This window comes from Anaerotignum sp. (genome assembly GCF_031981185.1).
In the GTDB taxonomy this organism is placed as follows: Bacteria; Bacillota; Clostridia; order Lachnospirales; family Anaerotignaceae; genus Chakrabartyella.
In genome coordinates this window covers 109,771-159,916 of sequence record NZ_DALYUL010000003.1, presented here as the reverse complement: position 1 = coordinate 159,916, position 50,146 = coordinate 109,771, and the positions used below count along the sequence as shown (strand labels likewise).

The following is a 50,146-nucleotide window of genomic DNA, read 5'->3' as shown; positions in this document are numbered from 1 at the left end:
TTATATTGCGTATGAGCAGGGCGGCTTTCTGGGCAGCCCTTATCATGCGGTTTCTATCCAACGACGCCTTATTATTTTGATGCACATTACTGCATTTTTGATTTTGGCTTTTAATCGGGATTCAGGGATATACGATTGGAAGACGGTAGTGTTTGGAGCGGCAGGATGTGTTTTTTTGCTGGCATCAATACATTTTTTAGATCGATTTTATTATGAAGGCTGTCCTCTGATTTGGACGGGTACCTTGTTTTTGATGGACTTAAGTTTAATTATGCTACAAAGGATCGATCCAAGCTTAGCATATAAGCAATTGATGTGGATGGTCATAGGACTGGTAGGTATGTTAATGCTTCCATTCTTTTTCCGCTTGATTCCACGATTTGAGGTTTTTGAGTGGGCGTATATTATTTTTTGCTTTGGCTTATTACTATGCACTAAAATTTTTGGGGTAGAACGCCACGGTTCCACAAACTGGCTGAAGATAAGCGGAATCACCTTTCAACCATCAGAGTTAGTCAAGTTTTTATTTATATTTTACCTTGCCAGTGTATTTCGTAAAAGGATAGAGTGGAAAGAATTTATCATTACTGGTGTACTAAGTGCAGGAGTGGTTATGCTTTTGGTTTTGCAAAAGGACTTAGGTAGTGCATTAATCTTCTTTATGACTTATATGGTTATGCTGTATATTGCCACTGCAAATGAATTTTTATTTTTGCTTGGAATGGGGGCAGCATGCGGTGCTGCTACGTTGGCCTACAAAATTTTCTCTCACGTTCGGGTACGTGTTGCTGCTTGGCAAAACCCTTGGGCAGATATTGACAAGGGTGGCTATCAAATTGTAAACTCTTTATTTGCGATTACTACATGGGGGTTGTTTGGCAGCGGTTTGACCAAGGGAATGCCAAAAAGTATTCCCGTTGTGGAAAGCGATTTCATTTTTGCTGCAATTTGTGAAGAATTCGGTGGACTGTTTGGCGCAGGGGTAATTTGTATCTTTATTATGTTGTTATATCGGGGAGTGCGCATTGCCTTGGATTCCAAACGAAGATACTATAGTATTTTAGCCATCGGAGTTACAACAATGCTTTGTTTCCAAGCATTTATCATTATTGGCGGTGTAATCAAGCTCATCCCTTTAACGGGGGTAACCCTACCTTTTGTTAGCTATGGTGGTACCTCTGTTTTGGTCAGCCTTATGATGATAGGGCTTTTGCAGTGGGTTTGTGTTTATTGCGAACAGCATGGTGTAGACGAGGAAGCTCCTCCCATTTTCGAAGTTGAAGGAGACGAAGGCTATGAATAATATGAAAAGAAGCATCAGGCGAATTTTTTGGCTTCTGGTTCTTTGTTTTTTTCTCTTGTTAGGATACATGGGGAAACTGGTTTTAATGGATCGAGACGGGATTTCTGCTAATTCCTATAATGCGCGTTTGCGTTATGTGGATAACAGCATTCGTCGTGGTGATATCATAGATCGAGATGGAGACATTTTGGCCACTAGCGTATTGCAAAAAGATGGAACTTATGAGAGAAAGTATCTCCGTTCTCGTATGGCAGCCCATATTACAGGATATAGCAGCGTTGGGAAAACAGGAGTTGAGGCTGCCGAAAATTTTCAGATGATGACTTTGCATAACGAATTTTTACAAAGGGTACTATCCGTTTCCACAGGAAAGGAATTGGTGGGAAACAGTGTTGTAGTAACAGTTGACATGGATATACAAACAACTGCCGGTAATCTTTTGGGTAATGCCAAGGGGGCTGTGGTGGTGATGGAACCATCAACAGGGCGAATACTGGCATTACAGGCATATCCGGATTTTGATCCGAATACTGTTGCTGCTAATTGGGATAACCTAAAGGATAATGAGAACAGTCCTTTGGTAAATAGAGCAACGCAAGGCTTATATCCCCCTGGATCTACGTTTAAACTTGTGAGTTCTCTTGCAATAATGGAAAATAAAAAGGACTGGCAAACAAGAACCTATGAATGCACTGGAGAAGCTGAATTTGAAAATAAGGTGATTCATTGTTATAACAATAAGGCCCATGGAACTGTAGATTTGAAACAGGCGTTGACAGTTTCTTGCAACTGCTATTTTGCACAATTGGCCACAGAGATCGGGCCATCCAAACTAAAAGGTGTTATGGAGCGGGTGGGTATGGAAACGCCTTCTTCTTTCGACTTGGCCTATAGCCAAAATAAAGTTGGATTGAATGCAAGTTCTTCGGAAAGTGAACTGGTTGAAACAGCAATTGGCCAAGGTAAAACGGCGGTAACGCCATTGTATATGGCGATGCTGGCATCAGCCATTGCAAACGAAGGTATTATGATGCAGCCTTATATAATAGACCATATTCAATACAGCAATGGTAAGGCAGGAAAGCAGACGGTTCCAAAAAAACTGGCAGAAATTTGTACGGCAGAAGAAGCCACAGTTCTACGTGATATGATGGTTTCGGTTGTGGAAAAGGGCACGGGGACTGCCGCATCTGTGAAAGGCATCACTGTAGCGGGAAAAACTGGTACAGCCGAGAATGCCACTGGAAAAGATCATTCATGGTTCGTTGGCTTTGCGCCAGCGGAAGATCCGAAGGTAGCGGTGGCGGTAGTAATAGAGAATTCTAAAGCATATGGCAGTGCGACACCGATTGCAGGGAAGGTGATAAAAGAGGCTCTGAATCAACTAGAGAATGAATAAATTCTCAGTTTATTGGGATTTATACCATAATTAACACTCAAAAAGTAAGTTGATATGGTGACTTTTCCTACACAAATAGAAACTGAAATGAAATTTTGTATTGAAAAAGAAACAAAATCCATATATTTAAGTCGTTTCTCAGACAAAGTGGTTTTTCCTAAAGAAAGACCGCTCGGTTTATGTATATTTTTGATTAAAACCGTTAAATATCAACACATTTTATGCAAAGCTCCAACGGCATTTTTGCATAATTTTTAACAAAAAAACGGATGGAAAGAACACTATCACGAAAAACAGCAAGTATTTATCGTTGATTTTAATTCCAATATGGAAATTTAATATGCTAATATCTAGCAGTAAATTTTTATTAACAAAGTCAAAATAGCTAAAAAAGAAATGATTTTGGTTAAAAATAAGTTTTTATTGACAAAAAAGTCCGTTTTTCTCTCTCATATTTTGTAAAAATGAAAGAGCTTCATTTGTGAAAAAATTTTTTGTATTGAAAATGTCCAAAATTTTTCAAATAATAATAATTTTTTAACAATTTAGGTTGCAATAAAAAATGAATAGTGTTATAATCAAGACGATAACAGGAGGGTTCATGCAACAAGATTTTCTAGTTGCAGTATAAATAAATTAGCTTATATTCTACAATAATATTGGATATAGGTTTTTTCTGTTGTCATTGTGGGATAGAGTTTTTTTATTAACCATATTGAGGCTTATAGATAGCTGGAAAAATCGAAATTAACGCGTGTTTTATTCGTATGAGATAAATATGGAGGAGGACAAAAGAGAATGTACACATTAGGTATAGATGTTGGCTCCGCTTCATCAAAAGCATTAATTTTGAAGGACGGTAAAGACATTGTGGCTGCGGAGGTTGTTCAGGTAGGAACAGGATCTTCTGGTCCTCAGAGGGCCCTCGACAAGGCCTTTGAGGTAAGCGGACTGAAGAAAGAGGATATTTCTTATACAGTCGCAACGGGCTATGGTAGATTTAATTATCCTGATGCAGATAAACAAATCAGTGAAATTAGCTGTCATGCCAAAGGAATTTATTTTTTGGTACCCACTGCACGCACCATCATTGACATTGGCGGGCAGGATGCGAAAGCAATCCGTCTGGATGACAAGGGTGGTATCAAGCAGTTTTTTATGAATGATAAATGTGCGGCAGGTACAGGGCGTTTCCTGGAAGTAATGGCAAGAGTATTGGAAACTACCCTGGATGAAATGGCCGAATTGGATGAACAAGCTACAGATACTGCACCGATCAGCAGCACATGTACAGTATTTGCAGAATCTGAGGTTATCTCTCAGTTATCCAATGGCGTAAGTAGAAATAACATCATTAAAGGTGTTCACCTTTCAGTTGCCAGCAGAGCTTGCGGCTTGGCTTACAGAGGCGGCTTGGAAAAAGACGTCGTAATGACAGGCGGTGTTGCAAAAAACGCAGGCGTAGTTAGAGCGGTGGCTGGTGTATTGAAAACAGACGTAATTGTGGCACCAAATCCACAAACGACAGGCGCGCTGGGTGCGGCATTGTACGCATATGAAGCGGCACAAAAAAAATAAGAAAGAGGGATTAGAATGAGTTTAACACAAGGCATGAAAGCAAAACAGTTGTTAGCCTACTTTCAGGGAAAGGCTGATCAAGATGCAAGAGAAGCAAAAGCAAGAGGCGATCTTGTTTGCTGGTCTGCTTCCGTAGCTCCCCCTGAATTCTGCGTAACAATGGGTATCGCAATGGTTTATCCTGAAACCCATGCAGCAGGTATTGGCGCAAGAAAAGGCGCAATGGACATGTTGGAAGTTGCTGATAGAAAAGGCTACAATGTTGACTGCTGTTCTTATGGTAGAGTAAACATGGGCTACATGGAATGCCTGAAGGAAACTGCAATTACAGGTGTAAAACCTGAGGTTTTGGTCAACTCTCCTGCAGCAGACGTTCCTCTGCCAGACTTGGTAATCACATGTAATAACATTTGTAATACATTGTTGAAATGGTATGAAAACCTTGCAGCAGAATTAGACATTCCTTGCATCGTTATCGACGTTCCTTTCAACCACACAATGCCTATTCCTGAATATGCAAAGGCTTATATTGCAGATCAGTTCAGAAATGCAATTTCTCAACTGGAAGTAATCTGTGGTAAACCTTTTGACTGGAAGAAGTTTAAAGAAGTTAAAGACCAGACACAGCGTTCTGTATATCAATGGAACAGAATTGCTGAAATGTCTAAATATAAACCATCACCTTTGAATGGCTTCGATTTGTTTAACTATATGGCTTTGATCGTTGCTTGCCGTTCTTTGGATTATTCTGAAATTACATTCAAGGCATTTGCAGACGAATTAGAAGAAAACTTGAAGGCTGGTATCTACGCATTCAAGGGAGCTGAAAAAACTCGTTTCCAATGGGAAGGTATTGCTGTATGGCCTCACTTGGGTCACACATTCAAGTCCATGAAGAACCTCAATTCTATCATGACAGGTACAGCTTACCCTGCACTTTGGGATTTGCACTATGATGCAAATGATGAATCTATGCACTCTATGGCCGAAGCTTATACAAGAATTTATATTAACACATGCTTACAGAACAAAGTTGATGTTCTGTTGGGTATTATGGAAAAAGGCCAGGTGGATGGTACAGTTTACCACTTGAACAGAAGCTGTAAGCTGATGAGCTTCCTTAACGTTGAAACAGCTGAAATTATCAAAGAAAAGAATGGTTTGCCTTATGTAAGCATCGATGGTGACCAGACAGACCCTCGCGTATTCTCTCCCGCACAGTTTGATACACGTGTTCAGGCACTGGTTGAAATGATGGAAGCCAACATGGCTGCAGCAGAATAATAAGGAGGAGAAAACGATGAGTAGAGTAGAAGCTATTTTATCCCAATTAAAAGACGTTGCCGCAAATCCTAAAAAAGCAATGGATGACTATAAGGCGGAAACAGGTAAGGGTGCAGTAGGTATTATGCCTATTTACGCTCCTGAAGAGATGGTGCACGCAGCTGGCTATTTACCTATGGGTATTTGGGGTGCACAAGGTAAAACAATTTCCAAGGCACGTACATATCTTCCTGCATTTGCTTGTTCAATTATGCAGCAGGTTATGGAACTGCAGTGTGAAGGCGCTTATGATGACCTTTCTGCTGTAATTTTCTCTGTACCTTGTGATACATTAAAGTGCTTAAGCCAGAAATGGAAAGGCACATCCCCTGTAGTTGTATTTACACATCCTCAGAACAGAGGATTGGAAGCTGCAAATCAGTTCTTAGTAACAGAATATGAATTGGTAAAAACACAGCTTGAATCAATTTTGGGCGTGAAAATATCAAATGCTGCTTTGGAAAATTCTATTGCAATTTACAATGAAAATAGAGCAGTTATGCGTGAATTTGTAAAAGTTGCAGCTGATTACCCTCAGGTAATTGATGCAGTTAACCGTCATGCTGTTTTCAAAGCAAGACAGTTCATGTTGAAAGAAAAACACACAGCACTTGTTAAAGAACTTATCGCTGAAATTAAGGCTATGCCTGTTCAGCCTTGGGATGGCAAGAAAGTTGTTGTTACAGGTATCTTACTTGAGCCTAACGAATTGCTTGATATCTTCAATGAATTCAAAATTGCTATCGTTGATGACGATTTGGCTCAGGAATCCAGACAGATTCGTGTTGACGTTCTGGATGGAGAAGGTGGCCCTCTTTACAGAATGGCAAAAGCTTGGCAGCAAATGTACGGTTGCTCTCTTGCGACTGATACAAAGAAAGGCCGCGGCAGAATGCTGATTAACAAAACAATTCAGACTGGCGCAGATGCTATTGTTGTTGCAATGATGAAATTCTGTGATCCTGAAGAATGGGATTACCCTGTAATGTACAGAGAATTTGAAGAAAAAGGCATTAAGAGTCTGATGATCGAAGTTGATCAGGAAGTTTCTTCCTTCGAACAGATTAAGACAAGACTGCAGTCTTTCGTAGAAATGCTGTAATTTGAACAATCGTTTGCTACAAAACTGTACACTGGGGTGGGTGACTGCTCCAGTGTATTGTAATAAGCAAATAAGCAAAAATCGATTAAGTTTTAGGAGGATTTTCGAAAATGAGAAAGGTTCCCATTATTACCGCAGACGAGGCAGCAAAACTCATTAAAGACGGTGATACAGTTACAACAAGCGGTTTCGTTGGAAATGCAATCCCTGAGGCTCTTGATAGAGCTGTGGAAAAAAGATTTTTAGAAACAGGCGAACCAAAAAACATCACATATGTTTATTGTGGTTCTCAAGGTAACAGAGACGGAAGAGGTGCTGAGCACTTTGCTCATGAAGGCCTTTTAAAACGTTACATCGCTGGTCACTGGGCTACTGTTCCTGCTTTGGGCAAAATGGCGATGGAAAATAAAATGGAGGCTTATAATGTATGCCATCTGTTCCGTGATATCGCGGCTCATAAGCCAGGTGTATTTACAAAGGTTGGTATCGGTACATTTATTGACCCTAGAAATGGTGGCGGTAAAGTAAATGATATTACCAAAGAAGATATTGTTGAATTGGTAGAGATTAAGGGTCAGGAATATTTGTTCTACCCTGCTTTTCCCATTCATGTAGCGCTTATTCGTGGTACTTACGCGGATGAAAGTGGTAATATTACATTTGAAAAAGAGGTTGCTCCTCTGGAAGGAACTTCCGTATGCCAGGCTGTTAAAAATAGTGGTGGTATCGTTGTAGTTCAAGTTGAAAGAGTAGTAAAAGCGGGTACGCTTGATCCTCGTCATGTAAAAGTTCCTGGAATTTATGTTGACTATGTTGTTGTTGCTGACCCAGAAGATCATCAGCAATCTTTAGATTGTGAATATGATCCTGCATTATCAGGCGAGCATAGAAGACCAGAGGTTGTTGGCGAGCCACTTCCTTTAAGTGCAAAAAAAGTAATTGGTCGTCGTGGTGCCATTGAATTAGAAAAAGACGTTGCTGTAAATTTAGGCGTTGGTGCTCCTGAATTTGTAGCCAGTGTTGCTGATGAAGAAGGTATCGTTGACTTTATGACTTTGACAGCTGAAAGTGGTGCTATTGGTGGCGTTCCAGCTGGTGGCGTTCGCTTTGGTGCTTCTTATAATGCAGATGCATTGATTGATCAAGGTTATCAATTTGATTACTATGATGGCGGCGGTTTAGACCTTTGCTATTTAGGCTTAGCTGAATGTGATGAAAAAGGCAATATCAACGTATCCAGATTTGGCCCTCGTATCGCTGGTTGTGGTGGTTTCATCAATATTACACAGAATACTCCTAAGGTATTCTTCTGTGGTACATTCACAGCAGGTGGTTTGAAAGTTAAAATCGAAGATGGCAAGGTTGTTATTGTTCAAGAAGGCAAGCAGAAAAAGTTCTTGAAGTCTGTTGAGCAGATTACATTTAACGGTGACGTTGCACTTGCGAATAAGCAACAAGTAACTTATATTACAGAAAGATGTGTGTTCCTTTTGAAGGAAGATGGTATGCATTTATCTGAAATTGCACCTGGAATTGATTTACAGACACAAATTCTTGATGTTATGGAATTTGAACCTATTATTGACAGAGATGCAAACGGCCAAATCAAATTGATGGACGCTGCTTTATTTGCAGAAGGCTTAATGGGCTTGAAAGAAATGAAATCCTGATTTCTGGTTTCAAGATAGATATAAAATATTACCCCCTGCTTTGTAGAAAAGACAGGGGGATTTTTTATTTTAGTCTAGGAAAACCACCTGCATAGCAGGTGGCTAAGTTGAATTTTTTTGCTTTCTTGCGGCAAAAGCAATTAGGATTAATCATCTTTGTATTTATCGCTGATAGCCTTAAAATCATCAGCAAGAATTAGAAATGCTTTCACAAGCTCATCATCAAAATGCGTTCCTGAGTCACGGCAAATAATTTTGATGGCTTCTTCATGGGAAAAAGCTGGCTTATAAACCCTTTTGCTAGTCAAGGCATCATACACATCTACTAAAGCCACAATTCTGGCTGATAAAGGGATATTTTCACCTGAAAGACCATTAGGATATCCACTACCATCCCATTTTTCATGATGACTATATGCTATTTCTTTTGGAATTTGTAGAAAATCATCGGGACAGTCCACCAATTTCTCCGCCTTTTCTATGGCTTCCTTTCCTAATAATGTGTGTGTTTTCATAATCTCAAATTCTTCCAAGGTTAGTTTTCCAGGTTTTAGTAGAATTGCATCAGGAATGCCAACCTTTCCAATATCATGTAAAGGAACGGCATTCACGAGTTGTTCTATTGTTTTCTCATCCAAAAGGTGTGAATATTTTGATTTTTTCGCCAAATAGAGGCATAATTTCTGGGCATATAATTTTGTCCTTTGCAGATGATTTCCTGTTTCATTATCCCGAATTTCTGCAAGGCTAGACATGGCCATGATGGTTATTTCCTGTAAAGCTGTTACTTCTTTTGTTCTTCGTTTGACTTCATCTTCAAGATATTGATTCCTATTTTTTAGAATATCATTCGCCAGTTTAGCTGATAAATGGGCCCTAATTCTAGATGAAAAAATTTGGGGATTAACTGGCTTTGTTATGTAATCAACCGCACCAAGATTTAAGCCTATATTCTCATCTTCAGGCTCACTTTTAGCAGTAAGAAAAATTACAGGAATGTCTTTCAAGGCCTCATTCTCTTTTAACCTACGACATGTTTCATAGCCATCCATAATCGGCATCATAACGTCCAGTAATATAATATCCGGCGGCTCTTCTGTAATCAGCTTTAATGCCCGATCTCCATTTAAAGCAATTCTCACATGATATTGGTCCTTTAATAATTCCGAGAATAAAGTGATATTATCCGGTATGTCATCAACAACCATAACGGTATATTTTGTATCACTATCTCTAGTATTCATTTGTCCCCCTCCATTTCCGAAGTACAACCTCAGCTTCATCAAATTCATATCTTGCGATATAGGCATCTATTGTTTGAAATAAATCTTCGCCTAATATATTTCTTAGGGCAGGATTTATTTTGTTAAAATATGCTATGCTTTCTACATCTCCTTTTTCCAGCATTCCTGCTAACTTAAGAATGATTTCATCTGTGTTTTCGCTATATATCTCTTCTGTAGAAATTACTTGCTCTTTTTTTGTAGCCGCCAACACAATTTCCGCAGAAACTTTTTGAAATTCATTAGCCACTGCTTCTGCTGCTACTTTCAAATCATTAAGAGGACAATGCAATTCAGCCATTCTTTCAAGCTCACTAGAAAGTTGATATACCTTTGTGGCACCAATATTACCAGAAACTCCTTTTAGCTGATGGGCTTGGTTTTGTAGCAATACATAATCTTCTAAATTGTTTTTTATTTTTTCTACAATTTCTATCTGTTCTGTTGCAAAACTATAAAGAAGTTTATCATATAGATCCTTATTGCCTGAAAGACGGTATATTCCCATTTCAGTATCTACTCCATAAATAGCATCACAAGAATTTTCTGTGTTTTCTTCTGATTTATCAGTGTGGATTTTTGGATAGTCTTGCAAATTTGAAGTATTGCTTGTCTTTGCCCATTTCGCAACCATTTCCATCAGCAGTTCCGGATCAATGGGTTTGGCAATATGATCATTCATACCTGCTTGATAGCATTTCTCCTTTTCCTCATACATATTTCTGGCAGTCATTGCAATGATAGGAATTTGGGCGTCTATTTCTCGTATTTGTTTTGTGGCTTCAAATCCATCCATTTCAGGCATTTGAATATCCATGAAGATTAAGTCATAGGTGTCTGTTTCATTTTTAAAACGTTGCACTGCTTGGTATCCGTTATTTGAGATCGCTACTTTGCAACCTTGATTCTGCAAAAGCTCGCAAGCAATTTGCTGATTTACCTCGTTATCTTCCGCTAAAAGAATACGAACACCATGTAAAGATGAAATTGTTTCATATTGGGGTACTTCTTTCTGGGATATGGAGAGATCTTTGGCAAAGATATTTACAATTGTATCATACAAACTCGATTGGGAAATGGGTTTGGTTAAAAAAGCAGCTATGCCTAAACCTTGTGCGGACTTCTTCATTTCCTCCAAATCATAAGCAGTAACCAGTATTACCAAGGGCTTCATTTTAATTTCAGACAATGCATTTATGCATTTTACCGTCTCCATACCGTCCAATTCCGGCATATTCCAATCGATTAAAAGTAGTTGATATGGTGATTCAGAGCCATTTTTTTGTATTAATTCGATTGCCTGACTACCAGATGCAGCTAATTCCACTATGGCACCCAGATTTTCCATGTACTCTTTCATGATTTCTCCTGCCATAGGGTTATCATCTACGACTAGTGTTTTAATTTTTTTGATATCTTGAAGAGTGATATATTTTTTTGAGGCAGTGGTTTTGCTAATATCGAACCAAGCTGTAAAAGAAAATGTGCTTCCTACATTTTCTTCACTTTCCAGCCACAGCTTTCCGTTTCCGCCAAAGTCTTACTAATTGTAAGACCAAGCCCAGTTCCGCCATATTGTCTTGTGATTGTGTTATCAGATTGCGTGAATGCCTCAAATAATTTTTCCTGATTTTCTTTGGATATCCCAATACCGGTATCAGATACACGAAACTTTAAACAAACTTTCTTTTCTTTTTGCGCTTCTTGTGTTACATCAATGCGGATTTCGCCGGCATGAGTAAACTTAACAGCGTTGCTCATCAGATTCGTAATGATTTGCCCGAGGCGTAAGGGATCGCCAATAATTTGTACTGGTATATCACAAGGAAGATGATAAATGACTTCTAAATTTTTCTCCCTGGCCTTGGGTATCAAAAGTTCAATGGATTTTGAGAGCACTTCATCTAAATTAAACTCCAGATGCTCCATTTTTAACTTTCCAGCCTCTATCTTTGAAAAATCCAAAATATCATTGACGATACGAAGGAGGGAAGTGGCTGCATTGTTTATCTTGGAGAGATAATCTCTTTGTTTATCTGTTAATTGGGTTTGTAATGCCAAATAAGACATTCCTATTACCGCATTCATTGGGGTTCTGATTTCATGGCTCATGTTTGCTAGAAACATAGACTTTGCTTCTGTAGCGGCATTGGCTCGAATGAATGCATTCTGTAGTTCCATTTCCTTTTCTTTCAGCTCTGAAATATCAGTCAGAATGCCAATATAGCCACCAATGTCTCCATTGGAAGTATAATAGGCATTAACACAATATAACAGCGCTGTATCTTTTCCACTTATGTTTGAGACAATTTGACGAATTGTAGGTTTTCCAGTTTTTACTGACTCCTGACGCATCTCAGTAAATCTTTGGTATTTAGGTACATCCATCCAAGGGGTATCTTTGAGATTTAATCCATGATGTAGATTGGTATCCGTTTGATATACCCTTGTAAATTCTGAATTTGCCCCAAGGAAAATATCATCTTTGTCAACATAAAATATAGAACTTGGAATTACATCAATCAACTGGCTGATGAAGCGGCTTTGATCATCAAGGGTATTTTTTAAAAGCAGAGCTTCAGTGATATTTTCTTTGATACTCACATAGTAGGAAGTTTCGCCATTCTCACCGATAATAGGGGAGATTACTGCGCGTTCATAGAACTCATTTCCGTTTTTATCAATATTTGTGAATTCTCCAATCCATTTTTCGCCTCGAGTTATATTTTTCCACAGGGTTTTATATGTATCAGGCTGATTCTTATTTGATTTCAAAATACGGGTATGCTTTCCAATTACTTCATCTAAAGTATATCCTGTTACTTCTGTAAAATAGGGGTTTACATATTTAATGTTGCCTTGTTCATCTGTTATTACAATAGATAGGGGAGACTGTTCAATTACGCTGGAGTACAAACGAAGCTGTTCATTTTCTTCTTTTTTTAGATGAAGTTTTAATTCGGAGATGCTTAGTTGTTTCACACTTTTTGCGTATTTTTCCATCATCCACAGAATGCAATGAATGATTATGGCAACAGTAAAGCCTAATATTCCATCTTCTTGGTGATTTATGAAGGCAGAAAAAGCAGTTAAGATAAAAAGAAGCATATTTCCCAAATAAGCTATGAGAAATCTTTTTCTTGTAGCCTCACAGGTAATGAATCCAATCATTGCCAAAAATTGAATTTGGACAAGGACTCCATTGAGTACCACTGTGTTTATTTGCGTTTTTCCTATGAATATAGTCTCCTGATATAAAACATAAGACATTAATAGAAAAGAACTAAAATAGAGGGATAGATAAATTCCTGTTGCAATTTTTTTAGGAAATTTTTTTTCCTTTGTATTGTTACTTTCATTCATGGTGATCTAACTCCCTTCCAAGCACTAGATGATTTTTGTAGAACCTTTTTACTTTAAATAGTATTATTTTTATATATTATTTTTGAATGAAAGCATCTCACAAGTCATAAAATTGAGAGTTTCTCATAGTTTTGAAAAACATATTAGCTATGCCGGAGGGTTCTGGTCAACGGCTTTAATTCTTGGACAAATAAATAGTTATTTGGTATGATTTGGGCTTGTAGATTAATTTTACCAAAAACTTGTTGTTCTTGTCTATTTAATATGCAAATGATTTTCTAAATAATTAGATTTATTAATGGGATAATGAAATTTTACATCAGGGCAAATGAATTACAGATAATTAAAGAGAGGTTATTTATAGAATATGAACCATTCACGGATTTGATTGTTTGAAAATTTTATGCAAGTATATTTAAAGCGGTATACTTACTTACATAAAAAAAGTAGGCGAGGGGTCATATCCTGCCTACTTAGTAGTATTTAAGATTTCTTATTTATCTTTGTATCCACCACAAAAATCCACTGTAACATAAAGGTCTTTTCCTTTTTGACTAACACCAACACCTACAGAATCCATAGTAGGGTCAAGCAAGCTTTGAAATTGCGCAGCTGTTCTAATCCATTGGTGATAGATATTGGTAATGTCACCTCTGTGCTTGGCAATGACTTCGGATGCACTAGTAAAAGCGATTTTTTCATTTAAAATTCTTGTGAATGGAGTGCTACCATCGGTTCCTGTATAGTCAAGATAATTATTATCTACCATATCCTTGCTATGTGCCAATGCAACACTTGAAAGTTTCGGAACGTTTGTCAAAAGTGGCAGACCTTGCTCCTTTCGCTTTACCTGAATTAAATCTAGTAACTGAGTTTCTAAGGTTTCCCGCTCTGAAATCGTCAAGCCACTTTTCTCATTGTTGCCCAAAGTAAATGATCTTTCTTGCAACAAAATACCTCGAATGGTTCCCTCATAATCCAGAGGGATGCTGGCATAGGTTGTATCTGTTTCTACGATGCCGCTATGCTCAACCAGACTGATATAATTTAGCTGTTTTATGTTTGCAGAAGTACCTTCACCATTGGTGCCAAGATAAGAAAAATATTTTGTAGGAACAAAAATCTCTACTACCTTATCATCCATTAATGTCACGAAAAAATAATTTTCATAGTCATTTAGATAGATATATCTTTTTAGAGCATAAACGGTTGTATCAATTCTACTGGGTTCTCCCCAACTTTCTTTCAATTGTTTTGTGGTCTCGCCCAGAAAAACAGCTTTGTCTTTAATATAGACTGTTTCGTAAATATTTAAGTTTTTTTGTACGACTTCTGAGGAGGAATTGGTTTTTTCCGGTATGGTTTCTACAACTTCTTTCGAAGGCTGTTTGTTTTCATTAGTTGTTTCATTTTTGACATCTGCGGGCGTGGCTTTCTTTTCTGCATAATGGCATATTTTTACCAAACCAATGACTGCTTCCTGAAAGGTTAAGCCTCTCATAGGATAAAATTTACCGTCGTCATCTCCAACCAAGATGCCTGCATTCTTGATTTTGCCAATGACTTCAATAGAAGGCTTCTCTAAATTAGAAATATCAGAGAAAGCATATTTTTCTGTTCCTGGGTCTAAGGCGAAACCCCAGAGTTTTAAAATTCGATTAAGCAGTATAGCCAGTTGTTCACGCGTTAAGTTATCATTAGGCTTAAACTTTGTTGGTTCTGTTCCGCTAATGATTCCAGCTTCATAAGCTGCGATAACTGATGGATTATTACAGTCCGTAAAGGGACTTTGGCTTTTCGGAACCAATTTTTCTCCTTTGCTGTTCTCGTATAGAAGCACCACAATTTTACAAAATTCAAGTCTTGTAATTTCTCTTTTGGCATCCAGAAGGTTCTCTTCCGTAATCAATCCTTGATTATATGCAAACTCCATGGAGACTTTTGCCCATGGATCAGCATTTGTCACGATTGCCCCAAAGACGGGCATGGTGCCACTCATTGCCATAAGCAGCATCATAATTAGTGCGACAAACCGCTTCATGCTATCATCCTTTCTGTTTTTAATTTCAAACCTTTTTTGAGCTATATCAATATTGGAGGAAGTAGATTACTCCTTCAATAGGCCCTACAGAGCAATTTTTTGCAAAGAAGGATTGGTCATATTCTTATCTGAACTTTAGGAAAATATTCCTCAAATACAAAAAAACGGTATAATTATGATGAAAATAAGAATATTTTTGTATGATATTTTATTAATCTCGTTTGCTTATAAAACTATAGTAATACCATACATATCAACCATTAGGTAAGATAAATAAACTCTCATGATTACTTGTTTTTCTTGATATAGGCCTTAATTTTTTTATTTTGCAAGGGCGTTTAGGCCTTTAAATCACTTTATAACAAAAAAATCGGCAAAATCTATGAATATTATACCATAATATCCAAAAAACGCAAAAAAAAATAAATGGTAACTTTTCCCTATGGGAATTAAGAATTAGGATGAAACCAAAACAAATAGGGATGGGATTGTCCCATCCCTATTTTTCAAGAGAAATGAAAAATAGTCAATTATAAGATTATAATGAAGATACAGGTTAAATATTTCAATCAAGAGAAGGGTTTTTGGATTGCCTACTTTGTTCCATTGTTCCTGGGGGAGAGGTCTTAATTCTAAAAATAAAATAATAATATTTAAATAAAATCAAAAATACAATGAATCCTTTACCATAGGCGTTATGCATCATAAGAAAAGCGAATATAAGCATACAGGATACAGGAATTAAGATACAAAGTTTTGTTTTTAATGTCATTGAGCGGTTTTTCTCAAAGCTTTCCAAGTTATTCTTATAGATTTTAGTTGCTTTAAACCATCTGTTGAAACGTTCTGAGCCTTTGGCGAAGCAAAAAGAAGCCAAAAGTAAAAATGGAGTTGTAGGCAGAAGGGGAGCAACCACACCAACTGCACCAATGCCGAAAAATAAAAAACCCAACCCAATAAATATGTATTTCAGTTTGATCATCTCCTTAAAATTTTAGAATGAATCAAATGGCTCATGGCGGCAACAGGATGATAGAGAAGCATCCTGGGGCCGGAAAAAGCCATTACAACTTTTATTTTCTCCCGCATGGAAACATTATAGCAATGAACTTTGCAAATACTGCAAAAGGTTTTTGTTTCCATGAAAGGACAATGTTCAATTTTTTGATAAGCATAAGAAAGAAGTTTATCACACTCTTCACATAAACATACTGATGTTTTGTGTTTTTTAACACAAAATAATTTTATCATGAAAAGGATCATTTTTTTTCTTTATTTATTTTTATATGATTCATAAAACCCTAGGAAGCAGCTTCAAATTCAAAAAAGCTTCAGAAAGCTTATTCCACTTTGTGTAGCTGAGCACAAACCCTCTCTATAAAGTCCTGCACTTTGTCAGATTAATTTTTAAGTGGTACTTTTTATAATAATCTTTTTTGTATTTTGAAATCTGCAATTCCTAGCTGAGGCGTCCCCTTTCTGCTGAAATAATTTTTGAAGCAATGCCTAAAGTTGATTTTCTATGAGAAACCAAAAGGATTGTGACATTTTTGGCTTCATAAAGGGATTTTAAAATAATTCCTTCATTTAAACTATCAAGATTACTTGTGGGCTCATCCAAAAGCATAAACGGCGCACCTGAGAGAAAGGCTCTTGCCAAACCAATTCGTTGTTTTTCCCCCCCAGAAAGCTTGTCTCCCAATTCTCCGATGGAGGTATCATAGCCTTTTGGTAGTGTTTCCACAAAGTCGTGGAGGGCAGCTTTTTTCGCCGCTGTAATTATTTCTTCTTGTGTAGAATCGGCTTTTGCAAGGCGAATATTATTACCAATGGTATCATGAAAAAGATAGGTTTCTTGTGTACAGTAGCTTTCACTGTTACGCAAGGATTTTGTATTGATTTCCTCTATCTCTGTATCAGAAAGTGTAATACTTCCTGTGCTTTTATCCCAAAACCGCATGAGAAGCTTTAATAGGGTGGACTTTCCACAGCCACTTTTTCCATGAATCCCAATGATATTTCCATTTGGGATATCAATAGAGAGATTTTCTAATATTTTTTCTTCGCCGTAACCAAAGGTCAGGTTTTTGCATTGAGCGTCATAAAAAATTATATCTTTTCCATCCGTTTTTTCTACAACTTCAGGTGTTTCCTCCAGAAGTGAAAGAACACGTTCTCCACTTGCTAGGGTATGGGCTAGATTATTGGAGAGATTACTTAAGGCAACAACAGGGCCAAAGGAGCTCATAAGGGTCACTGTTGCAAGTAAGGACTTTTCAAATGACAGAATCCCTTTAGAAAAAAGTGTCATTGCTGAAAAAAGCATGATTGCCGTAAATGCAAGGATTGCGATTTCAGTAATTGCTTTTGTAAAACCTTCGGCATCTTTTAATTTCTTCTGTTTATCTGACAAAACTTTTGTAATGTCATTGATTTCATGCAGACGAGTTACTGTTTGACCATATTGGATAAGTTCATCAAGTCCACGCAAGCTTTCCAAAAAAGAAGAGTTTAGATTGCCAATCGTATTGCGGTAATCCATTCCAATATTTTTTATTTTTTTACCATTTCGTAACGGGATGATGGCACCAACACAAAAATAGGAAACAGCGGCGATAGCCCCAAGAATGGGTGAGAGGCTTCCTATAAAGATTACAAAAAGTATAGAAGTAATGATGCCAATTGCAATAGGGGAAATGGTGTGGGCATAAAAAACCTCTAGCAATTCAATATCTTCTGTGATAATGGAAATTAAGTTTCCTTTGTTTCTTCCTTCCAGCTTAGCAGGACATAGGCAACGCAATGCACGAAACACTTTATCCCGTATGATGGCTAATAGCTTAAAAGCAATGTAGTGATTACAACTCTGTTCTCCATAGCGAAAAAAACCACGTAATACAGCAAAAAGTATTAGCAGGGTTAAAATTGTTTTCAAGCTGAAATAAACTTCAAAACCAAGGATTTTCATTGCCGCACTGGTTCCTAAGATAGTAAGAGATATGGAACAGAGATACCCCATCACACCCAAAAAGATTGCCATAAACATAAAGTGGAGCAGTGGTTGAATGAGCCCAATGAGACCTGCCATTATCTTTATTCCGCTTCTACGCATATTGAGCACCACCTTTTCCATATTCCTCCAAAAGCTTCTGTTGACTGAATAGCTGGCTATAGAGAGAATAGGTCTCCATCAGTGCGCTATGGGTGCCATTTTGGAGAATGTGCCCTTCTTCCAAAACATAGATACAGCTGGAATTCACAACATTTGCAAGGCGATGGGAGATTAAAATTACTGTTTTTGTTTTCGCTAGCTGCTCAATTGCTTCCATAATATACGCCTCACTCTCTACGTCTATATTTGAAGTAGCTTCATCAAAGATATAAATAGGGGTATCATGCAGCAATGCCCGAGCCAGAGCCAGACGTTGCCGCTGACCGCCGGAGAGATTGCTTCCGTGTTCTGCAATAGAGGTTTCTAGTCCTTTTTCATTTAGAATAAAGTCTAAAAAATTTACACGTTGGAGAATGGAATAAAGCTCCTCATCAGTTGCGTCTGGTTTTGCCATTCTTAAATTATAAGCGATGGTTCCCTGAAACAGATAGCTATTATGGTTTACAAAAGTAATGCTTTCCATCAGGCTTTTTTCACTAAGTGTTTTTAATTCTATTCCGCCAATTTGTATACTGCCCATATAGCCCTTTAAAGCGCCTTTCAGAAGTCTTGCTAACGTAGATTTTCCACAGCCACTTTTGCCCACTAACGAAATAAACGCATTTTTCGGAATTGCGAAAGAGATATTTTGAAGTGCATTTTTGTCATTCTCATAGTGAAAGGATACATTTTTGAAAAGAATATCAAGGCCTTCAATTTTTGCGGTACCCTTTTCCGGAATGGGGCAGTCCAAAATTTTAAACATTTTGTCTGCTGCTGCTATCCCATTCATTGCAATATGAAAGAAAGAGCCCAAAAGTCTGAGTGGGATAAAGAATTCTGCGGAAAGCAAAATAATTGCCATTGTTTGAAATAAGCCAATGCTGCCCCTGGAAAATTCTATAACAGCAACAAGGATACCCATTGCAGCACCGCCATAGGCAACCAAATCCATAACAGAGATAGAGTTTAGTTGCATTGAGAGAACTTTCATTGTAATTTTGCGAAAAGTTTCCGCATTTGCATTCATTTCCTTCTGCTTCAGCTCATCTGCCTGATAGATTTTTAAGGTAGTCATTCCTTGTAAATTTTCCAAAAAAGAATCTCCTAAGTCGGTGTATGCTGTCCAATATTTGCTTAACAATTTTTTAGCGAATTTTTGAACTGCAATTATAGAAACAGGTATTAAAGGAACACAAAGAAGCAGGATAACAGCTGCTTTAAAACAAATAGTTGAAAGAACAAAAAACAAGGTAATTGGAGCAATAAGGCTATAAAAAAGTTGAGGCAAATATTGCGAGAAATAAATTTCAAGTTGATTTATCCCTTCGGTGCTAATTTGCACAACCTCAGCTGTGGAAATTTTATCATTATAGCTGGTACCGATTTGAGCAAGTTTTGTATATATTTTTTCTCTCAAAAGTTTTTTCACTTTTTTTGAAGATTGAAAAGCAGTTTTTGATGAAAATAGATTGGCAAAAAAACGAAGACTGCCAAAAAGTATCAGTATCACCCCGATTTTTTGCGCCAAAGGGATGTCCAAAGTTTTATGATGGTAGGTTGAATCTATCAAAAAGCTGATAGATAGCATGATAAAAATATTGCAAAACAGACTAAACCATTGTAAAACAACCGTTGCCACAATATATTTTTTTATATTTGGTGCAAGTTCTAAAAGACGCTTATGAAACATAAAAAAGGCCCTCCTAAATAAAAAGTAGATACGCTAGTTTGTGCGCATCTCTTAAAATTTAAACGGGCGAGGTTTATGGCAAAACTATAGCATACTCATTCTTTGATGTCAATTTAAAAAGGATGATTTTGCTTAATCAGGTGTTGACAAAAAAAACGAGGAGTGTTATTTTCAAAATATAAGAAGTTAGCATAGGAAAACTGATGCAAAAATGAAAAGGTACAGGCTGTCCAGAAATATGAGAGCTAAAAGAAATAATCCATGATAAGGTATAGAGAGGAGATGGGGGAATGAAAAAAGGAACGGTTTTAGATGGTTTTACGGAAGCACAATTGAAGTATATCTTAATCATAAGTGCATTGCAGGATTCCTATGCTACATTGACTGGGGTATCGGAAAACTTGGGTGTGAAAAAACCAAGTGCTTGCCGAATGATATATCAGCTAAAAGATATGGGTGTACTAAAAACCGATGAAAGCACTCGATTTAAAAGAGTTTTTTTAACGGAATTAGGAAATAGTATTGCAGCGATGCTGGAGCACCAGCAATATATGATGTACAGACTGTTGACGCAGCAATTGGGTACAAGCTCGGAAACTGCTCAGCGTCAAGCTGAAAAACTTCTAGGAAAGCTAGAACCAGAGGTAGTTTCTCTTTTAGAGGTAAAATTCAATGGGTTTTGTGAAGAGGTAAATTTTCAAGAAAAACTATATGATGCAAAGGAATGGAAGAACTCAATGGAAGGCAACTATTTCATTCCCTTTAAAATTTTAAAGGCTGATAGTGATATGATTTCCATGGGCAATAAAGGTTTTGAGCACCCTTGTGTATTGGTGTTTAACAACGAAAAACAAGAGGTTATATTAAAAGCCAGAGACATATTTTACAAATCCATTCTAGGAAAATGCCTACATGGAAAATTAAGTTCTATGAAGTATAAAAATAGGGAGACAGATACATTTCAACTTGCGGAGTGCACAAATTCTATTTACAGATTACCGTTAAGGGAAATGAAATGCAAATATGATTCTCAAGGCAAGATCATATCAGGAGCAATTAGAATTAGGGCAAGAGCCACTGTCGGTGTTTTTCATATGGCTGAGGCAGAAGCAGATTTGATGCTTGACTTAGGATCTGTAGAAATAAACAGTAGATGAAAGAATATATACAGTATGATTAACAATGATTTTTGATTAAGGAGTAGCCTCGAATTTTTAGCAGAATTTTGAAAATTGGTTTGACAACAATCATAGGATATGTTATATTTATTTTGTAGTTAGTTATAACTAACATATGGAGCATATCATACTTGCTGTTTCCATATTGATGAAAACGGGCGAGGTTTACATCAAGCAGATCATTGTTGCCATAAATATTGCGTAAATTTTCAAGGAATGACCTTTGAGTCATTCCTTGTACTATTTTTACGGGAAATTAGTCTAGGCTAATGAATGGTAGCAGCATAGCGAAACATAGAAGTATGATAAACTTACGAATACAGTAAGAGAAAGGACTTTGTACCATACACGCTAGTTAGTTTATGATAACTGGTGTGTCAGGACTACTTAAAGTTAGGATGATAAATTGTTTATAATGGCCGAGATATGAAATCTTTTTGCAAATGAGGTACTTCGGTCTAATTATAAAAAATAGAATGAAAAGGAAGTGGATAAGTAGGATTCATGAAATGCAAAAAAATGGAGCAACAAGGCAAAAACCGGTTTTTGCTCAAAAAGAGCAGTCAATAATAACTTATCATTTATTTACAAAAAAGGAGGAAATAATATGAGAAATTTATTAAAGAAAATTGTAGGTTTGAGTATGGCGACAATGATGGCATTGAGTATGGGGGTTGTAGCGTTTGCCCAAGACGCACCTGGATATGTGACATTCTTTAAAAGTGGTAGCAGCACAGTGGTTTCAATGACACAAAAAGCCATTGGTGGATACTCAAATAAGGTTCGGATAGGTGACAACTATGTTTACACTATTAATCTTCAGACTTTTGAAATGACAAAGATGGGGCTTTCTGGCGAGGGGTACATGACAGGTATTACATTGGGTTCAGAGGCCAAGAATGCAGGTATTACTGCATCGGTAACCAATGGTGGTGATACGTTAATTGTATCTGTTCCAACAAATCTTGTAATCAATGGGAATTCTGCAAAATACGATGCAAAGATCGAAGCGGAGGTTGAGCTTTTATGGGGAATCAAATTTGATATGCCTTCTTCAGTGAATCTTGCTATTACTGATTCACAGTTGACATATTCAGAATAATATCTCCACTATTTACATTGAATCAATAAAAAGAGCCGAAGGCTTAGCGGCTTTTGGCTCTTTTATGATACTGCATATTTTTAGTGAAAGGATACTAGGAAAGAACTTGAATTGCTGTACAAAAAGTTTTAAAGGAAGCTCAATATAGGGGGAGTGAACCAAATTGAAATATAAAAAGTATTTGACAATGTTTTTGGCGGGTACGTTAGTCGTGTCATCATCGCCAACAAAGATATTTGCAGAATCAAATGAACAGCAGGTGGAACAACAGGATACAGGAGAAACAAAAGCTGATAAAACAGTGGTAGGAGAAACAGTTGCAACAGATACAGAGGAGGCAGACACCGGAGAGACGCATACCGAAGAAGCAGGCACCGAAGAAGAAGACACAGGAGAAGCAGACACAGGAGAGCCAGATACCAAAGAAGCGGACACCGGAGAAGCAGACACTGAAGAAGATGCCGGAGATTTAGGCTCTGGTGAACCAGAAACAGGTAAAACAGAAACGGAAGAAATTGGCAGCACAGAGAATGAAGAAACAGAAAATGAGGAAGCAGAAATAACAAAAGGAATGGAAAATACGGAGGAATCCGAAAATATAAATGAAGTTGAAGAGGTACTAACGCAGGAAACAAATTTAATTGAGTCCAGTTTTCTTGAGGTCAGTTCGGTTACTGTTGAGGGGCCTATAATTACAACTCATGATAGCGACGATATCAGTCAAACCTACTATGCAAACAATACAACAGTAAGTGTCGAGATGGCTGTACCAGAAAATACCCAAGTGTACTATACAATAGACGGCACAGATCCAATAGAGAGTGAAACAAAAAAGCTGTTTAGCGAGACATTTACTGTGACGGCCACAAGCACTGAGGCTGAAACAGTAACAATTAAAGCTGTAGCTACCCAAGAGGGAATAGAAGGAGAAGACGGTACAACCCAATATTCTGAATTAGTTACCAAGGAAATAGGTTTTATTGCAGCAGTTGAAGTTTCGGAACCTGTGATTAAAACATATGACAGCAGTGGGGATTATCAGGAGAATTATTCCTATTTATCTCCAGTAACAGTTGAAATTAATGCACCCTTTAATACAGAAGTGTTCTTCACAACAGATGGTTCAGACCCCACACAAAGCAATACAAAGCAGCTTTATGAGGGTTCGTTTACTGTTTCACTTCCCATGGCACAGTATATGACGGGAGGAACAACAGAAATAAAAGCGGTGGTCAGAACAGGTGTTGAGTGTGGCAATGGGGATATGGTTTATGTTTATTCTAATTTAGCGAGTGGTAGCATTGTATTTCGAGCTGCAACATCTTTAAAGAATCCAACAATAAAAGCTACGCAGAAAATAAGCGGCGCAAGTACAACAACATCTTCACTGCAGAAGAGTATTTCAAATATACCAAACAATGAAACTGTGGTGATTGAGATTACCCATACAAACGATCCTTCAAGTAAAATATTATATACTTTAGACGGTACCGATCCAAGGGAGAGTGAAACGGCATTAGCTTATACTGATGAATTTTCAATAACAGCCAACAGCCTAGCAGCTGAATCCGTTGTTATTAGAGTTACTGTAGAAGTTATGGACGGTACACAAAAAACATATACATCTCCCAGAAAACTCACTCTGAATTTTTTGCAGGAAGATATTGCTGCACCTGAGATTTCTTTGACTACACTGGAAGATGGTGAATCAAAGTATAGAAATGCTGCAGAGGTAACAGCAAATATAACAAATTATGATGTGCAGTTGGGATATGTGTATACCCTTAATGGAACAGACCCAACTTTGGAAAGCAGCGTTTATGATAACAGCACAGGAATTGTGGGTATTAAAGCTCCCTCACAAGCAGGGGGCAAGGTCACCATTAAGGTAGCAGCGGTAAAGAATGGGAAATATCTGTCAGACATTACTACAAAGGAAATTTATTTTAAATCGGCAGATACTTTTGAGCTAACGCAAGGAGACTATATTGCGGATTTTGCTATAGTTTGTAATGATGAGGACAATGCATGGTTAAAGGATTACATAGACGCGAAGGATGTTGAACTTAACGTAGACAATGAAGGAAAAGTGAATCTTACAATACGTTTTGTTGAGAAAACTACTGATAAGTTGGCTGTTGAATCTTATAAGTTCAAATCAGCAAAACTAGTAAATCATGAAGGTGATGAAACAGACCTTATTTTCGAAGAACCGTCTGAGATAAAGTCTTATGCTTACAGTTCAAACAGCACCTATGTCATAAAAACGGTAACGGTACCTATGGAATTCCTTTCCGCAGATGTTTCAGTGCAATTTCAAAATAGTAACGGTGTGTGGATAAACTTTGTATTCACTCTAAATTCACAGCCAAAACCAACGTCGGAAAAAACAATTGACAATTCGGCTCTGAATTATTCAATAAAAGCTGATAGCAAAGCGTTTTGTTATGATGGATATAGGCAAAGCAAATTCCCCATTAAGATTCAATTTAAAAACAGAGGTTATTCAGCGACAAGACCTATGGTATATTATTTTAGCACGGATGACGCAGAAGCAATAAGCTTTGATTCCAGATCAACGAATTTACCGGTTGTAGATTCTTTAGCGGTTGCTACGAATTACCAGGGAGCGGATGAGGATGCATACGAAATATTTACCAAAAGCAATGATCCACATACCCTTAATGTAAGAGTAAAGGGTTATGTGGAAGGCTTAGGTTGGACAGACGAAATTTCTATCCCATTAGAGTTCAATAAAAGGGCTTTACCAAGTGAAATTGAAGATGCTAACGGTTCGAACATTAAACTGACGACTACAGGAACGTTTTATGACGGCAAAAGTGATCTAGGATACACCATACCGTATGATACAGTTTTTAAAGTGGATACCGAAGAAGATAAAACAAAATTAGGAATTTATTCTAATTTAATTTCACAGGTCAATTCGGACCATGGTAGTAGCAAGAAAAAGGTACTAAATATTACCTTGGCAACACCAAGCGGTGAGCAAGTGAAAGTTTTGGATGCTTTCGGAGAATTTAAGGAGTCTTTCCTTAGTATTCCACAAACCGAAAGTTTTCTTGTGGAAGCGGTTTCGGTGTATCATATTAATAAAGCCGGAACGGAAGCCATATTGCTTCCCCGTTATGCTGGAAGCAATGAAATGGGATATGGGATGTACAAAATAACGAATGAATATCCAGATGGGGTGTATGTGTTGGTTGCAGGAGAGAATGCTGATATGCCTGCTCTAGCAAGTGGATACTATTACGCAACTGCAAGACTAAAGGACAGCAATAATAAGTTTGAAAACAATGAATATGAAGATATGATAGACAGCAAGTATCAACAAGGATATGCAATGCTGGACATCAGAACTTATTCAAAATATTTGTATCTTCCTCTTGCTCACAAGAATGGCGAGTATGTAAAAGAATTCTATTACTACGATTATACAAAGAATGCATATAAGAAAGCAGCCGTTGAGGAAACCTATACAGTAAATGGTGAAAAATATGTAAAACTAGCTAAAATACCCATAACTACAAAAAAGGCTTATTTAAATGTGTATTTTACAACCTCAGCAGGAAAAACCCAGTACGGAATCATGGAAATGGATTACAGCAGTGTCAGTTCGGCAGCGGGGATACCTACCCAAGGGCCAAAAATGACAACGGAAACAGGAGCTATGTCATATGTGAATGATGGTAAGGCTCTTGTGTCCCTTGCCACTGCGTCAGAAAATGCAAAGATTTACTATACCTGTACCAGTGGGAAAACAGGCATAGATCCTGATACAACAAAGGCAAGCCAAATTTTTAGAAATCCCTTTGAGTTATCCACAGAAAATAAAGAGGGTGAGATTTTTACCATTCGTGCTGTTACAGTGAAAAATGGATTTATCACCTCTGATATTATGGAATTTAAGATTTCATTTAATAAGGAAGGAATGGCAGCGGTAACGGCGGAAAAGCCAATTATTTTTGCCAAATACAATAGTGGGGATGTGGCGGCAAATGGCATCTATACTGTGAAAATAGCAAATGCAACTGAGGGAACTACAGTTTATTATACTACGGATGGATCCCAGCCTTCAGAGCAAAATGGCACCTTATATACAGAAAGCTTTGAGGTACCTGCTATTACAAATGATAACCCCACAGTCATTCGGGCAATTGCCATAGGTGCAAATATAAATGCTTCGGAGATTGCTCAAAAAACCATTGCTTTCTCATCAAATTGGTGGGATAACATGGAACCGGGTTACAGCTATGAAGTACAGATAAAAATGCTTAATTTTGCCAATAATAGCCTGTTATCTATGGGAAATGGAGCCTTAACAGGTAAGGCAATCTTATCGGTGGATACTGAGGGAAATCACTTTTTAACTGTACCTTTTCAAGGAATCAATATGGGTGCCGGATTGGGGTATTTGATTGATATGTGGTACTTCGAAAACGAAGACGCAACGGGAGAGGATATATGGAAAGATACAAAGATTCAAGGTGAATATACGTATTCAGTTTCTGGTAAGATTACAACAGTAACCATACCACTATTTAACGATCATGCTAAGGTATCCGTTGGTATCGAATCGGATTTTCAGGCCATGGGTAAGCAAAGGGCTACTTTATCAATGGATTATTCCAAGGTCATCGAAGCGGTTACAGGTGATGTTGTTGTGGTGGAAAAACAGGTGGATTCCCCAATCATAGATGGAGTGTTAAATGCCAAAGGTGATGCCATGACGATTACAATTTCTCTGCCATCGGCTAGTGAAGTGCAGGATGCTGATATTTACTATTTTGTTAGTAGAAAAGACGATATTGATGTTGATAAAATAGTGAAAAATAAATATTCCGGAGCTTTTACGATTAGCAAATCTGAGGCGGCTGCTTTTGGAGGGATAGATGGCACAGTGAATGTACTTGCGGTGGCTGTAAAGAATGGATACATGGATTCTCTTGTAAATGTAAAAAAACTCACTTTTAATACATCAGCTATAGATCCTACCAAGCCGATTGAGGGAGCAGTTGACGTCACAAAGGACGGAAAATACTGGGTATACATAAGCCTTTATAAAGCCAATGATAACGAGCTTTCTATGGGAAATGTGGCATTTGAAAATAATTCTAAGGCCCTTATTGTAACAAGCGGTGGAAAGTCGGTGATTCAAATGGGCTCTAATCCTGTAAAGATACCTCCATATTATTCGGCTCTTCAGGAGTTCCAGTTTAAGAATGCGGGAGGGACATATCAGCTTGCCACTGAATTAGAGACAAAGGAGATTAAAACCACTTATAACGGAGTTGACTATACCTTTGATTATTTGAAGAAATTTGAATTTACCTTACCCAGCGTAACAGAGAATTATATTGATGTAAAGGTAAAAGTTCCCTATACCATTATGGATTCCGCAGTTGGAGATAGTGCAATTCCTGCAAGGCTTAAAATTGATTGGAGCGGAATTACTGTTGCCAAGGATTCCGATGAGCTTCGTACCAGTGATTCTGTGGCGGAAAGCTCGATTGCCATTCAGAGTAGCCCTATTGATAAAACAGACCCTAAAACGGGAATTCGACTTGTGGCTCTAGCTGACATTTTAATGGAAGGCACAACGCTTGCCACCGCAGAAATCAAGACGGGGGCCCAGTTTAAATTGGTACAGAAAGCCATTGGGGATGAATTTACCAAGTTTACCGCATTTAGTATTCTTGCAATGTTAGATGACAAAGAAACAACACCATTAGGGAATGTAAAAATATATATTCCCATTCCCGAGGGTCTTGATGAACAAAGAGTGGCTTTATACAGAATTAATGAGGACGGAACAAAAACGCTTGTTCATGGAGTTGTGAATCATGGAGGCTTAATACCCGCTGCAAGTGGGATGAAACCAAATTATTTTGAATTTGAAACTGACAAACTTGGTTTATTTGTATTGGTTGAAACGGAAGAAATTTTAAATATTCCTGTTATAGCTGAAGAGATTGAAGAAAAAGAGTTGTTTGATGATATTTCTGGTCACTGGGCAAAAGAGTACATTATAAAGGCTGTTGGAATGGGCCTTTTTCATGGTATGAGCGACATTAGCTTTGAACCAAATGTAAAGATGACAAGAGGTATGTTTGTCACAGTGCTTGGAAAAATAGAAGGAATTACGTCCAAAACCTATAGAGGAGACAAATTCAGCGATGTTAAGGATGGAGATTACTATTCTTCCTATGTGCTTTGGGCATCGGATATGGGAATTGCAAAGGGCATCAACGATAATAATTTTGCTCCAAATGCACCTATTACCAGAGAGCAGGTGGCCGCTATGCTTGCAAAATATGCACAGTTGAAAGGAATAGACCTGCAAAGTAGCGGAAATCATGAATTTGTGGATGCCGCTGCAGTCAGTGATTGGGCGAAGGACGGTGTAGAAATGCTTGCAAAAGCAGGCGTGCTTAGTGGCCGTGAGAATAGAACCTTTTCGCCTAAGGATGCTGCATCAAGGGCGGAAGTAGCCGTTATGCTTGTCAGGTTTTTGGAACAATATATGCCTTCTAGAGGAGCGTTGGAAACGGAAAAAATATAAAAAATCCCGGGTTTTGTCCCCTTTTGTTTCACACAATTAAAATAGGCAGAGCCCTTCCGTTGGGAGGGGCTGTCTGCCAATACGAGCGGAGGTAAAAAAATGAAGAGAACAGGTTTTAAAGGACTAGCTTTTATCTTAATGGCTGTAATTTTTTGTAGCTGTTTGCAGTTGAACGTGTTTGCCCTGACTGATGGCTATTATACAGCGGATACCTTAACCTATTATATTAATCCTGATACGGGAAAGACCGATGACGGTGGAACTGGAAATGCAGAAATCGGTGAGGGGATGTGCAGAAGTGCTGTTTATGATAAGGCGCTGATTGAGCAACAGGATGGAAAGATATGGATTAGTTTGAGAATGCTTTTATATAGTCATATATCAAACATCAGAATTTATACGCAAAATGCACCTAAAGGAGCATACACAGAAGTAAAATATTCCATAATGGCTGAGAACTCAACAAATGATAGCGGAGATATGCGTTTTGAGGTGCCTGCAGTGGATTGTTATGTGAAAACTAAGATGTATGTTGCGCCAATGGGCAGAGATGTTTGTTTTTATTGGAAGGTAGATGAAGCAACTGCACAAAGTGGTAATGCTGATTTTGTTAAAACGATTAAACAAGACGTAAAGACAACAAAGAAAGAAGGGTTTACAGATATTTCTTCTCACTGGGCGAAAGCTGATATTGAGAGTGTTGTATCAAAGAAATTATTTAGCGGAACAAGCGACGCTACCTTTAGTCCAGATACAGCTATGACAAGGGGGATGTTTGTGACCGTATTAGGCAGACTGAGCGGAGATGATGTTTCTGGTTATAACAGTGTAAAATTTCAGGATGTAGGGGCAAATCAATATTATGCAAAATATATTGGATGGGCAAATGCAAAGGGAATTGTTTCCGGTGTGACAGCAACGACGTTTCAGCCAGATGTGCCCGTTACTTGCGAGCAGGCAACAGCAATTTTGGTCAAATATATGCAGGCAAAAGGAATCGCCTTTAGAACCAACGGCGCAACATCAAAGATGGACACAGTAAGCCCTTGGGCAAAGGAAAGTGTGGAAAGGGCTGGGTTGACAGGGATAATTTCAAGCCAGAATACCAATGGATATCAATTCAAATCCTCAGCAACCAGAGCTGATGTAGCATCCATGGTCATGAATATGGTAAATGGATCCGGAAAATAGAGCTGTTTTTAAATTTTGGATTAAAGGGATTTGAATGAAATCATTCTATTGAATTAGGAGAAAAATGTAATATAAATTTATAATCGTTTTAGTCCTAAATTCTAACAAGCATGCTTGCTTGAGAATGTGGGGAAAGGGGAATTTTATGAATAGATTAAAGAAAAGGATAGCATTTTTTATCCTTGGAATTATGATGTTTGCTGCCACAGGGTGTGTGGATCAAAGTGGAGCCAAGGCAGATGAAGTAAAGACAGTTACAAAATCGGTGTCACAAGAAATTAGTGCTGAGAAACAGTTACAGGCAGAAGGCGAGATCGGAAAGGAGACTGAAACGGAAACATTGAAAACTGAGGCAGAAAACATTGCTGACGCGACGGAAGGAAAAAATGAACAGGAGAAATCACCTGGCAAGACTCAGACCCAAGGGGCTAAGCAAGCAGAAGCGGATGAAGTTCGTATTATTGCAACATCTGCCGCAACCTGCGAAATTATGAATAGATTGGGAATAGGCTTGATCGGTGTGCCAAATACCACAGTTTCTAGCATACCATCACGCTATGATGAGGCTACGCGCGTCGGGACGCCCATGGCGCCGGACATGGAAATCATTAAATCCTTGAAACCAACAGATGTAATTGGACCAGATTCGCTAAAAGAGGATTTAAAAATAAAGTATGATAATATTGGGATTACTGCCACATTCATAGATTTAAAAAGTGTAAAAGGCTTATATGACAGCATAACTTTGATTGGTAATAAGTATGGCAAGGAAGATGAGGCAAAGTCCTTAGTTGAAGAATATAATACTTTTATCAAAGAATATAAAGAGAAGCATGCTGTGACAGAAAAGCCTAAGGTACTGGTACTTATGGGACTTCCGGGTAGTTATCTTGTGGCAACAAATAAATCCTACGCGGGGTCGTTGGTAGAGCTTGCAGGAGGGGTGAACGTTTTCCCCAGTAATGAGAAAGATTTTCTAAATGTGAACCCTGAAGAAATTCTAAAGACCGATCCTGATATTATCATTAGAACTGCACATGGATTGCCCAAAGAGGCTCTTAAAATGTTTGCAAAGGAGTTTTCAGAAAATGATATTTGGAAGCATTTCAGAGCGATACAGGATGAGAAGGTATTTGATGTGGATTATATGATTTTTGGCATGAGTGCAACCTTTGACTATCCCCAAGCCCTCTCTGATTTAGAACCTATGCTTTTTGGTGAATGATATGAGAAAAAGAAAAGTATTTGCTTTTTTTAGTTTGACAATATTTCTTTTGGGACTTTTTGTTATATCGGTGAACTTGGGAAGCATCAAGGTGACCTATGGAGAACTTTTTAGGGGACTATTCCTAGAATATAGCGAGGATGTTGCCACTATTTATGATTTGAGATTCCCTCGAATTATTATAGCCATGATAACGGGGGCTGGATTGGCAGTCTCCGGTGTGCTTTTTCAGGCGGTTCTTAAAAACCCATTAGCAGATCCCGGTATCATTGGTATTTCCGCTGGTTCAGCCTTTGTTTCCGTATTGATTGTAGCATTTTTTCCTATGTGGTACTTTTTTACGCCATTGTTTTCTTTTCTGGGAGGGATTCTTGCTTGTGTACTGGTTTATTCCCTTTCGTGGAAAGCGGGTTTTTCGCCCCTTAGAATAATATTGGTAGGTGTTGCTATTAATGCGGTTTTTACAGGACTTATGGAATCCTTTGGAGCGATGAGTGGGCAGAATTATTCAGGTGCTGCAGCAATTGTGAATGCAAATATCTCCATGAAAACGTGGAAAGATGTCCGTCTATTGACAGGCTATGTTACGCTTGGCTTGGTTCTTGCCTTATTTGCAGCTGCAAAGTGCAATCTTCTTGCCCTAGAGGATAAAACCATTAGGAGTCTTGGTGTGAATGTGAATGCTTTAAGAGCAGCTATTTCAGTAATTGCAGTACTACTTGCTTCAATTACTACGGCAGTTGCCGGTTCAATTAGTTTTATTGGTTTAATTGTGCCCCATATTGGTAGGCTGTTGGTTGGGAGTGACCACAAATTCCTAATTCCCTTTTCTATGCTTTTTGGAGCATTTACCATGCTTCTTGCAGATACAGTGGGCCGCTTGATTACTTATCCTTATGAAATTTCTGCGGCAATCATTATGTCGGTTATAGGCGGACCATTCTTTATTGTTTTACTGAAAAGGAGTGACAGAACCTATGGAGGTTAGTGGACTGGAATTTTCATATGGAAAGAATAAAGTATTAAATAAAATTACTTTTCAAATCCCGAAAGGTAAAATAACGACACTGATTGGGGCAAATGGCTGTGGTAAATCAACGTTATTTCATGTTATGACTAAGAATTTAAAGGCACAACAAGGTAAAATTTTTCTGAATGGAAAGAACATTAATGAAATCTCTTTAAAGCAGTTCGCAAAGGAGGTTTCTATTGTACACCAATATAATGTTGCTCCAAATGATTTGACAGTGGAGAAACTCATCGGTTACGGAAGAATCGCACATGGTGGTCTTGGAAAGAAAAATAAACAACAAGATGAGAAATTCATTCATTGGGCAATGGAAATTACCAATGTAACAGAGTTGAAAGACAGGCGGATTTCTGATTTATCAGGGGGACAGCGGCAAAGAGTATGGATTGCTATGGCATTGGCACAAAATACAAAAATTCTGTTTTTAGATGAACCAACTACCTATTTGGATATTCGGTATCAAATTGAGATATTGAAGTTGCTAAAAAGACTAAATGCTGAGGTAGGAATGACAATGCTTGTTGTACTCCATGATATCAATCAGGCAATTCAATACAGCGACGAAATTATAGCAATGAAGGAAGGAAAAATAATTGCCCAAGGGAATCCTAGAGAAATTGCCACGGAAAAAATATTGAAGGCAGTATATGATATAGATTTAAAGGTGGAGAATGTGAATGGAAATGTTTTTGTTCTTACAGTTTAAATGCTTTATAGTAGGGGGATGTGTGGATTCTAATTTGGATGATTATCTATTAAAATTTATTAATCATATGGATTTCCTCTCATAAGCGATGCTCTCATGTTGTAAATTATTACATACTAAGTAAATTTCTCAGAATTATAAGACTCTGTTGTTACAGTAGCAGTAATATGATTGAGAAAGATAGAATTGCTTGTGGCAATACTATGTGAAGACCTCTTGTGTAATTGTGTCTTAATGGACACGATTTATTGCAGGAGGTTTTTATTTATAGGTCAGGTAACAAATAGGATGAATAGAATCTTTACTTTTTAAATAAAGTTAAATGTTGAAGCACGGACTAAAGAGATTACGGAAATGACAATGGCTCCCCGTTGGTTTATGAATACATATTGATTTATGAAACAAGGTTATGATCGAATGGAGGGATAACCTTATAGTATGCTTATGGCAATATGTTAGACTGTTTGCGAAATGTACAAACAGTTTTTTTTATTTGTTTCTAGTTAATAGTCGTTAGTATACTAACGAAGGAAGCATTTAAGAAAAGCTTGATTTATTAGAAGATATAAAAAAATGAAAATAAGAACCCTTGATTTACGATCTGATTGCAAATGGAAATAGTTCAGTGTTTATGCAAAAAGAAACAGGGTTCTAAGATGTTCGCTAATACTTGACAGATATTAGCAAAAAACATAACTAAAGGGACGTACTTTAATGATATTATCCTACCATAGATATTTGAAACAAGCTCATATGGACATTGGATATATTTTTGATGTCTTTTTAAAGCAAAGGAGAGCATGGTTTATTGATATCTTGCTTCTGTGGATAAGGGGCACAGCTCCTTGTTCCATAAAATTCATTAAGGGGGGATTTATCAAGGAAAATGAAGAACAGAAGGGGGATGAAAGGCATATTTCAAAGGTTAGGTGGGCGAAATGGCAAAAGGGACTAAAGTAGACTTTAAACAGTTGACCAAATTGCAGAATGAAGTAAACAAGCTTCAGGGGGATAAATTCCCCAAGTTTGAAGAGAAAATGGTACGAGAGATGGCTGCAAGGCTGGTGCTTAAGGCGCTGAAGCGCACACCCACAGACCCCAAGGATTCCTCTGGGATAAGAGCGGGTTGGGGCATTGGCAACGTGCGCTACGAAGGTAGCTCCTACAGCATCGAGGTATATAATAGTTGCATCTATGCCAATTCCATTGAATGGGGGTATTTGGCGGAGGATGGGAAGACTTTAATACCCGGACGTTTTATGCTGCATCTTTCGGAAGAGGAACTGTGCCAAGATGCTGACAAGGCAATAGAAGAAAAGCTGATGGAAGTTTTAAGGAGGGGTTTCCCATGATTTCCAAATTGATGACAGGGATTGAACAAGCAATACGAACGGAATTCCCTGAAACTACCTATAAAATTTATACTGAGGCGACAGAGGTAGTTTCGCCCTGCTTCTTCATTCTTTGTGTTAGCCAAAGCCGAAATGCAAAGCTGGGGGACAGATTTATTCTCAATACCACTTTTGAAGTACAGTATTCCTCAGGCAGGGGTAACAACGAATGCTGGGAAGTGGCTCAAAAGCTGAGAGAGCTTTTGGATGTAATCTCCCTTGGAGGGGATTTGGTGCAGGGGCGCAACGGCAATTACAGGGTGGACAGCGGTGTGTTGCATTTTGTAATAGATTACAACATACCCATGATGCGAGAGCAGGATGTAGTAGATTTTATGGAAGAGGTGACAGTGTATGGCAAAGCAAGTGAAAGAGGAAAATAAAAAAGAGGAAAGATGTTTTTCCAAAGAGGCGATTTTGCAAAGTCAGAAATATGCAGTGTACGGAGATTTACTTTTTACAGTTTTGGAGGATGACAAGGTATATACCTCTAAGGAGATTGACAACATGATTGATGAATTTCAGAAAGGAAAGGTGAGATAAATGGGATTAGGCGGCGGTACATATTTAGTACAGAACAAGACCCTTCCGGGGGCATATATTAACTTTATTTCAGCGGCAAGAGCTTCTGCAACACTTTCAGACAGAGGATATGCAGCAATGGCATTGGAATTAGATTGGGGGGTAGATGATGAAATTTTCACCATTGAAAACGGAGATTTTCAAAAGGATTCCTTGAAAATTCTTGGTTACGAGTATGGCCATGAAAAACTCAAGGGTCTGCGAGATTTATTCTGCAATGCAAAAACATTATTCGCTTATCGCTTAAACAGCGGCAATAAGGCGGTGAACCCCTTTGCAACAGCCCGGTATAGTGGTATTCGTGGCAATGACATTAAAATTATGATCTCAGCAAATGTGGACGAGCCTACAAAATTTGATGTGGTTACGTTATTGGAAAACACAAAGGTGGATATTCAGACTGTGGCAGAGGCGGCAGACCTAAAGGATAATGATTTTGTTGTGTTCAAGAAGGACGGGGCTTTGGAGGAAGCTGCTGCAATTCCTTTGACTGGTGGTACAAACGGTCAAACCACAGGTGCATCCTATCAGACGTTTTTAGATAAGGCGGAAGCTTATAGCTTTAACACTTTGGGTTGTCTTTCCAAGGAGGAGAGCATTAAGGGGCTATTTGTTGCCTTTACCAAACGTTTAAGAGATGAAATGGGTATTAAATTTCAGACCGTTTTGTTCAACAAGGCGGCAGATTACGAAGGTATCATCAACCTGAAGAATAAGGTGACAGATGGGGATGAAACCAGCCTTGTTTATTGGCTGACAGGAGCAACTGCAGGCTGTGCTGTAAACAAATCCGTTGCCAATAAGGAGTATGACGGCGAGTTTTCAGTTGATACAGCCTACAAGCAGAGCCAGTATGCAGCGGCACTGGATGCAGGTGAATTTGTATTTCATAAAATCGGGGATGAAGTAAGAGTTTTAGATGATATTAATAGCTTTGTTTCCTGTACCACAGACAAAAATGAGGATTTTACAAGCAATCAGGTTATAAGAGTTCTTGACCAAATCGGCAACGATATTGCTGTGCTTTTTAACACACGTTATATGGGAAAGGTTCAGAACAATGAATCGGGCAGAATTGCATTTTGGAACGATTTGGTTTCCTACAATAAACAGATGGAACAGATTCAGGCTATTGAAAACTTCGTTTCTGATGAATTGATTGTAAAAAAAGGTAATGATAAAAAATCTGTTGTTGTGGTCAATCCTGTGACGCCTGTTTGCGCCATGACCAAATTGTATATGACTGTTGTTGTTGAATAAGAGAGGAGGCAGAGAGATGAGCAATATTACAATGCTGAGCAAGGATGCTATTTCTGCAAAAAAGGCAGAATGCTTCATTACCATTGAAGGGAACCGTTACAACTTTATGAGTGCCATTTCTGTAGAGGCAAAGATGGAGAAAACAAAGGCGGAAGTTCCTATTTTAGGTAGAATGAACAAAGGACATAAGGCAGTGGGGGCAAATGGTACAGGCAGTGCTACCTTCCACTATAACACATCAATCTTCCGTGAATTGATGAAGCGTTATCAGGATACTGGGGAGGATGTTTACTTTGATATGCAGATTACCAACGAAGACCCTACCTCTAACGTTGGTCGACAGACAATTATCCTACGTGATTGCAACATCGACAGTATGGTGATTGCCAAATTTGACGCTGATGGCGAATATTTAGACGAGGAAATGGAGTTCACCTATGAAAGCTTTGAAATGCCCGAAACATTTCAGATGCTAAGTGGAATGTAAAAAAGAGGAGGAATGATATATGAATTTATCAGCATTTTTGAATCCTGTGAAGGACGATACCTGCAAGGTGGTAGCTAGCAGACGTTTTATTGGTGAGGACGGAAAGCCTGTGCAATGGGAACTGAGAACCATTACGGCAGATGAGGATGAGGCAATCCGCAAGGCCTGTACCAAAAGGATGCCTATTCCTGGTAGAAAAGGTCAGTTTAGCCAGGAAACGGATTTAAATAAGTATTTGGGTTTGTTAGCGGTTTCTTGTACTGTTTATCCCAATTTGAATGACGTAGAGTTGCAAAACGGATATGGCGTGATGGGAGCGGACAATTTGCTGAAAACTATGCTTCATGCAGGGGAATACACCCAATATGTTTCCAAGGTTCAAGAGTTAAATGGATATGATTCCTCTATGGATGAATTGGTGGAAGAGGCAAAAAACTAATTGACGGGGGTGACGGGGAAAGCAACTATGCATATTATTGCTTGCATCAGCTTCACCTATTGCCCTCACAATTTTTAAAACTCCCAAGAGAAGAAAAGGCTTTTCTGATTGCTTCTATTCAGCTGAAGGCGGAGAAAGAAAAAAGAGAATCCAAAAAAATGAAGAAAAGGTAAATTAGACTAGCATTTATGCAAAAATTTCTTGGGAAATAAATAATGACATCAGAAAAGCATTCGACATTTAGCGGATGCTTTTCTATTGTTTGGAAAGAAGGTGAGAAAATGGGAACGATTAAAACCTCGATTCAATTGTTTGACGGGGCGACACCAGGGTTATTAGACATTGCCAATGCTTTAAATCGAGCCGTTCTTGGTTTTGAAACCCTGGAGCGGGCATCTTCCAATTGTATTGATACCAATTCTTTGAGAGAAGGCAGGGAAGAGTTGAACATGACAAGGTCATCATTTCAGCAAATACAAGATTCTATCAAAGCGGCGGGGGAACAACAGAAAAAATTCAACAAAACAATGAGTGCAGGCGCAGAAATATCGGAAGGTATATTTTCTAATCAGGAAAAGGCAAGCAGCATACTAGATAGTAACAGCGGGGCAGATCTTCCTACAATGGGACAGAACGTCCTGGGGAGTTCTAATGTTTCGTCTGGAGCAGGGGATAATGGTACAAATTTGAGCCTTGGTACAGGTTCGGAATTTCCTGAGGAAAATGCGAAACAGGCAAAGAACGATAAAGTCAATGGGGCTGTAGATACATTAAGCAGTGTAATACCACAAGGTTATACTTCTACCGATGAGATGAAAAATTCAATGTTTGCTGCCGCGGATGAGATAGATTCGAAATTTAGTGGTCTTTCTCAAGTTTTAGGCTCTGTTTGGTCTGGTGTGACGGGGGAACAAGTGGAAGCCGTAAAGGTTACAGATCTTTTAGCAAATAGCTGGAGTAGCCTTGCACCTGTTGTGACAGGGACAGCGGTAGCAATGAATTTGTATAATCTTGCCATGGATGCAGGTAAGGTGGCCCAAGTGCTACAAGCTGGTGCAACGCTAATCGGTACAGCGTTTAATGGAGCATGGACGACTTCTGTGTTTGCGCAAACCGCCGCTCAAGAAGGACTGAACACTGCGCTTTTAACCTGTCCTATAACATGGATTATTATTGCCATCATTCTTTTAGTTGCCATAATTTATGCGGCAGTAGCGGCAATTAACAAATTTACTGGGTCGAGTATTTCTGCTACAGGGATTATTGCGGGGGCATTTGGTGTTCTGGGTGCGAGTATTTTTAATAGCTTTGCTTTTTTGTGGAATATAATTTCAATTTTTGTGAACTTTTTACACAATGCTTTTCAAGACCCTATTGCAGCCATCAAAGTGTTGTTTTATGATTTAGCAATTTGTGTTTTAAAAAAACTGAAAACAATTGCAGATGCAATTGGTGAAGTTTTTCATAAGATTACCGGCAAAGATTTGCAGCTTTTTAGCGATCTGGATACTATGATTAGCGATTTAGAAAGTAAATCACAGGGTATAAAAGATGAAGCTGGTTTTAAGGATGTAATGCATACCCTTGACTACAAGGACTATAGTGGTGCATTTAGTAATATGTATGACATGGGTGAAGGGCTAGAGAACTCATCAAGTATATTTGGCGGTGATACAGCTGGGGACGGCGGTATGGATCAGCTTTTACAAAACACGGCTAATACTGCAGCAAATACAGGAGCTATGACAGATAACATGGAAATTTCACAAGAAGATATAAGGTATCTTCGAGATATTTCAGAACGAGATGCCATCAACCGTTTTACCACGGCTCAGGTAAGTGTGGATTTTAAAAATGAAGCAACAATCAATTCTGATATGGACATTGACGGCGTGATGAATAAGTTCACAGATGTGCTCCGTGAGGCGATCTTTACCCAGGCAGAGGAGGTGCATGCCATTGTATAAGGTTAGTTTTGGGGAGATCACCCTTCCTGTAGCTCCAAGTAAAATCACTATGAAATCAAAAAATAATAATAAAACAATGGAATTAATTGATGGAAGTGAAATCACTTTTATTAGAACGCCAGGGTTAACGGAATTCAGCTTTGAGTTTTTGATTCCCCATGCAAAATATCCATTTGCTCATTACCCTGATGGGTTTCAAACTGCACAGGTGTACATTGATGCACTAAAATTGATGAAAACAGATAAAGAGTCGTTTCAATTTGATGTCCATCGAATACTACCCAATGGAAAAACAGAATACCAAACCAGTGAAACGGTAACCCTAGAGGACTATACCATTACAGAGGATACAGGCAACGGTCTGGATTATATCGCTAATGTAACGCTAAAACAGTACAATAAGCTGAAAAATACTCATGTTGAACCTGTGCAGATGACTGAGGATGGTGTTGTTGTAAAAGAAGTGACAGAGCGCAAGAGCGACAAGAAGACAAACAGTGTATATACTGTAAAGAAAGGGGATAGCCTTTGGAAAATTTGTAAGGCACAATTAGGAGATGGTGCAAAGTATAAGGAAATTGCCAAGTTAAATGGCATTCCCAATGCAAATCTTATTTATCCGGGGCAGGTGATTCATCTTGGTAGTACTTAAGATTGTAAATGGAAACAAAGAATATACGCCTATTGTCACAGGGGATATTAAATGGTCAACAGAGCGAGCGGGTACACCTGGAAGCTTAACTTTTGATGTGGTAAAGGAGGGCGAGCTTAATTTTCACGAAGGGAACTTAGTAAAGCTTTCCGTGGGTGAAGAACCAGTTTTTTGGGGCTATGTTTTTCAGAAAAAAAGGAGCAAAGGCGAGATCATCAGTGTAACTGCTTATGACCAGTTGAGGTATTTGAAAAATTGACCGCAACAGAATTTATTGACAGAGTTGCAAAGTATTTTTCACTTGAAAGGGGTGAAATTGCGGATACCAAATATATCATTGAAAAAGGGGTTCTGGATAATAAAACCTTATTTGATATGATTCAAGAAGTGCTGGATACGACTTTAATGAATACCAAAAAGCTCTATGTTCTGTATGATGATTTTGGCAAGCTGACCTTAAAAAATATTGAGGATATGAAGCTGGACATTTTACTGGATGAGAAAACGGCGGAGAATTTTGATTATGTCAGCAGTATTGATGGGGAAACCTATAACCAGATTAAGATTGCTTTTGATAGCAAGGAGAAAAAAGGGCTTCAAGATGGAGTCACGGTGCAGGATGAGGAAAATATTAAAAAATGGGGTGTTTTACAGTATTATGAAAAATCAAAAACGGATGTGGGAGTAAAGGAGAAGGCAAACGCCCTCTTGGATCTTTACAACCGTAAAACACGAACGCTAAGCATCAAAAATGCCTTTGGCTCACCCAATGTCCGCGCAGGATGCAGCCTTCGGGTGTCATTAAAGCTAGGAGATATTAATGTGAATCATTACTTTGTCTGCGAGAAGGTAACCCATACCTTTCGAGATGATATGCATTTGATGGATCTTACCTTGAGAGGAGGAGAAATTCTTGTCTGAGTTGGCACAATTGATTAAAAAGGCGGCAAAAGACCAAATGGATTCCTCTAAGCCAATGGATATTATCATTGGAGAGGTGGTTTCTGCGACACCGCTTAAGATTAAATTGGACTCCAAGATCACCTTGACGGAGTCCTTTTTAATTTTAACAAAGGCAGTGGTAGACTACTCGGTCAATATGACGGTGAACCATATCACAGAAACCCATACCCACAGTCACACCTATCAGGATGACAGCAGCACTAGAACAACCCAGCCCCATACCCATAACCATGCTTATGTAGGAACAAAAAGCTTTACCATACACAACAAGCTGAAGGTTGGGGATTATGTTATTTTACTACGGGCGCATGGAGGACAAAAATTTATAGTACTGGATATAGTAGGAGGTGGCACGTTATGACACCAAAAGTAAACGAAGAGTTGGCAAATACCTTTGTAAGGCTGCCATTACCCTCAAAAACCTATCGTTTGGACAGAGAAAACAATCGGATTATTGGATACTGTGATGGGGTGGAAGCAGTGAAGCAGGCTGTTTATAAGGCACTGCTGACGGAGCGGTATGCTTGGATGATTTATTCTTGGAATTATGGATCAGAGCTTAACGGATTATTTGGAAAACAAATGACCACTGTTTATCCTGAGGTAAAAAGAAGGATTGAAGAGGCTTTGTTACAAGATGACCGCATTCACAAGGTTCGGGATTTTTCTTTTGAGAAAACAAGGAATACCCTTCAAGTGACTTTTACGGTGGATTCTAAAGTTGGAATTTTTGAAAGCGAGGTGAGTGTAAATGTATGAAGAAATGACGTTTGAGACGGTATTAGACCGTATGCTGAGTCGTGTTTCCTCTGATATAGATAAGAGAGAAGGGAGCATTATTTATGATGCCCTTGCCCCTGCGGCGGCGGAGCTTTGCCAGATGTATATTGACCTTGATATTGTTCTGAATGAAACTTTTGCAGATACGGCAAGCAGGGAATATTTGATTCTTAGAGCAAAGGAAAGAGGGATAACACCCTATGAATCCACAAAAGCCATTGGAAAGGCAGTTTTTAATTGCGCCGTCCCGGTAGGCAGTCGGTTTAATTTAGAAAATTTTAACTATCATGTGACTGAGGTAATTTCTGCTCAAGAATTTACATATAAGGTCATCTGCGAATCGGTTGGAAGCGATGCAAATCATAACTTGGGTACGCTGATTCCCATTCAGTATATCCAAGGATTGACCAAGGCTGAATTAGTGGAGGTGCTGACTCCCGGAGAGGATGGGGAAAGCACAGAAAGCCTGCGGAAACGATACCTAAATAGCTTTGACAGACAGGCATTTGGAGGAAATCGGGCTGATTATCTGGAAAAAATCAATGCTATATCCGGCGTGGGGGGCTGTAAGGTGTATCGTGCTTGGAATGGTGGGGGAACGGTGAAGTGTGTAGTGATGAACTCACAGTATCAGAAGCCCAGTCAGAGCCTGATTGAGGATGTGCAGACTACCGTTGACCCTATCCAAAATGCAGGGGACGGCTTGGGCATTGCCCCCATTGACCATGTGGTGACCATCGAAGGGGTGACAGAAACTCCCATTGCTATTGCTAGTACCATTACTTATGAAAGTGGATGGAGCTTTGTAGAGTGTAAGCCTTATATTGAGGAAAGCTTAGACCGTTACTTTTTGGAATTAAATAAAGGCTGGGCGGACGGTGGAAATCTTGTGGTACGAATTTCTCAGATTGAATCCAGATTATTGGATATGGATGGGATTTTGGATATTGGGAATACAACCATTAACGGGGAGGCAAAAAACTTGATGCTAGAAGAGAACTGCATTCCTGTAAGGGGTGAGTTCCATGGCTGAAATACAGAGTTATTTTCCTGACCTGCTAAAAGAAGTGAAGGAGTTTGAAAAGCTGGCAAAAGCTGAAAATCCTGAGCTTCTTTTTTTATGGGAAGAGATGGAGCAGGTTTTAGATAATCAATTTATTGATACGGCCACCAAAACAGGGGTAGCAAGGCGAGAGCGTATGCTAAAAATTACCCCCAAAGCCACGGAGACTTTAGAGGAGCGGAAGTTTCGGTTAATGGCAAGGTACAACGAGAATCTGCCTTATACGTTACGGACGCTACAAAGTCAGCTTTCTATTCTTTGTGGGGAAAAAGGGTATCGGCTGGAAATCAATTATGGCGCTTTCAGCCTAAAAGCAAAGCTGGAGTTGACAAACAAAAAGAATGTGGAAGCCGTTGGGGAGATGCTGGAGCGTATTGTGCCCATGAATATGTTACTGACTGTGGAATTGCTGTACAACCAACATCAAGAACTACGACAGTTGACCCATGGGGCAATGAGGGCATACACCCATAATGGTTTGAGAGAGGAGGCATTTGGGAATGGCTGATTTTACGGCAAATTATAATCTGGAAAAGCCGGCCCAGAGTGATTTTTATAATGTAGAGGTGCAGAATAAGAATATGGATAAAATTGATGCCGCTATAGTTGAGGCAAGAAATGACCCACAATTATCGGTGGACATAGAAAAGCTTCAGAGGGAAATGTTACAGGTGGCTAAAAAGTATATTGCTTTGAACAGCAGAATAGATAGGTTGGAAGATGCTGTATTCAGCAATATAACAGGAAACCCATATCTTGTTTCTTGTGATTCTCTTAACGGTATAACTGTTGTTAAGGGAGTTTGGAACAGTGTACAACAAAGAATAGAATGTTAATTTTTATAGTGGGAGAGGAGAGCAAAAATAATGGCAAAAGTTTTAAGTTCATTACCAGTTGGTACGCTTATCAAGGACACCGGGACAACTTATAATGGTGAGCCAATTGTTTGGAAAGTTATTGATAAAAACCATAGTGGTTATCCTGATAATTCTGTGACATTAATGTCAGATAAAATTCTTACGATAAAATGTTTTGATGCAAGAGAGCCATCAAGTGACATTGAAGACCGACGTACAGATGGCAATTGTAGATATTATTACAGTAATATACGAAGTTGGTTAAATAGTTCATATCAATCTTGGTATTCGGCTAAACATAGTTATGATACTCCCCCAAGTATTACTTATGTTTATGGGGCACAGAATGAGTATGATGGCGAGATTGGGTTTCTATCAGGTTTTTCATCAAATATGAAGACTTGTCTATTAACTACATCTATAACAACAGGTAGAGTAGAGTCTGATGGCGGTGGCTATGATATAACCTCAGATAAAATTTTTCTTGCATCAAATATAGAGATGGGTCTTTCTACTTGGTTTCAGTCTTTTAATCATGTACCATTCTCTATATTTAGTTCAAATTCGTCTCGTCTAGCTTATCCTACAGTCTCCTGTGTAAGTAACAGTGAATATGCACATAGTGATTTACAAGCATCATCGCCTTGGTATTATTGGTTACGAGACCCAATGACAACAAGTGCTGATAGTACAGTATCAATGGTATACTCATCGGGTGGTGCTAGTGGTCAAGATGCTTATAGGGGTTGGGTTGGTGTACGTCCAATTTGTAATGTATCTAATTCTATATTAGTTTCGGATGGTACAGATAGTATTGGTGCATACACGATCGAATGGAACAGTCCACCGACTACTCCAAGTTCACTTACTGTTCCTGAAACAGTAAATGGAGGTAGTCCACTAACTATTAGTTGGGGAACATCAACAGACGTTAATAATAATTTGAGTGGCTACATACTTGAAAGAAAATATAATAACGGTGCATCATGGTTACAAATTTATAAAGGGATAAACCGTATGTTCACCGATTCAATCACATTCGGCTGGAACTCTGTTGCATACCGGGTTAAGGCATACGACAGTGCAGGTGCAGAATCAGCGTACCAGACAAGCGCAACCAGAACTGTTAATAATAATACACCACCAACAATTAGCGGAAGCGACGGCAATATAGGGTTGAAAACGGGTGCTTTCAATCAGTCCTATGTTGTGACCGATGTTGACAGCGGTCAGACTATTACGGTTGTTGAGAGAATGGACGGTGTGCTGAAACGAAGCTACACGGCAACCAGTGGACAAAGTTATTCATTCAATGTGAATGCGACGGAATGGATAAAGCTATTGAATGGGTCGCACACAATGACTATTACAGCTAGTGACAACATTGGGGGTACGAAAACCCGTACATACACATTCACCAAGAATGAAACAGAAATTGAATTGACCCTTGCAACACCTCTTCCGGCTGATGACTTGGTAACAAAAGCCATTATGAGCGTTACAAGGGAGATTCCAGCAGGTGCAACATTTACCGTTGAGGTTTGCAACAATGGAAATGACGATTCTCCAACTTGGGAGGACGTGACAAATGCCGTTCTTGGTAGTAGTAAGTTCTTTTTATCAAATACAACAAAAACAGCCACCGCGTGGGGTTTCAATTTCCGTATTAAAGTAAAGCGGAATAGTGCTACAGGCGATTGTTTTATTGTATCGGTAGGAGGTAATTTTGAATGATATTCCTTTAAGATGTACAATGTATTATCAGTAGTATAAAAAATTCAAAAAGGCTCGGAGAATATCCGGGTCTTTCTTGCTTAAAAGGAGGGAAGTGTGTGGACGTAATAGCGATTGGTATGATACAAGCGTTAATAACCGCCATGGGGATTTGGTTCTTACAGCAGAGCTTATCCAAGCGGGAGAAAGCGGCTCAAATGCGGGAGCAAGAGCGAGAAGAAATGGAGTACAAACTTTTGACAGCAGTAAATGCCTCTATTGCTTTGGGGGAGGCAACGGCAAAGGCAGTACAGCGTATTCCTGATGCCCATTGCAACGGGGATATGACAGAGGCTTTATGTTACACCACGACTGTGAAGCATGATTTAAAGAACTTTCTACATCGGAAGGCGGTGGAGAAAATTGTTTGAACGAAAAAAACGGAAACGTTTTCGGATTAATGATGATACCATGACAACCATTGTGGTATCATCATTATTTTTTTGCGTTGGGGTGGTAATTGCGGGCATGCTTTTGGCATATATTGGGGTAGATGTTTCTACGATTGTTGGGAGTGCACTGACGGTTTTCGGCACAGAATTGGGCATTTGCGGTGTTATGACAATTTTTAACCGTTGGGCGGACAGACAGGACAAAATTATACAGAGGAGGCAGGAAAGCCGAGAAAAAAGGAAGAGTGAGCAAAGAGAAAACCAATGAAATGAGTAATTTTTATGAAATAAAGTTCTTTTAAATGAAACAAATTTTTTTCTATGATACTACTTATTTTGGTTACCACCACCTGAGTGAAAAACAGTTTTTTGACCATATCTAGGTGATTTTTATTGTTTAATTGTAAAGAACATAAAACGAGGGGGATTGCCAGATGATGAAGACTCTTTAAAACGCGGGAAAATAGATTGTCTTATACTCTAACGAGAATAAACAAATAAGATTTTTTGTTAAAAGCTTGCGTAGAAAAATATAAACAATAGTTTTAAATAATAAATTGCTGTCTTAGCAAACTAAATAATCTCATTTTTGGAAAAAAATGTTTTATTTAGAAAAATAAATCTATCAAATGTAATATAAAATATAACTTGATAATATTTTATCTAAAAATAAATATTAATAAATAAATGTTTTGGATTATCATTGACTTATTATAGGTAATATATTAAAATATTAGGAATGTTTAAATTCTTAGACTAGAGGAAAGGGGAAAAAATATGCAAGGTAAATCACATGTCCTTACGAAGAATGAACAGGAAATAATGAATCTTTTATGGAAAGAGAATCGGCCTTTATCTCGTTCAGACATTATAAATCTTTCAACAGACCGTTCTTGGAAAGCCAGTTCTATTCACATTTTATTAAATCAACTTTTGGAAAAAGGTGCCATTCAGGTATATGGATTTATTAAAACAGGGAAAAATTATGGAAGAACCTTCTCGCCTTCATTTTCTGAAGAGGAATATTTTGTACTGCAATTTCAAAACAGTCGCTGTTATCAACAATCAAAAGGTGCGTCTTTAGTTGATTTTGTATCTGCATTTATTCAAAGTGAGGAAATTGATAGTGATATTATTGATAGCTTAGAAGAGTTATTAAATAAGAAGCGAAAAGAATTAAAATAAAATTTATGGTTATTTTGCTTTTTTAAATACAATGCTGTCTCATAGATTATGAGTACTACTTTGTTTAGGACATATTTTATTGTTTGCCTTTGATCGAAGGACTTGTTTATGTTTTTGAGAGAAGAACTTTTTTCAAACACATGTAATTTCACTATCTTATCTATTCTTCATTTTGCCGTAGATTCGCAATATGAAGGACATAAACCCAAAACTATTTTTTATAGCCTATTTTAGATTCATAGTACAGCTCTGAAAACAAATAATCCAGACTGATAGTAGAAAATAAAATAATTATTTAGAAGCAAGATTCTTTTCGTGGTATTATCCAGAAGGCAAATAAAGAATATTGCTTCTTAATTTTTATATATTCAGAAAGAATACCAAGATATAATTCTTTCTCAATGTACTTAAAATAAAGAATATGGATGCTTCCTTTCATGCGGTTGACGTCAATAGGGGTTATATGGTAAGCTTTATGAAATTACCACAAAATGCTTATCGAGTTTGACAGATTAAAAAAGGTGTTTATTTACTTGATAGTATTTTGCTCTTTCAATTTTTTGAAAGAGTTTTTTCGTTTTGAAAGTAATTCAAGGTTAAAATTTAGACAAGGTATTACCTTTTTAGTATTGCGACGGAAATTTCAATATGTCTCTTTAATTTAGGAGACAACATTGATTTATTTGAAAAAGACAAAAGTATTACAATTTACAAGGAGGCCCTTTATGAACCCTATTGAACGAATTTTGGCTGAATATCCATTGATGATATTAGATGGAGCCTTTTCCACTGAACTGGAACGACGTGGTTGTGACTTGAATGATCCCCTTTGGTCGGCAAAGGTTCTTATGGAAAATCCTGATATGATTGGAGCTGTACATGAAGATTACTTTAAAGCGGGGGCTGATTGTGCCATCACTGCCAGTTATCAAGCGACGTTCGAAGGGTTTATGAGGCGAGGGCTGACGAAGCAGGAGGCAAAGGAGCTTATTCAACTTTCCGTGAGTATTGCAACGAAAGTAAGAGATAATTTTTGGGCTGACCCTGTAAATCGGAAAAATCGGCCTAGACCGTTAGTTGCGGCGTCTGTGGGCCCATACGGTGCTTTTGTTGCTGATGGTTCTGAGTATAGAGGGAATTATGGACTGACCAGAGAGGAATTAGAAGATTTTCACCGAGAAAGAATGGCAACGTTAGTTGAAGCAAAGCCTGATATATTGGCCTGTGAAACGATTCCTTGCTTCATTGAGGCAGAGGCAATTGTGAATGTTTTGGAAGAGCATCCTGAAATGACTTCATGGATAAGTTTTAGTGCCAAGGACGGCACTTGCATTAACAGCGGGGAGCGGATAGAGGACTGTGCCCGTTTACTGGATGGATTTCCCCAAGTGGCGGCGATTGGTATAAACTGCACAGCGCCGGAATTTGTGGAGTCTCTTATTTTAGAAATTCGCAAGGGATCAAATAAGCCCATCATTGTTTATCCAAATTCGGGAGAACAATATGATGCAGTAACAAAAACTTGGCATGGCAGTTCAACAGGAATGTGTTATGGTGATATTGCGAAGCATTGGTTTGAAAAGGGTGCTCAACTGATTGGTGGTTGTTGCAGAACAACGCCTGATGATATTCGCCAGATTGCCCTTTGGGGAAGAGAATAGACAACCTAAAAGCAAATAAAATTATTTTATGTAAATTATCCGAAATTCAAAAAAAGCATTCAAGATATACAATTAAATCTTGAGTGCTTTTTGTATGTGGTTTAGATTTGGTCAAGTAATATGACCCAAATAAACACCCTGTTCATTATTTGAAATCATTCAGAAAGATTGAACTTTTCAATTCTTGTTTTGATTGAAGTAAAGCGAGTACCTGTTAAGTTACAAATAACCAATATCCAATTTGTATTGTAACAACATCTTTGATGAGCAAAGTAATAATAAAAGGGCATTAAAAAGCAGACTAGCACATATTTTCGATTATGAAGTCTGCTTAAGGAATATCAATTTGAAATTTTCTGCCCTGCTATATTTTTAGTTTCAATATTGCTCTAAAATAAATTATCAAGGTAATACCCATTCCCATTCTGTAAGCCATTTTCCCCAAGTAAGAGACCATAATCTTTGCTGTAAGTCCCCATTAACAACACGGTACCTCCATTCTGTTTGTTCTGCCATTGGTCTAATTACAATTTCATCCATGTCCCCCTTTGAGACAAAATCCGCTGTATCTGCACCATAAGCTACATAAGCTGGTGCAGATACATTTCCCGCAAGCAAGGTAAGGCTAAAACAAGAAATAAGTAATGTTTTCTTTAGCATAATATTCCTCCTAAATTATTTAACTGGTAATGAAGCAAAAGGGTCATTCTGTAGATATTCTTTATCTAGTACATTCACAAATTCCTCATTAACGAACAATGAAAAAGTACCATCATGATTGTCCTGCAAATATGCAGCTTTAGGTGTAATAGTAAATGTACCAGTATCATCACAAGAATATACTGGCTGAATGACAAAAAGATTAGACGCAAGAAACAGTATGGTGATTAAAGTATAAACACCATATACCATAGGCTGATATTTCTTTGCATAATCCTTTTCAAGAATCAGATGAAATCGTTGTTCCACATTACTCATTTGACCTGCATTCACTAATACCGATGTGGTAGCTGCATCCATTGTTGGCTGTAGGGCTTGTCTGCTAGAAAGCTGATATCTCAGAACCATCGTGATGGATTCCAAATATTTCAGCTTTTCTTCCTCATTTAATTGGGAAATCAGCTTTGCATCACAGCGTAACTCCAGAATATGAACCAAGTTCCCTTTTAAAATATGTACCATGGGGTTCCACCAAAAAATGGCGCAAATAAAATGCATAAATAATTTTATCCACGCGTCTTTGTTTAAAAAGTGAGTTAGTTCATGCAAAAGAATACAGCGCAACTCGTCCTCAGTAAAAGGGATTGCAGGTAAGTAGATGGTAGGATGAAAATATCCGGAAACCATTGGAGATGGAATACCGGGCAGTTCAACCAACTCAACCTTGGGTTTCTTCTTAGAATGAGATAGAACTTCATTCATAATCTTAATCGCACATTGATTTTTTAGGGCTGTTTTCATACGGAGAATATTTTTCAATCGTTTTGCTTCAATCATGTATTTTACAACAAAGAATACGGCACCTGCGATCCAAATGAATAGAAGTATGTCAAGAATAGAAAGCTCATAACCCATAATTGAGAAGAAACCCATTGTCAAACCATCAATAATTGCTGGAAACATATATTGGGATTGAATTACAATGGCATTGGGAAGCTCAAAAACAAAGCATAAGCGAAATAGACAGACTCCTAAAAATAGAAGCAACGGTGCAACGCTAAAGTGGGCAATAAACCCGGTTTGTTTTCTCATGATAGATAGAAAAATGATAAAAAT

41 protein-coding genes and 1 pseudogene are annotated in these 50,146 nt (G+C 38.2%); 32 read left to right on the top strand and 10 right to left on the bottom strand.

Going from position 1 to position 50,146, the window contains the following annotated elements:
* The 6 genes from RTK36_RS02705 to RTK36_RS02680 all read left to right on the top strand — a co-directional run.
* A partial coding sequence (locus RTK36_RS02705) for an FtsW/RodA/SpoVE family cell cycle protein (RefSeq protein ID WP_312044074.1) occupies positions 1-1,303 on the top strand: 1,303 nt, incomplete at its 5' end.
* A complete protein-coding gene (locus tag RTK36_RS02700) occupies positions 1,296-2,702 on the top strand; it encodes a peptidoglycan D,D-transpeptidase FtsI family protein (RefSeq protein WP_312044072.1) in 1,407 nt (468 codons plus the stop codon). The genes RTK36_RS02705 and RTK36_RS02700, both read left to right, overlap by 8 nt.
* A 798-nt stretch (positions 2,703-3,500) precedes the next feature.
* On the top strand, positions 3,501-4,280 hold the full coding sequence (locus tag RTK36_RS02695) for an acyl-CoA dehydratase activase (RefSeq protein WP_312044070.1): 780 nt from the start codon (positions 3,501-3,503) through the stop codon (positions 4,278-4,280).
* 15 nt (positions 4,281-4,295) lie between these two features.
* On the top strand, positions 4,296-5,564 hold the full coding sequence (gene lcdA, locus RTK36_RS02690; RefSeq protein WP_312044068.1) for a lactoyl-CoA dehydratase subunit alpha: 1,269 nt from the start codon (positions 4,296-4,298) through the stop codon (positions 5,562-5,564).
* Between the two features lie 16 nt (positions 5,565-5,580).
* Positions 5,581-6,705, top strand: a complete 1,125-nt coding sequence (gene lcdB / locus RTK36_RS02685; RefSeq protein WP_312044066.1) for a lactoyl-CoA dehydratase subunit beta — start codon at positions 5,581-5,583, stop codon at positions 6,703-6,705.
* 110 nt (positions 6,706-6,815) lie between these two features.
* Positions 6,816-8,375, top strand: coding sequence for an acyl CoA:acetate/3-ketoacid CoA transferase (locus RTK36_RS02680; protein WP_312044064.1), 1,560 nt, complete (start codon positions 6,816-6,818; stop codon positions 8,373-8,375).
* 146 nt (positions 8,376-8,521) lie between these two features.
* Here the strand turns inward: RTK36_RS02680 and RTK36_RS02675 are convergent, their stop codons facing one another.
* The 8 genes from RTK36_RS02675 to RTK36_RS02640 form a co-directional block, all read right to left on the bottom strand.
* Entirely contained in the window at positions 8,522-9,619 is a 1,098-nt protein-coding gene (locus RTK36_RS02675) for an HD-GYP domain-containing protein (protein WP_312044062.1), read from the bottom strand.
* Entirely contained in the window at positions 9,609-11,063 is a 1,455-nt protein-coding gene (locus RTK36_RS02670; protein ID WP_312044145.1) for a response regulator, read from the bottom strand. The genes RTK36_RS02675 and RTK36_RS02670 overlap by 11 nt, the downstream gene beginning before the upstream one ends.
* 86 nt (positions 11,064-11,149) lie before the next feature.
* On the bottom strand, positions 11,150-13,021 hold the full coding sequence (locus RTK36_RS02665; RefSeq protein WP_312044060.1) for a PAS domain S-box protein: 1,872 nt from the start codon (positions 13,019-13,021) through the stop codon (positions 11,150-11,152).
* Between the two features lie 493 nt (positions 13,022-13,514).
* Positions 13,515-15,062 (bottom strand): S-layer homology domain-containing protein, encoded by a 1,548-nt coding sequence (locus tag RTK36_RS02660; protein WP_312044058.1) that lies wholly within the window; start codon positions 15,060-15,062, stop codon positions 13,515-13,517.
* Between the two features lie 565 nt (positions 15,063-15,627).
* The gene (locus RTK36_RS16545) at positions 15,628-16,044 is read right to left on the bottom strand and encodes a YbaN family protein (protein WP_312044056.1); all 417 of its coding nucleotides are present in this window, start codon (positions 16,042-16,044) and stop codon (positions 15,628-15,630) included.
* Positions 16,041-16,325: a nitrous oxide-stimulated promoter family protein gene (locus RTK36_RS16540; protein WP_312044054.1), complete on the bottom strand. Its 285-nt coding sequence runs from the start codon at positions 16,323-16,325 to the stop codon at positions 16,041-16,043. Before RTK36_RS16540 ends, RTK36_RS16545 begins: the two co-directional genes overlap by 4 nt.
* A 196-nt stretch (positions 16,326-16,521) precedes the next feature.
* Complete coding sequence (locus RTK36_RS02645; protein WP_312044052.1) at positions 16,522-18,174, bottom strand: amino acid ABC transporter ATP-binding/permease protein; 1,653 nt, start codon at positions 18,172-18,174, stop codon at positions 16,522-16,524.
* Positions 18,167-19,906, bottom strand: a complete 1,740-nt coding sequence (locus tag RTK36_RS02640; RefSeq protein ID WP_312044050.1) for an ABC transporter ATP-binding protein/permease — start codon at positions 19,904-19,906, stop codon at positions 18,167-18,169. Before RTK36_RS02640 ends, RTK36_RS02645 begins: the two co-directional genes overlap by 8 nt.
* Positions 19,907-20,196: 290 nt before the next feature.
* Here RTK36_RS02640 and RTK36_RS02635 point away from each other — a divergent pair, with 290 nt between their 5' ends.
* The 26 genes and pseudogenes from RTK36_RS02635 to mmuM all read left to right on the top strand — a co-directional run bounded on the left by RTK36_RS02635 (position 20,197) and on the right by mmuM (position 48,370).
* Entirely contained in the window at positions 20,197-21,063 is an 867-nt protein-coding gene (locus tag RTK36_RS02635) for a hypothetical protein (protein ID WP_312044048.1), read from the top strand.
* Positions 21,064-21,691: 628 nt separating this feature from the next.
* The gene (locus RTK36_RS02630) at positions 21,692-22,186 is read left to right on the top strand and encodes a hypothetical protein (protein WP_312044046.1); all 495 of its coding nucleotides are present in this window, start codon (positions 21,692-21,694) and stop codon (positions 22,184-22,186) included.
* A gap of 163 nt (positions 22,187-22,349) precedes the next feature.
* Positions 22,350-28,766 (top strand): FN3 associated domain-containing protein, encoded by a 6,417-nt coding sequence (locus RTK36_RS02625; RefSeq protein ID WP_312044043.1) that lies wholly within the window; start codon positions 22,350-22,352, stop codon positions 28,764-28,766.
* Between the two features lie 99 nt (positions 28,767-28,865).
* Positions 28,866-29,957, top strand: coding sequence for a heme-binding Shp domain-containing protein (locus tag RTK36_RS02620; protein ID WP_312044041.1), 1,092 nt, complete (start codon positions 28,866-28,868; stop codon positions 29,955-29,957).
* Positions 29,958-30,102: 145 nt separating this feature from the next.
* Complete coding sequence (isdE, locus tag RTK36_RS02615) at positions 30,103-31,182, top strand: heme ABC transporter substrate-binding protein IsdE (protein WP_312044039.1); 1,080 nt, start codon at positions 30,103-30,105, stop codon at positions 31,180-31,182.
* 1 nt (position 31,183) lies between these two features.
* Positions 31,184-32,170, top strand: a complete 987-nt coding sequence (locus RTK36_RS02610; protein ID WP_312044037.1) for a FecCD family ABC transporter permease — start codon at positions 31,184-31,186, stop codon at positions 32,168-32,170.
* Entirely contained in the window at positions 32,160-32,918 is a 759-nt protein-coding gene (locus RTK36_RS02605; protein WP_312044035.1) for an ABC transporter ATP-binding protein, read from the top strand. The genes RTK36_RS02610 and RTK36_RS02605 overlap by 11 nt, the downstream gene beginning before the upstream one ends.
* 938 nt (positions 32,919-33,856) lie before the next feature.
* A complete protein-coding gene (locus tag RTK36_RS02600; protein WP_312044033.1) occupies positions 33,857-34,270 on the top strand; it encodes an HK97 gp10 family phage protein in 414 nt (137 codons plus the stop codon).
* The gene (locus RTK36_RS02595; protein ID WP_312044031.1) at positions 34,267-34,692 is read left to right on the top strand and encodes a phage tail terminator family protein; all 426 of its coding nucleotides are present in this window, start codon (positions 34,267-34,269) and stop codon (positions 34,690-34,692) included. Before RTK36_RS02600 ends, RTK36_RS02595 begins: the two co-directional genes overlap by 4 nt.
* The gene (locus tag RTK36_RS02590; RefSeq protein WP_312044029.1) at positions 34,664-34,852 is read left to right on the top strand and encodes a hypothetical protein; all 189 of its coding nucleotides are present in this window, start codon (positions 34,664-34,666) and stop codon (positions 34,850-34,852) included. Before RTK36_RS02595 ends, RTK36_RS02590 begins: the two co-directional genes overlap by 29 nt.
* Entirely contained in the window at positions 34,853-36,151 is a 1,299-nt protein-coding gene (locus RTK36_RS02585) for a phage tail sheath family protein (RefSeq protein WP_312044027.1), read from the top strand.
* A 16-nt stretch (positions 36,152-36,167) separates the two neighbouring features.
* Positions 36,168-36,638 carry a phage tail tube protein gene (locus tag RTK36_RS02580; RefSeq protein WP_066048144.1) on the top strand — a complete coding sequence of 157 codons (471 nt, stop codon included), beginning with the start codon at positions 36,168-36,170 and terminating at the stop codon, positions 36,636-36,638.
* A gap of 19 nt (positions 36,639-36,657) precedes the next feature.
* Positions 36,658-37,077 (top strand): phage tail assembly chaperone, encoded by a 420-nt coding sequence (locus RTK36_RS02575; RefSeq protein ID WP_312044025.1) that lies wholly within the window; start codon positions 36,658-36,660, stop codon positions 37,075-37,077.
* Positions 37,078-37,358: 281 nt separating this feature from the next.
* A complete protein-coding gene (locus RTK36_RS02570) occupies positions 37,359-39,044 on the top strand; it encodes a hypothetical protein (RefSeq protein ID WP_312044023.1) in 1,686 nt (561 codons plus the stop codon).
* On the top strand, positions 39,037-39,696 hold the full coding sequence (locus RTK36_RS02565) for a LysM peptidoglycan-binding domain-containing protein (RefSeq protein WP_331654928.1): 660 nt from the start codon (positions 39,037-39,039) through the stop codon (positions 39,694-39,696). The genes RTK36_RS02570 and RTK36_RS02565 overlap by 8 nt, the downstream gene beginning before the upstream one ends.
* Before the next feature lie 97 nt (positions 39,697-39,793).
* Positions 39,794-40,617, top strand: a pseudogene (locus RTK36_RS02555) (XkdQ/YqbQ family protein).
* On the top strand, positions 40,610-41,020 hold the full coding sequence (locus tag RTK36_RS02550) for a DUF2577 domain-containing protein (RefSeq protein WP_312044015.1): 411 nt from the start codon (positions 40,610-40,612) through the stop codon (positions 41,018-41,020). The pseudogene RTK36_RS02555 and the gene RTK36_RS02550 overlap by 8 nt, the downstream one beginning before the upstream one ends.
* Positions 41,017-41,418 carry a DUF2634 domain-containing protein gene (locus RTK36_RS02545; RefSeq protein WP_312044013.1) on the top strand — a complete coding sequence of 134 codons (402 nt, stop codon included), beginning with the start codon at positions 41,017-41,019 and terminating at the stop codon, positions 41,416-41,418. Before RTK36_RS02550 ends, RTK36_RS02545 begins: the two co-directional genes overlap by 4 nt.
* Entirely contained in the window at positions 41,411-42,472 is a 1,062-nt protein-coding gene (locus tag RTK36_RS02540) for a baseplate J/gp47 family protein (RefSeq protein ID WP_312044012.1), read from the top strand. The genes RTK36_RS02545 and RTK36_RS02540 overlap by 8 nt, the downstream gene beginning before the upstream one ends.
* Positions 42,465-43,010, top strand: a complete 546-nt coding sequence (locus RTK36_RS02535; RefSeq protein ID WP_312044011.1) for a putative phage tail protein — start codon at positions 42,465-42,467, stop codon at positions 43,008-43,010. The genes RTK36_RS02540 and RTK36_RS02535 overlap by 8 nt, the downstream gene beginning before the upstream one ends.
* Complete coding sequence (locus tag RTK36_RS02530; RefSeq protein ID WP_312044009.1) at positions 43,003-43,338, top strand: hypothetical protein; 336 nt, start codon at positions 43,003-43,005, stop codon at positions 43,336-43,338. Before RTK36_RS02535 ends, RTK36_RS02530 begins: the two co-directional genes overlap by 8 nt.
* 30 nt (positions 43,339-43,368) lie before the next feature.
* Positions 43,369-45,093, top strand: a complete 1,725-nt coding sequence (locus RTK36_RS02525; RefSeq protein WP_312044007.1) for a DUF6273 domain-containing protein — start codon at positions 43,369-43,371, stop codon at positions 45,091-45,093.
* A gap of 98 nt (positions 45,094-45,191) precedes the next feature.
* Positions 45,192-45,503 (top strand): serine/threonine protein kinase, encoded by a 312-nt coding sequence (locus tag RTK36_RS02520; RefSeq protein WP_312044005.1) that lies wholly within the window; start codon positions 45,192-45,194, stop codon positions 45,501-45,503.
* Complete coding sequence (locus tag RTK36_RS02515) at positions 45,496-45,792, top strand: hypothetical protein (RefSeq protein WP_312044003.1); 297 nt, start codon at positions 45,496-45,498, stop codon at positions 45,790-45,792. Before RTK36_RS02520 ends, RTK36_RS02515 begins: the two co-directional genes overlap by 8 nt.
* A gap of 509 nt (positions 45,793-46,301) precedes the next feature.
* A complete protein-coding gene (locus RTK36_RS02510) occupies positions 46,302-46,709 on the top strand; it encodes a BlaI/MecI/CopY family transcriptional regulator (RefSeq protein ID WP_312044001.1) in 408 nt (135 codons plus the stop codon).
* 725 nt (positions 46,710-47,434) lie between these two features.
* Positions 47,435-48,370, top strand: coding sequence for a homocysteine S-methyltransferase (gene mmuM / locus RTK36_RS02505; RefSeq protein WP_312043999.1), 936 nt, complete (start codon positions 47,435-47,437; stop codon positions 48,368-48,370).
* 402 nt (positions 48,371-48,772) lie between these two features.
* Here the strand turns inward: mmuM and RTK36_RS02500 are convergent, their stop codons facing one another.
* The gene (locus tag RTK36_RS02500) at positions 48,773-49,030 is read right to left on the bottom strand and encodes a hypothetical protein (RefSeq protein ID WP_312043997.1); all 258 of its coding nucleotides are present in this window, start codon (positions 49,028-49,030) and stop codon (positions 48,773-48,775) included.
* Positions 49,031-49,045: 15 nt separating this feature from the next.
* The coding region (locus RTK36_RS02495; protein WP_312043995.1) for a M56 family metallopeptidase at positions 49,046-50,146 on the bottom strand (1,101 nt) is incomplete at its 5' end.

Bases quoted from the DNA above. Each gene is read 5' to 3' on its own strand.
- RTK36_RS02700 (WP_312044072.1), top strand. From the start codon at position 1,296: ATGAATAATATGAAAAGAAGCATCAGGCGAATTTTTTGGCTTCTGGTT.
- RTK36_RS02695 (WP_312044070.1), top strand. From the start codon at position 3,501: ATGTACACATTAGGTATAGATGTTGGCTCCGCTTCATCAAAAGCATTA.
- lcdA (WP_312044068.1), top strand. From the start codon at position 4,296: ATGAGTTTAACACAAGGCATGAAAGCAAAACAGTTGTTAGCCTACTTT.
- lcdB (WP_312044066.1), top strand. From the start codon at position 5,581: ATGAGTAGAGTAGAAGCTATTTTATCCCAATTAAAAGACGTTGCCGCA.
- RTK36_RS02680 (WP_312044064.1), top strand. From the start codon at position 6,816: ATGAGAAAGGTTCCCATTATTACCGCAGACGAGGCAGCAAAACTCATT.
- RTK36_RS02675 (WP_312044062.1), bottom strand. From the start codon at position 9,619: ATGAATACTAGAGATAGTGATACAAAATATACCGTTATGGTTGTTGAT.
- RTK36_RS02665 (WP_312044060.1), bottom strand. From the start codon at position 13,021: ATGAATGAAAGTAACAATACAAAGGAAAAAAAATTTCCTAAAAAAATT.
- RTK36_RS02660 (WP_312044058.1), bottom strand. From the start codon at position 15,062: ATGAAGCGGTTTGTCGCACTAATTATGATGCTGCTTATGGCAATGAGT.
- RTK36_RS16545 (WP_312044056.1), bottom strand. From the start codon at position 16,044: ATGATCAAACTGAAATACATATTTATTGGGTTGGGTTTTTTATTTTTC.
- RTK36_RS16540 (WP_312044054.1), bottom strand. From the start codon at position 16,325: ATGATCCTTTTCATGATAAAATTATTTTGTGTTAAAAAACACAAAACA.
- RTK36_RS02645 (WP_312044052.1), bottom strand. From the start codon at position 18,174: ATGCGTAGAAGCGGAATAAAGATAATGGCAGGTCTCATTGGGCTCATT.
- RTK36_RS02640 (WP_312044050.1), bottom strand. From the start codon at position 19,906: ATGTTTCATAAGCGTCTTTTAGAACTTGCACCAAATATAAAAAAATAT.
- RTK36_RS02635 (WP_312044048.1), top strand. From the start codon at position 20,197: ATGAAAAAAGGAACGGTTTTAGATGGTTTTACGGAAGCACAATTGAAG.
- RTK36_RS02630 (WP_312044046.1), top strand. From the start codon at position 21,692: ATGAGAAATTTATTAAAGAAAATTGTAGGTTTGAGTATGGCGACAATG.
- RTK36_RS02620 (WP_312044041.1), top strand. From the start codon at position 28,866: ATGAAGAGAACAGGTTTTAAAGGACTAGCTTTTATCTTAATGGCTGTA.
- isdE (WP_312044039.1), top strand. From the start codon at position 30,103: ATGAATAGATTAAAGAAAAGGATAGCATTTTTTATCCTTGGAATTATG.
- RTK36_RS02610 (WP_312044037.1), top strand. From the start codon at position 31,184: ATGAGAAAAAGAAAAGTATTTGCTTTTTTTAGTTTGACAATATTTCTT.
- RTK36_RS02605 (WP_312044035.1), top strand. From the start codon at position 32,160: ATGGAGGTTAGTGGACTGGAATTTTCATATGGAAAGAATAAAGTATTA.
- RTK36_RS02600 (WP_312044033.1), top strand. From the start codon at position 33,857: ATGGCAAAAGGGACTAAAGTAGACTTTAAACAGTTGACCAAATTGCAG.
- RTK36_RS02595 (WP_312044031.1), top strand. From the start codon at position 34,267: ATGATTTCCAAATTGATGACAGGGATTGAACAAGCAATACGAACGGAA.
- RTK36_RS02590 (WP_312044029.1), top strand. From the start codon at position 34,664: ATGGCAAAGCAAGTGAAAGAGGAAAATAAAAAAGAGGAAAGATGTTTT.
- RTK36_RS02585 (WP_312044027.1), top strand. From the start codon at position 34,853: ATGGGATTAGGCGGCGGTACATATTTAGTACAGAACAAGACCCTTCCG.
- RTK36_RS02580 (WP_066048144.1), top strand. From the start codon at position 36,168: ATGAGCAATATTACAATGCTGAGCAAGGATGCTATTTCTGCAAAAAAG.
- RTK36_RS02575 (WP_312044025.1), top strand. From the start codon at position 36,658: ATGAATTTATCAGCATTTTTGAATCCTGTGAAGGACGATACCTGCAAG.
- RTK36_RS02570 (WP_312044023.1), top strand. From the start codon at position 37,359: ATGGGAACGATTAAAACCTCGATTCAATTGTTTGACGGGGCGACACCA.
- RTK36_RS02545 (WP_312044013.1), top strand. From the start codon at position 41,017: ATGACACCAAAAGTAAACGAAGAGTTGGCAAATACCTTTGTAAGGCTG.
- RTK36_RS02540 (WP_312044012.1), top strand. From the start codon at position 41,411: ATGTATGAAGAAATGACGTTTGAGACGGTATTAGACCGTATGCTGAGT.
- RTK36_RS02535 (WP_312044011.1), top strand. From the start codon at position 42,465: ATGGCTGAAATACAGAGTTATTTTCCTGACCTGCTAAAAGAAGTGAAG.
- RTK36_RS02530 (WP_312044009.1), top strand. From the start codon at position 43,003: ATGGCTGATTTTACGGCAAATTATAATCTGGAAAAGCCGGCCCAGAGT.
- RTK36_RS02525 (WP_312044007.1), top strand. From the start codon at position 43,369: ATGGCAAAAGTTTTAAGTTCATTACCAGTTGGTACGCTTATCAAGGAC.
- RTK36_RS02510 (WP_312044001.1), top strand. From the start codon at position 46,302: ATGCAAGGTAAATCACATGTCCTTACGAAGAATGAACAGGAAATAATG.
- mmuM (WP_312043999.1), top strand. From the start codon at position 47,435: ATGAACCCTATTGAACGAATTTTGGCTGAATATCCATTGATGATATTA.
- RTK36_RS02500 (WP_312043997.1), bottom strand. From the start codon at position 49,030: ATGCTAAAGAAAACATTACTTATTTCTTGTTTTAGCCTTACCTTGCTT.